This is a genomic window from Thalassospira lucentensis (assembly GCF_001613805.1).
In the GTDB taxonomy this organism is placed as follows: Bacteria; Pseudomonadota; Alphaproteobacteria; order Rhodospirillales; family Thalassospiraceae; genus Thalassospira; species Thalassospira lucentensis_A.
In genome coordinates this window covers 456,783-513,830 of sequence record NZ_LPVY01000021.1, presented here as the reverse complement: position 1 = coordinate 513,830, position 57,048 = coordinate 456,783, and the positions used below count along the sequence as shown (strand labels likewise).

At 55.7% G+C, this 57,048-nt stretch carries 55 protein-coding genes and 1 riboswitch (2 of these 56 running past the window's edge); of the genes, 23 read left to right on the top strand and 32 right to left on the bottom strand.

The window, feature by feature from the left end:
* The 3 genes from AUP42_RS18060 to cysS all read left to right on the top strand — a co-directional run.
* Positions 1-1,549 carry the 3' portion of an NAD+ synthase gene (locus tag AUP42_RS18060; protein ID WP_062952950.1) on the top strand. 128 nt of this gene lie to the left of the window's left edge, so 1,549 of the gene's 1,677 nt are visible here — the last part of the coding sequence; the start codon falls outside the window, past its left edge; its stop codon occupies positions 1,547-1,549.
* 14 nt (positions 1,550-1,563) lie between these two features.
* A complete protein-coding gene (locus AUP42_RS18055; protein ID WP_062952949.1) occupies positions 1,564-2,916 on the top strand; it encodes a glutamate--tRNA ligase in 1,353 nt (450 codons plus the stop codon).
* Between the two features lie 66 nt (positions 2,917-2,982).
* Positions 2,983-4,362 carry a cysteine--tRNA ligase gene (cysS, locus tag AUP42_RS18050; RefSeq protein WP_062952948.1) on the top strand — a complete coding sequence of 460 codons (1,380 nt, stop codon included), beginning with the start codon at positions 2,983-2,985 and terminating at the stop codon, positions 4,360-4,362.
* Between the two features lie 57 nt (positions 4,363-4,419).
* Here the strand turns inward: cysS and AUP42_RS18045 are convergent, their stop codons facing one another.
* Entirely contained in the window at positions 4,420-4,815 is a 396-nt protein-coding gene (locus AUP42_RS18045) for a carboxymuconolactone decarboxylase family protein (RefSeq protein ID WP_062952947.1), read from the bottom strand.
* 28 nt (positions 4,816-4,843) lie between these two features.
* Entirely contained in the window at positions 4,844-5,209 is a 366-nt protein-coding gene (locus AUP42_RS18040) for a MerR family transcriptional regulator (protein WP_062952946.1), read from the bottom strand.
* A gap of 171 nt (positions 5,210-5,380) precedes the next feature.
* Here AUP42_RS18040 and AUP42_RS18035 point away from each other — a divergent pair, with 171 nt between their 5' ends.
* Together AUP42_RS18035 and AUP42_RS18030 are read left to right on the top strand one after the other, a co-directional pair.
* Positions 5,381-6,319, top strand: a complete 939-nt coding sequence (locus tag AUP42_RS18035; protein ID WP_062952945.1) for an aldo/keto reductase — start codon at positions 5,381-5,383, stop codon at positions 6,317-6,319.
* Positions 6,319-7,026: a DUF6064 family protein gene (locus AUP42_RS18030; protein ID WP_062952944.1), complete on the top strand. Its 708-nt coding sequence runs from the start codon at positions 6,319-6,321 to the stop codon at positions 7,024-7,026. Before AUP42_RS18035 ends, AUP42_RS18030 begins: the two co-directional genes overlap by 1 nt.
* A gap of 17 nt (positions 7,027-7,043) precedes the next feature.
* Here the strand turns inward: AUP42_RS18030 and AUP42_RS18025 are convergent, their stop codons facing one another.
* The 3 genes from AUP42_RS18025 to AUP42_RS18015 all read right to left on the bottom strand — a co-directional run bounded on the left by AUP42_RS18025 (position 7,044) and on the right by AUP42_RS18015 (position 9,021).
* Positions 7,044-7,697: a LysE family translocator gene (locus tag AUP42_RS18025; protein ID WP_062952943.1), complete on the bottom strand. Its 654-nt coding sequence runs from the start codon at positions 7,695-7,697 to the stop codon at positions 7,044-7,046.
* 146 nt (positions 7,698-7,843) lie between these two features.
* Positions 7,844-8,530: a DsbA family oxidoreductase gene (locus AUP42_RS18020; RefSeq protein ID WP_007091292.1), complete on the bottom strand. Its 687-nt coding sequence runs from the start codon at positions 8,528-8,530 to the stop codon at positions 7,844-7,846.
* Positions 8,531-8,760: 230 nt separating this feature from the next.
* On the bottom strand, positions 8,761-9,021 hold the full coding sequence (locus tag AUP42_RS18015) for a hypothetical protein (protein WP_062952942.1): 261 nt from the start codon (positions 9,019-9,021) through the stop codon (positions 8,761-8,763).
* Between the two features lie 280 nt (positions 9,022-9,301).
* Here AUP42_RS18015 and cimA point away from each other — a divergent pair, with 280 nt between their 5' ends.
* Positions 9,302-10,915 (top strand): citramalate synthase, encoded by a 1,614-nt coding sequence (gene cimA, locus AUP42_RS18010; protein WP_062953016.1) that lies wholly within the window; start codon positions 9,302-9,304, stop codon positions 10,913-10,915.
* Positions 10,916-10,974: 59 nt separating this feature from the next.
* Here the strand turns inward: cimA and AUP42_RS22000 are convergent, their stop codons facing one another.
* From AUP42_RS22000 to AUP42_RS17985, 5 genes are all read right to left on the bottom strand, one after another.
* On the bottom strand, positions 10,975-11,499 hold the full coding sequence (locus AUP42_RS22000) for a hypothetical protein (RefSeq protein WP_062952941.1): 525 nt from the start codon (positions 11,497-11,499) through the stop codon (positions 10,975-10,977).
* A gap of 4 nt (positions 11,500-11,503) precedes the next feature.
* The gene (locus tag AUP42_RS18000) at positions 11,504-12,742 is read right to left on the bottom strand and encodes an agmatinase family protein (RefSeq protein WP_062952940.1); all 1,239 of its coding nucleotides are present in this window, start codon (positions 12,740-12,742) and stop codon (positions 11,504-11,506) included.
* 55 nt (positions 12,743-12,797) lie between these two features.
* A complete protein-coding gene (locus tag AUP42_RS17995; RefSeq protein ID WP_062952939.1) occupies positions 12,798-13,616 on the bottom strand; it encodes an ABC transporter ATP-binding protein in 819 nt (272 codons plus the stop codon).
* The gene (locus tag AUP42_RS17990; protein WP_062952938.1) at positions 13,616-14,437 is read right to left on the bottom strand and encodes an ABC transporter permease; all 822 of its coding nucleotides are present in this window, start codon (positions 14,435-14,437) and stop codon (positions 13,616-13,618) included. The genes AUP42_RS17995 and AUP42_RS17990 overlap by 1 nt, the downstream gene beginning before the upstream one ends.
* Positions 14,438-14,611: 174 nt before the next feature.
* Entirely contained in the window at positions 14,612-15,682 is a 1,071-nt protein-coding gene (locus AUP42_RS17985) for a putative urea ABC transporter substrate-binding protein (protein ID WP_062952937.1), read from the bottom strand.
* Positions 15,683-15,788: 106 nt separating this feature from the next.
* Positions 15,789-15,896, bottom strand: a riboswitch (guanidine-I (ykkC/yxkD leader).
* Between the two features lie 298 nt (positions 15,897-16,194).
* Between AUP42_RS17985 and AUP42_RS17980 the strand changes: the two genes are divergently transcribed.
* Positions 16,195-16,986 carry an RNA methyltransferase gene (locus AUP42_RS17980; protein ID WP_082824836.1) on the top strand — a complete coding sequence of 264 codons (792 nt, stop codon included), beginning with the start codon at positions 16,195-16,197 and terminating at the stop codon, positions 16,984-16,986.
* Positions 16,987-17,181: 195 nt separating this feature from the next.
* A complete protein-coding gene (gene rpsD / locus AUP42_RS17975; protein ID WP_062952936.1) occupies positions 17,182-17,799 on the top strand; it encodes a 30S ribosomal protein S4 in 618 nt (205 codons plus the stop codon).
* Positions 17,800-17,932: 133 nt separating this feature from the next.
* On the opposite strand, the gene AUP42_RS17970 is transcribed toward rpsD, so the two are convergent.
* The 4 genes from AUP42_RS17970 to AUP42_RS17955 all read right to left on the bottom strand — a co-directional run bounded on the left by AUP42_RS17970 (position 17,933) and on the right by AUP42_RS17955 (position 22,147).
* A complete protein-coding gene (locus AUP42_RS17970) occupies positions 17,933-20,149 on the bottom strand; it encodes a mechanosensitive ion channel family protein (protein ID WP_062953014.1) in 2,217 nt (738 codons plus the stop codon).
* Between the two features lie 224 nt (positions 20,150-20,373).
* Positions 20,374-20,709, bottom strand: a complete 336-nt coding sequence (grxD, locus tag AUP42_RS17965; RefSeq protein WP_007091305.1) for a Grx4 family monothiol glutaredoxin — start codon at positions 20,707-20,709, stop codon at positions 20,374-20,376.
* A gap of 97 nt (positions 20,710-20,806) precedes the next feature.
* The gene (rarD, locus tag AUP42_RS17960) at positions 20,807-21,715 is read right to left on the bottom strand and encodes an EamA family transporter RarD (protein WP_062952935.1); all 909 of its coding nucleotides are present in this window, start codon (positions 21,713-21,715) and stop codon (positions 20,807-20,809) included.
* Positions 21,716-21,913: 198 nt separating this feature from the next.
* Entirely contained in the window at positions 21,914-22,147 is a 234-nt protein-coding gene (locus tag AUP42_RS17955) for a BolA family protein (RefSeq protein ID WP_062952934.1), read from the bottom strand.
* A gap of 328 nt (positions 22,148-22,475) precedes the next feature.
* Between AUP42_RS17955 and AUP42_RS17950 the strand changes: the two genes are divergently transcribed.
* Together AUP42_RS17950 and AUP42_RS17945 are read left to right on the top strand one after the other, a co-directional pair.
* Entirely contained in the window at positions 22,476-22,982 is a 507-nt protein-coding gene (locus AUP42_RS17950) for a glyoxalase superfamily protein (RefSeq protein WP_062952933.1), read from the top strand.
* A gap of 77 nt (positions 22,983-23,059) precedes the next feature.
* Positions 23,060-23,446, top strand: coding sequence for a GIY-YIG nuclease family protein (locus AUP42_RS17945; RefSeq protein ID WP_231858338.1), 387 nt, complete (start codon positions 23,060-23,062; stop codon positions 23,444-23,446).
* On the opposite strand, the gene AUP42_RS17940 is transcribed toward AUP42_RS17945, so the two are convergent.
* The 4 genes from AUP42_RS17940 to AUP42_RS17920 all read right to left on the bottom strand — a co-directional run bounded on the left by AUP42_RS17940 (position 23,443) and on the right by AUP42_RS17920 (position 26,988).
* Positions 23,443-24,579 carry an FAD-dependent monooxygenase gene (locus AUP42_RS17940; RefSeq protein ID WP_062952931.1) on the bottom strand — a complete coding sequence of 379 codons (1,137 nt, stop codon included), beginning with the start codon at positions 24,577-24,579 and terminating at the stop codon, positions 23,443-23,445. The two genes, AUP42_RS17945 and AUP42_RS17940, sit on opposite strands and share 4 nt — an antisense overlap.
* A gap of 35 nt (positions 24,580-24,614) precedes the next feature.
* Entirely contained in the window at positions 24,615-25,613 is a 999-nt protein-coding gene (gene moaA / locus AUP42_RS17935; protein ID WP_062952930.1) for a GTP 3',8-cyclase MoaA, read from the bottom strand.
* A gap of 191 nt (positions 25,614-25,804) precedes the next feature.
* On the bottom strand, positions 25,805-26,638 hold the full coding sequence (locus AUP42_RS17925; RefSeq protein WP_062952928.1) for a hypothetical protein: 834 nt from the start codon (positions 26,636-26,638) through the stop codon (positions 25,805-25,807).
* A 164-nt stretch (positions 26,639-26,802) separates the two neighbouring features.
* Positions 26,803-26,988 carry a DUF3553 domain-containing protein gene (locus AUP42_RS17920; protein ID WP_007091313.1) on the bottom strand — a complete coding sequence of 62 codons (186 nt, stop codon included), beginning with the start codon at positions 26,986-26,988 and terminating at the stop codon, positions 26,803-26,805.
* 302 nt (positions 26,989-27,290) lie between these two features.
* On the opposite strand from AUP42_RS17920, the gene AUP42_RS17915 reads away from it, so the two are divergent.
* From AUP42_RS17915 to AUP42_RS22015, 6 genes are all read left to right on the top strand, one after another.
* The gene (locus tag AUP42_RS17915) at positions 27,291-27,905 is read left to right on the top strand and encodes a histidine phosphotransferase family protein (RefSeq protein WP_062952927.1); all 615 of its coding nucleotides are present in this window, start codon (positions 27,291-27,293) and stop codon (positions 27,903-27,905) included.
* A 141-nt stretch (positions 27,906-28,046) separates the two neighbouring features.
* A complete protein-coding gene (locus AUP42_RS17910; protein WP_062952926.1) occupies positions 28,047-30,737 on the top strand; it encodes a hybrid sensor histidine kinase/response regulator in 2,691 nt (896 codons plus the stop codon).
* Positions 30,738-30,753: 16 nt separating this feature from the next.
* The gene (locus tag AUP42_RS17905; protein ID WP_007091316.1) at positions 30,754-31,260 is read left to right on the top strand and encodes a chemotaxis protein CheW; all 507 of its coding nucleotides are present in this window, start codon (positions 30,754-30,756) and stop codon (positions 31,258-31,260) included.
* Positions 31,261-31,344: 84 nt separating this feature from the next.
* Positions 31,345-31,710: a response regulator gene (locus AUP42_RS17900; RefSeq protein ID WP_062952925.1), complete on the top strand. Its 366-nt coding sequence runs from the start codon at positions 31,345-31,347 to the stop codon at positions 31,708-31,710.
* A gap of 69 nt (positions 31,711-31,779) precedes the next feature.
* Positions 31,780-33,495: a chemotaxis protein CheB gene (locus AUP42_RS22020; protein ID WP_062952924.1), complete on the top strand. Its 1,716-nt coding sequence runs from the start codon at positions 31,780-31,782 to the stop codon at positions 33,493-33,495.
* Between the two features lie 6 nt (positions 33,496-33,501).
* Positions 33,502-34,812 (top strand): CheR family methyltransferase, encoded by a 1,311-nt coding sequence (locus tag AUP42_RS22015; RefSeq protein ID WP_062952923.1) that lies wholly within the window; start codon positions 33,502-33,504, stop codon positions 34,810-34,812.
* Between the two features lie 111 nt (positions 34,813-34,923).
* On the opposite strand, the gene ctrA is transcribed toward AUP42_RS22015, so the two are convergent.
* On the bottom strand, positions 34,924-35,622 hold the full coding sequence (ctrA, locus tag AUP42_RS17885) for a response regulator transcription factor CtrA (RefSeq protein WP_007091320.1): 699 nt from the start codon (positions 35,620-35,622) through the stop codon (positions 34,924-34,926).
* On the opposite strand from ctrA, the gene AUP42_RS17880 reads away from it, so the two are divergent.
* From AUP42_RS17880 to AUP42_RS17870, 3 genes are all read left to right on the top strand, one after another.
* On the top strand, positions 35,621-35,956 hold the full coding sequence (locus AUP42_RS17880) for a hypothetical protein (protein ID WP_062952922.1): 336 nt from the start codon (positions 35,621-35,623) through the stop codon (positions 35,954-35,956). The genes ctrA and AUP42_RS17880 overlap by 2 nt on opposite strands.
* A gap of 68 nt (positions 35,957-36,024) precedes the next feature.
* A complete protein-coding gene (gene fliI / locus AUP42_RS17875; RefSeq protein ID WP_062952921.1) occupies positions 36,025-37,524 on the top strand; it encodes a flagellar protein export ATPase FliI in 1,500 nt (499 codons plus the stop codon).
* 54 nt (positions 37,525-37,578) lie between these two features.
* Positions 37,579-38,007, top strand: a complete 429-nt coding sequence (locus AUP42_RS17870; protein ID WP_062952920.1) for a flagellar FliJ family protein — start codon at positions 37,579-37,581, stop codon at positions 38,005-38,007.
* A gap of 6 nt (positions 38,008-38,013) precedes the next feature.
* On the opposite strand, the gene AUP42_RS17865 is transcribed toward AUP42_RS17870, so the two are convergent.
* Both AUP42_RS17865 and AUP42_RS17860 read right to left on the bottom strand, forming a co-directional pair.
* On the bottom strand, positions 38,014-38,496 hold the full coding sequence (locus tag AUP42_RS17865; protein WP_062952919.1) for a YbaK/EbsC family protein: 483 nt from the start codon (positions 38,494-38,496) through the stop codon (positions 38,014-38,016).
* Positions 38,493-39,230 (bottom strand): TerC family protein, encoded by a 738-nt coding sequence (locus AUP42_RS17860; RefSeq protein WP_062952918.1) that lies wholly within the window; start codon positions 39,228-39,230, stop codon positions 38,493-38,495. The genes AUP42_RS17865 and AUP42_RS17860 overlap by 4 nt, the downstream gene beginning before the upstream one ends.
* A gap of 208 nt (positions 39,231-39,438) precedes the next feature.
* Here AUP42_RS17860 and AUP42_RS17855 point away from each other — a divergent pair, with 208 nt between their 5' ends.
* The 4 genes from AUP42_RS17855 to AUP42_RS17840 all read left to right on the top strand — a co-directional run bounded on the left by AUP42_RS17855 (position 39,439) and on the right by AUP42_RS17840 (position 43,736).
* Entirely contained in the window at positions 39,439-40,668 is a 1,230-nt protein-coding gene (locus tag AUP42_RS17855) for an ABC transporter substrate-binding protein (protein WP_062952917.1), read from the top strand.
* A gap of 6 nt (positions 40,669-40,674) precedes the next feature.
* Complete coding sequence (locus tag AUP42_RS17850) at positions 40,675-42,360, top strand: ABC transporter permease (RefSeq protein WP_062952916.1); 1,686 nt, start codon at positions 40,675-40,677, stop codon at positions 42,358-42,360.
* A 7-nt stretch (positions 42,361-42,367) separates the two neighbouring features.
* Entirely contained in the window at positions 42,368-43,045 is a 678-nt protein-coding gene (locus tag AUP42_RS17845) for an ATP-binding cassette domain-containing protein (RefSeq protein ID WP_062952915.1), read from the top strand.
* 136 nt (positions 43,046-43,181) lie between these two features.
* On the top strand, positions 43,182-43,736 hold the full coding sequence (locus AUP42_RS17840) for a prolyl hydroxylase family protein (RefSeq protein WP_062952914.1): 555 nt from the start codon (positions 43,182-43,184) through the stop codon (positions 43,734-43,736).
* Here the strand turns inward: AUP42_RS17840 and AUP42_RS17835 are convergent, their stop codons facing one another.
* From AUP42_RS17835 to AUP42_RS17785, 11 genes are all read right to left on the bottom strand, one after another.
* A complete protein-coding gene (locus AUP42_RS17835) occupies positions 43,737-44,138 on the bottom strand; it encodes a hypothetical protein (RefSeq protein WP_062952913.1) in 402 nt (133 codons plus the stop codon). It abuts the gene before it with no gap.
* A 103-nt stretch (positions 44,139-44,241) separates the two neighbouring features.
* Positions 44,242-45,840: a hypothetical protein gene (locus AUP42_RS17830; protein ID WP_062952912.1), complete on the bottom strand. Its 1,599-nt coding sequence runs from the start codon at positions 45,838-45,840 to the stop codon at positions 44,242-44,244.
* 4 nt (positions 45,841-45,844) lie between these two features.
* A complete protein-coding gene (locus AUP42_RS17825; protein ID WP_062952911.1) occupies positions 45,845-46,633 on the bottom strand; it encodes a MinD/ParA family protein in 789 nt (262 codons plus the stop codon).
* Entirely contained in the window at positions 46,630-47,616 is a 987-nt protein-coding gene (locus AUP42_RS17820) for a GTP-binding protein (RefSeq protein WP_062952910.1), read from the bottom strand. Before AUP42_RS17820 ends, AUP42_RS17825 begins: the two co-directional genes overlap by 4 nt.
* Positions 47,617-47,640: 24 nt before the next feature.
* Entirely contained in the window at positions 47,641-49,797 is a 2,157-nt protein-coding gene (gene flhA, locus AUP42_RS17815; RefSeq protein WP_062952909.1) for a flagellar biosynthesis protein FlhA, read from the bottom strand.
* Between the two features lie 86 nt (positions 49,798-49,883).
* A complete protein-coding gene (locus tag AUP42_RS17810; protein ID WP_062952908.1) occupies positions 49,884-51,452 on the bottom strand; it encodes a sigma-54-dependent transcriptional regulator in 1,569 nt (522 codons plus the stop codon).
* A gap of 58 nt (positions 51,453-51,510) precedes the next feature.
* Entirely contained in the window at positions 51,511-52,305 is a 795-nt protein-coding gene (locus AUP42_RS17805) for a motility protein A (protein ID WP_062952907.1), read from the bottom strand.
* A gap of 22 nt (positions 52,306-52,327) precedes the next feature.
* Positions 52,328-52,690 (bottom strand): flagellar motor switch protein FliN, encoded by a 363-nt coding sequence (gene fliN / locus AUP42_RS17800; RefSeq protein ID WP_007091338.1) that lies wholly within the window; start codon positions 52,688-52,690, stop codon positions 52,328-52,330.
* A complete protein-coding gene (locus AUP42_RS17795; RefSeq protein WP_062952906.1) occupies positions 52,680-53,798 on the bottom strand; it encodes a FliH/SctL family protein in 1,119 nt (372 codons plus the stop codon). Before AUP42_RS17795 ends, fliN begins: the two co-directional genes overlap by 11 nt.
* Before the next feature lie 81 nt (positions 53,799-53,879).
* Complete coding sequence (fliF, locus tag AUP42_RS17790) at positions 53,880-55,481, bottom strand: flagellar basal-body MS-ring/collar protein FliF (protein ID WP_062953013.1); 1,602 nt, start codon at positions 55,479-55,481, stop codon at positions 53,880-53,882.
* 358 nt (positions 55,482-55,839) lie between these two features.
* Positions 55,840-57,048 carry the 3' portion of a flagellar hook protein FlgE gene (locus tag AUP42_RS17785; protein WP_062952905.1) on the bottom strand. The gene runs 501 nt beyond the window's last position, so 1,209 of the gene's 1,710 nt are visible here — the last part of the coding sequence; its start codon lies beyond the right edge, outside the window; it ends in the stop codon at positions 55,840-55,842.

The window sequence follows — 57,048 nt, the reverse complement described above, 5'->3', positions numbered from 1 at the left end:
TTCCGAACTGGTTCTGTCGGGCTATCCGCCCGAGGATCTGGTAATGAAGCCTGCCTTCATGCGCCATCTGCGCCATGCGGTCGATGATATCTGCGAACGCACCAAGGCCCTCAAAAACGGCCCGGCCCTGTTGTTAACGACACCGTGGGACATTGACGGGGAACGCTTTAACGCGGTTCTTCTGATCGATCAGGGCAAGATCGAAACGGTTCGGGCGAAAAACGACCTGCCGAATTATGGCGTGTTTGATGAAAAGCGCGTCTTTAGCGCCGGACCGATGCCCGATGTCGTGTCCTTCCGCGGGGTGAAACTTGGTGTGCCGATCTGCGAGGACGTCTGGACGCCAAAGGTTATCGCCCATCTGAAAGATCGCGGAGCGGAAATTTTCCTGGTGCCGAACGGATCACCGTTCGAGGCCGACAAGGGTGATCTGCGTCGTAACCTGATTGCGGACCGGGTACGTGAATCCGGCGTTCCGATGATTTACTGCAACGAGGTTGGTGGCCAGGACGAACTGGTGTTTGACGGCGGTTCGTTTGGCCTTAACGGTGACGGTTCCTTGGCCGTGGCCCTGCCGGGCTTTGCCGAGGATGTCGTCACCAGCACATGGTCGCGCGGTGAAGACGGCGGGTGGTGGTGCGATGCAAATGCACCAAAGGCCGATTATCCAAGCGGGCTTGATGCAATTTACCAGACACTGGTTCTGGGGCTTCGGGATTATGTGAACAAAAACCGGTTCCCTGGTGTTGTGATTGGGATGTCGGGGGGGATTGATAGCGCGCTTTCGGCGGCCATTGCTGTTGATGCGCTGGGGGCGGATCGGGTGCGGCTGGTGATGATGCCGTCTCCCTATACGTCACGCGAAAGCCTTGAGGATGCCGAACAATGTGCCGGGATGTTGAAAACCGGCATTGAAAGCATCAATATCGGGCCTGCCATGGGTGCATTCGAACAGATGCTTGGCCCGGCATTCGAAGGCCGTGATCCGGACATTACCGAAGAAAACATTCAGGCCCGTTCACGCGGGATCATCCTGATGGGGCTTTCAAACAAGTTCGGCCATATGGTTCTGACGACGGGTAACAAGTCGGAAATGTCGGTCGGCTACGCCACGCTGTATGGTGACATGTGCGGTGGCTATTCGGTTTTGAAGGACCTTTACAAAACGACTGTGTTTGCGCTTTGCCATTGGCGTAATGCCCATCATCCGGCGAGCGCGCTTGGTCCGGACGGCATTGTGATCCCGGAACGGATCATTACCAAGCCGCCATCGGCCGAACTGCGCCCGGATCAGAAAGACGAAGATAGCCTGCCGCCTTATGACGTTCTTGATGATATCCTTCATCAGATGATTGAAGGCGAACGGTCTGTTTCCGAGATTGTCGAAAGCGGCCATGACGAGGCCACGGTGCGCCGGGTCTGGCGGTTGCTGGATCGGGCGGAATATAAACGCCGACAGGCACCACCCGGGGTCAAGATTACTCCGCGTGCCTTTGGCCGCGACCGCCGCTATCCGATTACCAACGGTTTCACGAATTTAGTGACCTGAAAAAAAAGTTTGAAATGACAAAACCTGTCCTGCGATTTGCACCCAGCCCGACCGGGCTTCTTCACGTCGGTAATGCCCGCGTTGCCATGATGAACTGGCTTTATGCCCGTAAACATGGCGGCGAGTTCATCCTGCGTTTTGACGATACCGATCCGGTCCGTTCCAAAGACGAATATGTCGATGCGATCCGTGAAGACCTGAAATGGCTTGGTATCGACTGGGACCGCGAAGAACGTCAAAGCCTGCGTCAGGACAAATATGACGCGGCGATTGACGACCTGAAATCGCGCAACATGCTTTATCCGTGCTATGAAACCGAAGGCGAACTGAACTGGAAACGCAAGGCCGCCCGCCAGCGTCACCAGCCCTTCATCTATGACCGCAAGGCATTGACGCTTTCGGATGATGAAATCGCCCATCTTGAGGCGGAAGGGCGCAAACCGCATTGGCGCTTCCTTCTGACCGATGGCGTGGTTGAATGGGATGACCTGACGCGCGGGATTTGCACGTTTGATACCGAACATGTGTCCGATCCGGTTCTGATCCGCGAAGACGGATCGCTGCTGTATATGCTTGGCTCCGTGGTTGATGACCTTGAAATGGGTGTTACCCATATTATCCGCGGCGAGGACCATGTGACCAATACGGTGTCGCAGATCCTGCTTTATATGGCGATGGGTGGTAAGCCCGGTGCGCTTGAATTTGCCCATATGCCGCTTCTGGCAGGGCCGGGTGGTTCGCAGCTGTCGAAACGTCTGGGCAGCCTTTCGCTGCGTGAATTGCGCAATGACGGGTTCGAGGTCGCATCACTTGTCGGGCTTCTGACCGGGCTTGGTGCATCGGACAAGATCGAACCTGCGACGCTTACCGAAGTGCTTGGGAAATTCGATCTGTCGCATTATGGCCGTTCGACCCCGAAATTCGATCCGGCGGAACTTGCCAGCCTGAACGAAAAAGTCATTCATGACATGTCGTTTGAAACGGCAAAGCCAAAGCTTGAGGCCCTTGGCCTGGGCGGCGCGCCTGAAGAATTCTGGAATGCGGTGCGCGGTAATTGCTGGCGCGTGGCAGAAGCGGTTGAATGGTGGGATGTCATCACCAAGCAGGTCATCCCGCAGATCGACGATGCCGATGCGGAATTTTTAAAACAAGCGGCCGATATGCTGCCCGAAGGCGCCCTTGACACAACCAGCTGGAAAGCATGGACCGGTGCGATCAAGGATGCGACCGGCCGCAAGGGCAAGGATCTTTTCATGCCGCTTCGCAAGGCGTTGACGGGGCGTGAACATGGCCCGGAAATGTCGGCGATGCTGGTTCTGATCGGACGTGAAAAGGCGTGTGAGCGGCTTTGTGGAAAGGCGGTCTAAAGCAAACAGCTTTGACCGCCGGAAATACCCGCAAACCCGAAAACACAAGCCATATGGACCGAAAACATGACCAAGACCACATTGCGTATCTATGACACCTTAAGCCGCGAAAAGCAGGTGTTCGAGCCGATCGATGCCAACCATGTCCGGCTTTATGTCTGCGGCCCGACGGTTTACGACTATGCCCATGTCGGTAATGCTCGGCCTGTTGTGGTGTTTGATACGCTGGTGCGTGTATTGCGCCATATCTATCCAAACGTGACCTATGTGCGCAACGTGACCGACGTTGATGACAAGATCAACGAACGTGCCCGCCAAAGTGGCGAGCCGATTTCGGAAATCACCAAACGCACCCATCAGGCCTATCTGGATGATATGGGCGCGCTTAATGCCGCCAAGCCCGATATCGAACCGCGCGCGACCGAACATATCGCCGAAATGATCGCGATGTGCGAAAGCCTGATCGAACAGGGCTTTGCCTATGCCGCCGAGGGGCACGTGCTGTTTTCCGTTGGCCAGTATGAAGAATACGGCAAACTGTCGCGTCGCGACCGCAAGGAAATGATCGCCGGTGCCCGGGTTGAAGTCGCCCCCTATAAAAAGGACCCGGCGGACTTTGTGCTTTGGAAACCATCCGATGACGAGACGCCGGGCTGGGAAAGCCCATGGGGCCGCGGACGTCCGGGCTGGCATATTGAATGCTCTGCCATGTCGACGCGCTATCTGGGCGCGAATTTCGACATTCATGGCGGCGGATCGGATCTGGTTTTCCCGCATCATGAAAACGAAATCGCGCAAAGCTGCTGCGCGAACAAGGGTTCTAGTTACGCCAAATACTGGATGCATAACGGCCATCTGATGGTCGAAGGTGAAAAGATGTCCAAGTCGCTTGGCAACTTTGTCACCGTGCATGAATTGCTCGAAAGCTGGCCGGGCGAGGCGATCCGTCTGGCGATGCTGGGAACCCACTATCATCAGCCGATCAACTGGACCGAAGAAAACCTGCGTCAGGCCAAAGAGGCGCTGGACCGGTTCTATACCGCCCTTCGTCAGACCACCGATATCGAACCGGAAAACACCCCGGTGCCGGAATCGGTTCTGAACGCGCTGTGTGATGATCTTAATACGCCGCTTGCGATTTCGGAATTCCATGAACTGGTGACCGAACTTAACAAGGCGACAAAGAAATACGATAAGGCCGAAGCCAAGGGCCGTGTTCTGGCGGCGGCAAAGTTGCTGGGGATTCTGGAAAATGATCCGGAAGCCTGGTTCACCGGTTCTGCCAATGAAGACGAAGCTGCCGAGATTAACAGTCTGATCCAGCAGCGTGCCGAAGCGAAGAAAAACCGCGACTTTGCCACCGCCGATCAGATCAGAAACGATCTTTTGGCGCGTGGTATCCTGCTTGAAGACTTCAAGGACGGTACGAGCTGGAAGCGCGTTTGATCCGTCGCATTTGAATTGGAAAAGGCACCGCCGGGAGACCTGCGGTGCCTTTTTTCTTTAAGTGGCGGTGGCGTCCAGTTCGTCAAACAGTTCCTGTGCGGCATTCAGGCCGTTGATCGCGGCAGGAAGACCGCCATAAACCGCCATCTGCCAGATCGCTTCGATGATTTCTTCGCGCGTTGCCCCGGCAGCAAGAGAATGTTTGATATTGACCTTAAGCTGCGGTGCGGTTTGCCCGCCCAGAACCGTCAGGGCGGAAATCGTGCAAAGCTGACGGGTTTTCAGATCAAGGTTGGGCCGCGCGTAATGACGGCCATAGGCCCATTCAACAAGACTTTCGGCAAATCCGGGCACCAGGGTATCGTATTTTTCGGCCAAGGCGCCTTCAAGCGGCGGGTTCAGACGTGCGACAACATCGCGCCCGGCATCGAGCGCGCTTTTATGTTCAGCCATAAGGGGCTCCTGTAAGGTATTTTTGGGGTCAGGCCGTTTTCTTGCGACCGATTTCGTCGTAATTGGCGATTTTGTAATCGAGCACTTCGAGGGTTTCGGTCAGTTCGGCGATTTTCTGGGCCAACCCGGTCCGATAGATTTCAAGAAGTTCGCGCCGTTCGCCAACTGTTTGTTCGCCTTCGCTGCGCAGACGGGCAAACCGGACCCGGTCGCGGATTGGCATGCCAAGATCCTTAAGCCGGCTTATGAAAGTCAGCCAATCGAGAATTTCCGGGTCATAGTACCGTCGACCGCCCGCATCGCGAGATGGTTTGGGCACAAGACCGATTTTTTCGTAATAGCGCAGCGTGTGAATGGGCAAACCGCTTTTGGCCGAGACTTCACCAATCATCATGTCGGTCACCTTTCAGCTTGGGGAACTTTCAAAAGGCTAGCTGCTGGAGTGTACTTTAGGTCAAGCGTAAATTTTTTGCCAGTTTGTGCAACAGCTTGCAGTTGCGCAGACATGACATTCTGACCACCTTCTATCCTGTGACCGGTTCGAAACGACAATGTTGGGATTGCGATGTTTTTACTGGGTCGACGGAATTTCCTGCGCGGTGCGACGGCAATTGGCGCAACAGCGGGCTTTGGCGCGATCAAGCCGCTTTGGGCGCAAACGCTTGATAATCGTGCGGTGCTTGATGTGATCAAAAAGCCGATCCCGTCAACGGGTGAAATGATCCCGGCGGTTGGTCTGGGTAGCTGGATCACGTTTAATGTCGGTAATGATCCGGTTTTGCGTGACCAATGCGCCAATGTCATGCAGGCCTTTTTTGACGGAGGCGGACGTATGATCGACAGTTCGCCGATGTATGGATCGTCCCAGGATGTGATTGGTTACGGGCTTGATAAACTGGGAGCGCGTGATCGGGTATTTTCAACCGACAAGGTCTGGACATCGGATGACGGTGCAGAACAGATCGCCGAAACATCCGATTACTGGAACATCGAAAAGTTTGACCTGTTGCAGGTCCATAATCTGGTGGGGATCAACGACAATCTGCCGCTTCTGTTCGATATGAAGGATGCCGGACGACTGCGTTATGTCGGCGTGACGACGTCGCATGGCAGGCGTACCGATGATCTGATCGCGGTGATGAAAAACACGCCGCTTGATTTCGTACAGGTCACCTATAACCCGGTGGATCGCAAGGTCGAGGGTTACCTGCTGCCGCTGGCCTTGGAACGCGGGATTGCCGTGATCGTCAACCGACCGTTTCAGGGCGGCCATCTGATTGATCGGCTTGAAGGTGAAAAACTGCCGGAATTTGCCGCCGAGATCGAAGTACGAAGCTGGGCGCAGTTGATCCTGAAGTATCTGATTTCCCATCCGGCGGTGACCTGTCCGATCCCGGCAACGACACAGCCGATGCACGCCATGGAAAACATGCAGGCGGCCACCGGCCCAATGCCCGATGACGACATGCGCCAACGTATTGCTGCCGTGATCGGGGTTCTGTGATGAGCGAGTGGTGGAGCTACAGTCTGGCAGATTTTCTGCTATTTTCGCCGCGCGTTTATTACCGGCTGTTTGAAACGCTGAATACCACATGGTGGCTTGCGGTTACCGCCGCATTGGTAGCAGGGATCATCACCTTTGGCCTTTCCGTCCGGCACGGCAATCGCGGCAACCGGGTGGCGCTTGTACTGTTGGCGATGATCTGGGGCTGGGTGACTGCGGGCTTCCTTTGGTATTATTACCAGCCGATCAACTGGATAATCCCTTATTTCATTCCGGCATTTATCACAGAGGCATTGTTGATGGTGATGTTTGCCGCGCGCCGGATGCCGTTGCGATTTGGCTGGCGCGGTGATTTTTCCAGCATTGCCGGGGTGGTGATGACCGTGATTGCGATTTTCGTCTATCCCTTTGTCGGTCTGATCGAAGGGCGCGACCTGATACAGGCGGAACTGTTTGGCAGTGCCGCCGATCCGACGGTAATCGGGACGCTTGGCTTTATCCTGCTGGCGCGCGGGTCGTGGCGCTGGGTCCTGTTGCCTGTGCCGTTGGTGTGGTGTGTACTGTCCAGCGGGACATTATGGGTGATGGACCAGAATATCGCGCTGCTGCCCCTGATTGCTGTCTGGTTGACGGTGCTTGGCGGCTGGATGGATCAGAAAAGCGGAGTCACCCGCCGGTCATTGCTTGATACCGGCGGGGATGACTAGAGTTCGTGTCGCGCGATTTAACGCCCGGCAAGCAGGCGAATACCAACCGCGGCAAAGAACACACCCAGCAAACCATTGATCCAGCGCGCCGCGCGACGATACAGCGAAATCGCCGGTGCGGTCGAAAAGGCGGTGGCATAGGCGAAATGCACAAGTGTTGAAATCGTGCCACAGCCAATCACGATCACCCATCCTACCCAAAGTGGCGTGCCATCGGCAAAGCCGATGGAGATGATGGCAATCCATGTCAGGATTGCCTTGGGATTTGTCAGGTGAAGGCTCAGCCCACGACTGAAATACCCGACCGGCGAGATGGTTTTATTGTCGCGCGGAATGGCATCGCCAGCCGGTTGGGCGGGTCGGAAAGCAGAACGAAATGCCTTGAAAGCCAGCCATAAAAGATAAATCCCGCCGGCAATGCGAATGATGGTCATGGCATCGGCCCAGCTTGCCAGAAGGGCGGACAGACCCGTCAGGGTCAGAATGCCAATGCAAAGCGAACCTGTTCCGATCCCGATGGCAAAGCAATGACCGGCACGGCGCCCGCGTTCAAGCGAGACACCCATCAGACCCAGCAAGGCAGGGCCTGGGCTGATCAAGCCCATAAGAAGGGCGGCATAGGCAAGAAATATCCCCGGCAAATAGGGGGCGATATCGGCAAAGTCGATCATGGGGCGATCCTTTGTCAAACATGGTGGCAAACATGCCGTGGTGGCGGCATGAAAACTGTACGCCCCGGTTGTAGTTCTGTCGAGAATGCAAAAGCCCCGGTGCGAAAGGCAACCGGGGCTTTGGATGATCATATCCGATGACGGTATCAGTCTTCAAAAATGACTTCGTCGTCGGCAACCTCGACCTGACGGGCGATTTCGGACAATGCCTGTTCGAAAACTTCGGGCGGATGGCCGCCGGAAATGGCGTATTTGCCGTTCACGACATAGGTCGGAACCGATGAAATACCGGCATTGCGGAATTCTTCCTCTTCGGCGCGGACTTCCTTGGCGAACATGTCGCTGCCAAGAATTTCGTCTGCCTTTTCCGGTGACAGACCAACCTCCTCGGCGGCGCGTTTGATCACGCCGTGATCGCCGGGATTTTCGCCTTCCTGGAAATAGGCGCGGAACAGGGCCAGTTTCAGTTCGGTCTGTTTGCCTTCCTTGCCCGCCCAATAAAGCATCCGGTGCGCATCAAAGGTATTGTAGATGCGGCTGTCCGAGCTAAAGCGGATGTCAAAGCCGACATTTTCACCCATCATCGAAATACGGTCGCGATTTTCCGCACTTTGATCCGGGGTCAGGCCGTATTTTTCCTTGATATGTTCCGACAGGTTCTGGCCTTCGGGACCCATATCCGGGTTCAGTTCGAACGGGTGCCAGCGCAGTTTGATGTCGACCTGACCGTCCAGACGCTCAATCGCCTGTTCAAGGTTTTTGTAGCCGATGATGCACCAGGGGCAGACAACGTCGGAGACGATATCGATCTGCATCGGGATGCCGTTGCTCATGAATTGTGCCTTGTCTTATGAATATCTGGATGGGTCACACATAAGCGGTATGAAGCCAAACGCAAGGACAGAAATGCGCGGGCTTAAAAGAAACGGCCTGTCCGGGGGAGACAGGCCGTCATATGTGCAACAACTCGGCGGGGGGAGGTAGATTAATCATCTAATCCGAGTTTCGGGGTGTGCACGTGGGACGCTTCTGATGGCAGCGCGGCCAACAGGGGAGGCGAATTTCAATCCATGCCGTCGATATTCTGGCGACGGGCGTTGTCGACCATATATTCGGCAAAGGTTTCAAGGGTAGGACAGGACCAGTCTGCCGCCGTTTTTTCGCCGTCACGTTCCCATTGACCGTACCAGCGGTCATCAGGTTCGAGAAAGATCGTGTAAGCGGCGAAACGGTCGGACGCCGTCCAACTGTTTTTGCCAGCACGGTGCCAAGTCAGACCCGCAAGCAGCATAACGTCAAAATCTTCGGCGGCTTTCAATGCCATCTTGGTGTCCCTATCCATGCGAAGCCCGAAGAAATGGGGGTGTATTCCCAGTCACTTCACAATGTATGGTAGAGTTAATCATTACTACCATGCCTTTACAACCATTCAGGGGGACAGGTTTGCTATCCTAAAGGTGGGCAATTAGGCGATTTTGGGCAAAAAGCAGCGCATAATTGGCATGTCTTGTAATGCGGTTGCGTAAATGACGGTTTTGCGGCAATTTGCCAGACCGTCCGGCACATGCCGGAACAAGAGAAGATCGATCAGTTTTGGAATGAATATGTCAGACAAGCGCGTCTATTTATACGACAGTACCTTGCGCGACGGGCAGCAGACCCAGGGCGTGGATTTTTCGGCAGCGGACAAAACCGCAATTGCCAAGGCACTGGACGAGCTGTCGATTGACTATATTGAAGGCGGCTGGCCAGGTGCAAACCCCACAGATGACGCATTCTTTGCCAATCCACCGAAACTTAAAAATTCGAAACTGACGGCATTTGGTATGACGCGGCGCGCGGGGCGTTCGGCATCAAACGATCCGGGATTGACGACGCTTGCACAAAGCGCGCCGATTGTTTGCATGGTCGGTAAAAGCTGGGATTTTCAGGTGACCGAGGCGCTCGGGATCGAGCTTTCGGAGAACATTGCGATGATTTCGGAATCCATCGCACATCTCAAAAGCCAGGTTTCCGAAGTCATGTTCGATGCGGAGCATTTCTTTGATGGCTACAAGGCCAACCGAGACTATGCTCTTGCAGCAATCAAGGCGGCCTACGAGGCCGGTGCGCGCTGGGTTGTCCTGTGCGATACCAATGGTGGCACTCTGCCCGATGAGATTTTCGACATTGTCACCGATGTTTGTTCCCATGTTCCGGGTGGAAATGTCGGCATTCACTGCCATAACGATACCGAGAATGCGGTGGCGAACTCTTTGGCGGCGGTCCGCGCCGGGGCACGGCAGGTGCAGGGTACGTTGAATGGTCTGGGTGAGCGGTGCGGCAATGCCAACTTGATTTCAATCATCCCGACATTGATGCTGAAGATGGGCTATGACGTTGGCATTTCGCATGAACAGCTATCCCATCTGCGTCGGATTTCGCACATCCTTGATGAACGGCTTAACCGCGAGCCAACCCGTCAGGCGGCCTATGTCGGTGACAGTGCATTCGCGCATAAGGGTGGATTGCATGTGTCCGCCGTGGAGAAGAATCCGGCCTGTTACGAGCATATCGAGCCGGAGCTTGTCGGAAACCAGCGTCATATTCTTGTGTCAGATCAGGCGGGGCGTTCAAATATTCTGGCCCGGTTCCGCGAAATCGGGGTCGAGGTCGATCCGAAATCCGATGCGGTCGGCAAGCTTGTCGAAGCGGTCAAGCAGCGCGAATTTGATGGTTATGCCTATGACGGTGCCGAAGCCAGTTTCGAACTTTTGGCGCGCAAGGCACTGGGCGAGCTTGACCGTTATTTCCGTGTGACATCGTTCCGCGTGATTGATGAACGCCGCTGGGTGGACGAGCAGGATGAACAGGTCATTACGATGTCCGAAGCGACCGTCAAGGTCGTGGTCGGCGATGGACAGTTCATGTCCGTGGCCGAGGGTAATGGTCCGGTCAACGCGCTTGATGCGGCATTGCGCAAGGTGCTTCTGACCGTGCCGGAATATGTCGAAGCCGTGCAGCAGATCGAACTGATCGACTATAAGGTCCGCATCATAACACGTGGTGATGGTACGCGTGCCGTGACCCGCGTCATGATCGAAAGCCGCGATGCCGAGGGCAATAGTTGGTCAACAGTTGGTGTTTCAACCAACATTATCGAGGCGTCCTATAACGCGCTTCGGGACTCGATCACCTATAAGCTGTTCAAGTCCGGGGTTCGAAGCCAGCACGCGTGACTCTTGGTTTAGGCGATAAAATTGCAAAAGGGCGCGGTTTGATCCGCGCCCTTTTTGTTTTAGCTGTGATGGTGATGCAGGTGGTCATAAGTGTGCGTATGCCCGAAGCGTTCGGCTATGAAGCTTAGCAAATCGATATCGGCGCGTTCGGTCATCGAGACATAGGTGAATGTCATGGTTTCGCGTTCCTCGATCATGCTGCCGGGAAACGGCAGATAGGCCAGTTCGCGGGTGGCAAAGGCCGGGCAGGCGGTGCCGATTTGCCAGTGCGTGGTGATTTTGGCATCGACCAGATGCATGGTCAGGCCGTCCTTGCCGGTCTTTTGAAACGGGATGTCGGCAAGGCGAAGGTAGCTTGCCTTGTCATCGGCCTTGCGGAAGCCTTCGACGAAGCTTGAGGACAGGACCTGTAATTCTTCGGCATGGTCGGCGTCGCTTTGGCCGTGGACATGCGAATGCAGGTGATCGTGGTCCGGGGTGTGATTATGCCCCGGTCCGTGTGAGTGGTTGTGCCCGACATCATGATGATGGTGGTCGTGACCATGTTGATGATGCGTGTGGGTGTGGGGATGATCATGGGGCATCGGGTTACTCCACATCCGAGCCGGCGGGGATGCTTACCGGTTTGTCGATGATGCCGCGATGCGATCCCATTTTGCCGTGCGACACCAGTGTGCCCAGCACATCGACAATCACGCGCGTTGCCAGCAGGGCGGTAATGTCCGAACAGTCATAGGGCGGGGAAACCTCAACGACCTCAAGCCCGCAAATGCCTTCGGCGGCGACGAGCGATACAAGTTCCAGTGCCTCGCGCGGCAGGAAGCCGCCAGGTTCCGGCCAGCCGGTGCCCGGAACGAACCCGCAATCGACACTGTCGATATCAAACGAGATATAGACAGCATCCGCATCCTTCCATGCCATTTCAAGCGCGCGCGCCGCGGTTTCGGCCAGTCCGAGTTCCTCGACATCGCGCATGGTGAAGATGTTGGTATTGCGTTTGCGCGCAACTTCGACCCCTTCGCGCGGGACCTGCCAGCCACCAATGCCGACCTGCACAAGGTTCACCGCCGGAACATTGACCAGATCGGTGGCATGGAACCACGGCGTGGTGTGCATGCGTTCATCAAGGTCCTTTTCCTGAATGTCGATATGGCGGTCGAAATGGACGATGCCGATGCGTTTGGATGTGCATTGCGCAATGCCGCGCACACACGGAAAACCAATGGAATGATCGCCGCCGATCATGATCGGAAGTGCGCCGCTGGATGCGACGTGGCTGACCGCGCGCGTGATCTGATCAAAGGTCTTTTCGATATTGGCCGGGATGGTGAAAACATCGCCCACATCGCACAGCGTCATCTGTTCGCGAAGATCAACCCCCATTTCATAGTTATAGGGCGTGTAAAGGGCGGATATTTTGCGAACCCCCTGCGGGCCGAAACGCGTGCCGGGCCGGTATGTCGTGCCACCGTCAAACGGGATACCGATCACGGCTGCATCATAGGCGCCGACCTTGGTAACGTCTTCGATATAGGGTGCCTTCAGAAACGTGTTGATCCCGGCATAGTGGGGCAGTTCGCCCCGGGCAAAGGTCGGGATTGATTTATCAGTCAGACAATCGGACCCGGTCAGACCCATGCGAAGCGCCCACTGCTTTTCCTTTTCCCAAGCGGCTGATGGCAGCAGGGCTTCTTTTTCCGCCGATTTCCAGCCGCGCAACTGCAGCTTGTCGAAATTCGGGTGGTGGTGGCGGGTTGCAGTGGGGGCGGGCAATGTTCCGGCCACGCGATGTCGGCGGACATTTTGGGGGGCAAAGAAATCGCGCATGGTTGTTTCCTTCGGGTTGCGTCAGTCTTTGTGGGGTTGGCTTTCGGGTTCGAGATCAGGGAACGGGCATGGTCGCTATCAGGGCGGCCGAGAAATTCATGCCGTCGGTTTCATTGGTTTCGCCATTGGCACCGGGAGGCGGTGCCGCAGACAGATCAATCGGCAGGTCATATGTGATGGTCGCACCATAGGCTTCGGGTGTGACCGGATCGTCGCGCAGCTTGTCAAACACCAGCATCCTTGTGCCGAGCTTGAACGCCTCGTGGATGTCGTGCGTGACCATGAAGATTGTCATGTCGTGCGCCTTCCAAAGGCCCAGCAGCAATTCATGCATGTCATTGCGAATACCCGGATCAAGCGCGCCAAACGGCTCGTCGAGTAACAGCACGCCGGGCTTCATCGTCAGGGCCTGTGCAATGGCAAGGCGTTGCTGCATGCCGCCCGAAAGCTGGCTGGGATATTTGTTGGCCGCTGGCGACAGGCCGATGGTTTCAAGCAGGTCGGCAACGTCGTCGCGGGCCTTTTTGCGCGCACGGCCAAACAGGCGGCCGGTCAATTTGCGCGCGGCAAATTCGGCCCCGATCGTCAGGTTTTCGGCAACGGTCAGATGCGGAAAAACCGAATAACGCTGAAATACGATGCCGCGATCCGGTGTCGGTTGTTGCGGCAATGGGACGCCATCCATCAGGATATTACCGCCACTTGGCAGTTCCTGGGACAGCAGCATACGCAAAAAGGTCGATTTGCCACAGCCCGATGCCCCGACCAGCGTGCAGAACGCCCCGGCTTCGATATCCAGATTGATGCGCTCAAGCACCGGATATTCACCGTAAGACTTGCTCAGGTTGCGGATCATGAATTTCGGGTCGCGCATCACAGACTATCCCCCGAAAGGTGGTTCCACGGAAAAGCCCTGCGCGATGCCATCAACAGCAACCGGTCAAGGATGAAGGCCAGAAGCGTGATCCACGTGACATAAGGCAGGATCACATCCATCGCGAGGTAACGCCGTACCAGAAAAATGCGATAGCCAAGGCCGCTCGTGGATGCGATGGCCTCGGCCGAAATCAGGAATATCCATGCCGGGACAAGGCCAAGCCGGATGGCGGTGATCAGTTTGGGCATGACTTGCGGCAGTACTACACGGGTGATCATTTGCCATGTTGATGCGCCCAGCGTTTCTGCCTTGATGATCAGTTCGCGCGGGATTTCCATCACCGCCTGCGACACGCAGCGGATCATGACGGGGGCGGTGCCGATCGTAATCAGCATCACCTTGGATGTTTCGCCCAATCCGAAAATGATGAACAGGATCGGCAGAATGGTAATCGGTGGGATCAGTGACAGGGTGGCGACAAACGGTGCCAGCCCGCGCCTGATATGCGGAATGAAGCCGATGGAAATGCCAAGCCCGATGGCAAGCAGGGTGGAAATGAAGATACCAACCGTAAGGCGCGACAGGCTATCGACCGTATCAAGCCACAGCAGATAATCGCCCGACCGTTTGTCGGCCTCGAACCCCATGCGCCAGATCGCATCCCCCATGCTGCTTAGTGACGGCAGCAGTTTGTCCGCCGGATTATCGATCCGTCGCAGATGGCTTGCGATGGCATAGGCCCCGATCAAAAGCGCAAACGGGGTCGAACCCAGCAATATGGCCGCGCGTCTTGAAAGAGTGCGGTTGATGATACGCATGGCCGTCACCGTGCAATTGCAAAAACGGTATAGGTGTCAAAACGGGGCAAAGTTCACAAAGGTCGGCCATCCGAACCCGAAGCAACCGGTGCAATGAATGTTACCGGGCCGGATGGCCGACAGAGTTAAACAGCATTAATCAGCAAAGCGCGTGGTGACGCGAACACGCTGCGCTCAAAGTTCGCCCTTGGCGGCCATTTCCATATAGGTCGTGTCGAATTTCAGTTTCACATTGGCGCTGTCGCCATAGATGCTGCCATCCGGGAAGCTGACGCCGACAAATTCCGGGCTTGGTGCGCCTTCGCCAAGGATACCCTTGTCGAACAGGAATTCGGCGACAAATTTTATGGTTTCGGGAAGCTCGGCCGATTTTGTGAATTCAACGGCCTTGTCCGGGGTAAAGAACATCGCCGTGCTGGCAAGCTGGGCGTCATATCCGGCAAGGTCGGTTCCAGATGCTTCGGCCATTGCAGTGCGTGCGGCAATGCCTTCGTCCGTGTCGGATGCCATAATGCCCATCAGTTCATACCATGCACCGACCAGTGCCTTGCCAAATGCGGGGTTGTCGGCAAGGGTTTCGGTGTTGACCATCATGATATCGATGATTTCGCCGGGAATTCCCGCACTGTCAAAGACAAGCGTTGCATTATCGTTGGCGGCGATTTCCGATAGAAGCGGGTTCCACGTCACGACCGATGTTACATCATCGGTGGCATAGGTCGCGATCATGTCGGCATCGGATGTATTGACGACGGTGACGTCCTGTTCGGACAGCCCGACTTTTTCAAGGGCGCGTGCCAGCAGATAATGGGAAACGGAAAGTTCGACCAGATTGACATTCTGCCCCTTGATCGCGGCAAGGTCGGTTGCGTCTTTCAGGATGATACCGTCATTTCCGTTGGAATAATCGCCAACAATCAGGGCGGTGGTATCAACCCCGCCACCGGCCGGGATCGAAAGCGCGTCCATATTTGTCATGGAGCAGCCGTCATATTCGCCAGCGGTATATTGATTGATCGATTCAACGTAATCGTTGATCTGCACGATATCGACCGAGATGTCGTATTTGTCGGCCCATTTTTTCATGATGCCGCTGTCTTGCAGATAGCCCCACGGCATCCAGCCGACATAGATCGACCAGCAGACTTTGAATTCGGATTTTTCTTCGGCGTGGGCGGGCAGGGAAGCCAGAGAGGCAGAAAGGACGGCGGCAAACGAAAGTGTTTTAAAAAACGTCTTTAACATGTGTGCGCTCCTGCTTGTTTTGCGGATCACTTCGGATCAGTCAATTCAAGAAAGGCTCTTGCACACAAACCGGGAGAAGGCTTGCGCGCGACAAACCTGTGCAGTTGTCTCCCGGGATTTTGGCCCGCCGTGTCACCGGTCTATGAAACGTCGACCGGCTTGCGCCTCTCGGACCAGCATCCCTTTCGGAACCGGAACCCTAGGCGCGCTGCACAATCAAACAGAAGCAATGTATATGCCAGTCACCTGAAATGTATCTTCGGATGACGGTAATGATATGGAAATAAAGGATAATACTGGTGTTGGTGGCGCTGCCCCTCGTGCGAAATGCATATATGCACCGCACAATTTATGATTAAAAAATCACCATAAAAATAAAAATGTTCAAAATGTATGCATTATTCGTGTGTGTAATGTGTGCTGGTATCGTGCATTGGCTTTTGGTAAAGAAACGCCAATATTGACGGGCATGCCCGCACTTCACCCCATGCAAAGACCGGAGAATTCAAGCGATGAGCGACGTCGCAAACGCGGCTATGCCGGATGGCGCAAGACCCGAAACCGGCGGTATCGCCAATCCGCCTGTCATCATCCTGATTGAACCGCAGCTTGGCGATAATATCGGCAAGGCGGCGCGCGCCATGCTTAATTGCGGGTTGGTTGACCTGCGTCTGGTGCGGCCACGTGATGGCTGGCCCAATGAACGGGCGACGGCCAATGCATCAGGGGCTGATATTGTCATCGACAATACCAAGGTGTTCGAGCGCGAAGAAGATGCGCTGGCGGATCTGAACCGGGTTTATGTGACGACCGCGCGGACGCGCGACGCGATCAAGCCGGTCTTTACCCCAAAGGGGCTGGCGCCTGAAATGCGTGCCAATGTCTCGCGGGGGGAAAAGGTCGGGGTGCTGTTCGGTCCGGAACGCACCGGTGTGCGCAACGAACATATTTCGATGGCCGATGCGGTTGTAACCGTACCGCTTAACCCCGGTTTCACGTCGCTTAATCTGGCGCAGGCGGTGTTGCTGATCGGGTATGAATGGTGGCAGGCCGGTGTTGATGTGCCCGACTACCAGATGATGATGAACGATACCTTTCCGGCCACCCGGGACGAACTTGACCGTCTGTTCGAACATCTTGAGGCGGAACTGGACAATTCCGGCTTCTTCCGGGTGGAGGCAAAACGCCCGAATATGGCACGCAATATCCGCAATATTTTCAACCGCGCCAACCTGACCCATCAGGAAGTTCAGACACTTCGCGGCATGATCGTTGCTATGCGGGGCGGCAAATTCAAAGCGTGACGCTCGCGGACATGGCGGCAAAGCTGGTGTTTGGGTGATTCTTTTCGTTTGACTCTGCGGTCTTGATCTCTATATTGCGCCTCACTTCCGAGAAAGTGGGGCGAAACGGGTGTTTTCGTCCCCGTTCCTGTTTGGGGTAACCGAAACAGGAAACTATCGGGACAATAAAGTGATCTTAAAAAAGAGAGTTACAAAATGTCGAAACGTATTGCTGCAAAGCATAAGATTGACCGCCGCCTTGGCGTGAACCTCTGGGGCCGTGCAAAATCGCCGCTGAACAAGCGCGAATATGCACCGGGCATGCACGGCGCGACCCGCCGTAAAAAGCCGACCGATTACGGCACCCAGCTGTTCGCCAAACAGCAGCTTAAAGGCTACTACGGCTCCATCTCCGAAAAACAGTTCCTGCGTTACTACAAAGAAGCATCGCGTCGTCCGGGCGATACTTCCGAAACGCTGGTCGGTATTCTCGAGACCCGTCTTGATGCCGTTATCTACCGTATGAAATTCGTTCCGACCGTGTTCGCAGCACGTCAGTTCGTTAACCACGGCCACATTCTTGTCAACGGCAAGAAAGTCACCATTCCTTCTTACCTTGTTAAAGAAGGCGACGTTGTTGAAGTCAAGCAGGCTTCGCGCGAAATCCCGATGGTTATGGAAGCTGCCAACCTGAACGAACGCGACGTTCCGGAATATCTCGACGTTGATGCGAAGGCCTTCAAAGGCACTTTCGTTCGCGTTCCGAAATTCGCAGAAATCCCGTACCCGGTTCAGATGCAGCCGAACCTGGTCGTCGAATTCTACTCGCGTTAATCCTTATCGGATTTCGCGAAGACGAACACAGAACGCCCGCTGGAAACAGCGGGCGTTTTGCTTTGTCAGCCCTCATCAAAAAGCCCCGCACGGTTTGCTGTGCGGGGCTTTTGATTTCGGATCGTGCGACGGGTTAGCCCTTTGGCGGGGCGATCTGTTCGGATGCCTGCTGTGCGGCTGCGGCAATCGCTTCTTTTTTCTGTTCCGGTGTCGCGTCGTCGGGCACATCGACCTTCACATTGCGGGATGCCATGTGGATGCCGTTTTCCTTGAACATCGCCAGAACGCTTTGATAGACGGTTTTGCGGATGGTGAATTGTTCACCGGGCTTGGAGGTATATTTAAGCCCGATCACCATGTTGAATTCTTCCATCCGACGGACGCCCTGCGATTTCAGCGGTTCGATAAAGCTGTCACCGATCAGCGGATCTTCCAGCAGTTCGGCAGACAGCTTTTTGACCAGTTTCTTGATCTTGTTGACGTCGGTTTCGAACGGTACGCGGAATTCAAGTTTGACGATCACCCAGTCGCGGCTGTGGTTCACAATCGATTTGATTTCGCCAAAGGGCACGGTTTGGAGGGGGCCACGGTGATGGCGCAGTTGCATTGACCGGATTGAGATATTTTCGACCCGCCCGCGCAGGTTATCGACCTCGATATATTCACCAAGCCGGAAGGCATCATCAAGCAGGAAGAAAACCCCAGCGACCACATCACGTACCAGTGCCTGGCTGCCAAAGCCGATGGCAAGGCCAACAACCCCGGCACCGGCGATCAACGGGCCGATATCAACGCCAAGTGCTGACAATGTCACCATCACCACCATGATGACGATGACGGTAAGCGCGAAGTTTTTCAGAAGCGGCAAAAGGGTTTCAATCCTCGATAACCCGGTACCGCCACCTTCGCCGTCGCCATGTCCATCTCCAGCACCGCTTTGGCTCATGCGTTCGTCAAGGAATGCCTTGATCAGGGACCAGACCAGGTCGGCAATCAGCAGGATCATGATGATCTCGGTCGAGGCATCAAGCGCACGCGCAATGATCCCGGCATCCTCGGCCAGCGCAAGGCGATCAAATCCCCAGATGCGCCAGAAGCTGGCAAGGACAAAGACGATGGCGAGTAACCGCACACCACGTTTCAGAACTGGGGTAAAGACCGGAAGGTCCGGCTGAACTGGTTTGAATTCTTCCTCGGCCTCCACCGCGGCGGCTTCGGCACGGGCATTGATCGCATCTGCTTCGGCTTCGGCCAGTCGGGCTTTTTTGCGATGCTGGCTTTCGATGATGTTGCGGAAAATAGCATCAAACAGGCAGGCAATGCCAATCGCCAGCAGGCACTTCATGAAGCGGTCTGCCGCCAGAATGGTCGTCGCGCCGAGTGCAATCAGATAGGCGCAGACAATGACGGGCCATAAACGGGCAAGCGATACGGGCAGGGCAATCTTTTCAACTGCGCCCGTGAGCTGGTGAGTGGCGAAATAACGTGCCAGCGAAACCGTTGCGAGGCAAAAGGCCAGGACACTGATCACGACCGCGATATCAAAAAGGATGATGTCGCCATGTACCATTGCCGGTGATTGCCGAAAAACCCCCGCCAGCGCAAAGGCAGATAACGAAACGCCACTTGCGATGGTGATGGTGCGCGTCAGTGTTGCTGCAGTCTGTGGATCCACATTGATCATCCGAAGGCCTTCGGCCTGTGGCGCAAACAGGAATTGCAGCACGATCATGACGAGACGCAGGACAAAGAACGCGGCGAGCAGTGACAGGAGTGCTCCCTTCATCAGGGGGGGCCAGTCAAAGATCATGAAGGCACCGATCGAGCCGATGGCAAAGACCGTCAAAGACAGCAGCGACAGGACGGATAAAAGCGCCATTTGACGCAGCCGGTCGAAAAACCTGGTGGGGTGCTGTGCTTCAAGATAGCTGCAAAGCGGGGCCGCAGCGCGGCGATACAGGAATTCGACGATCAATCCGACACCGACAAAGATCACGGTAAACAGCGCAAGGCGCATCAGTCCCCTGCGGCCGATGTCCGATGCCAGGAAATCACCGGTTCGTGCCATTTCATCGGGAAAGGTTTCAAGACCGGTAAAGGTATCTGCGATCTGTTCGCGGGTTCGTGCAACCCCGGCATCAAGAAAGTCGTAATAGCTGAAGGTCGTTTCAGCCGTCTCGGACAAGGCATCATCGGACGGATCGGTTGTTTCCGTGGTCTGTACTTCGTTTTGGGCGGCCATTGTAGCCAAGGCAGCCTGTGCATGTGCCCTGTCTGCGATAGCTGACACAGTGCCGGCCACCAGCAGCCAGAGCCCGAGGCACATCAGGATTTTTGTTGTGATTTTCATAATGTCCCGCCCAACGTCCTGTTCGTAAAAACGAATTCCCATCTGGAAGATGGTACAGGCAAACAGGGCCTTCAAGGAATAGTTTTACGACGTCAGCCCATATGCACGCAGGGCTTGAGGTGATGGAAATCGCAGCAGGGCAATAAAAAACGCGCCGGGCATCCGCACGGCGCGTTTCATATCTTCGGCTGTCAGGCCGGATCGGGTCTGTGTCATCCGCCTTTTCAGGCAGCGACAGCAACGCCCTTGTCTTTCAGGTGCTGGGCCAGTTCGCCCGAGGCATACATTTCACGAACGATGTCGCAACCGCCAACGAATTCGCCTTTGACGTAAAGCTGCGGAATGGTCGGCCAGTTCGAGAAGTCCTTGATGCCCTGGCGGATTGCCGGGTCGACCAGAACGTTGATGTCCTTGAACGGCGCGCCGAGTTCGGCAAGGACCTGCACGACGGCGGCCGAGAAACCGCATTGCGGGAACATCGAGGTGCCCTTCATGAACAGAACGACGTCGTTATCGTTGATGTCTTTCTGGATGCGATCAAAAACCGGATTGTCGGTCATGTTGGTTGTCCTTGGCTGCAAAGGCGGCGATCTCTCTGCCGCGATATTTCAGGTTATGGTTTTATGGCCGAAGATATGGCTGGAAGGGGCGGTTCTGTCAACTCTTGCGGCGCAATTGCCGTGCGGTCCGCAGATTATCCCATGTAAAAATGCCAAGTCCGACCCAGACCAGCGCATAGGTTATCATATGTGCCTTGGTAAAGGTTTCGCCAAGCAGCAACACCGCGACGAAGAACTGGATCGTCGGGTTGAGATATTGCATCAGCCCAAGAGCGGAAAACTTCATGTTCCGGGCAGCAAAGGCAAACAGCACCAGCGGAATTGTCGTTACCGCGCCAAGCGATATCAGCAAAATATCATTGCCGATTCCCAGATTGCCGAAGGCCATATTGCCCGACATGCCGAGCCAGACCAGATAGCCAAATGCCATTGGGGATAGCAGCAGACATTCGATAAAAAGCCCGGCAATCGGGTCAGCCGGGACAAATTTGCGGATCACCCCGTAAAAGCCGAACAGCAAAGACAGGCTAAGCGCGATCCATGGCAGGGAGCCGAAAAACACCAGAAGATTCAGAACTCCGGCAAAGCAGACCAGTACGGAGACGATCTGTATGCGATTGAGTTTTTCGCCAAAGAAGATGCGGCCAAGGATCAGCATGATCAGCGGCATTATATAATAGCCAAGGCTGGCCTCAAGCGCATGCCCGATATGAACCGACCAGATATAAATTACCCAGTTCCCGGCAATCAGCAGGCTGCTCAGAAACAAAAGCCCCATGGTGCGCCTGGATGACAGCAGTTCCCACAACCGGGCGCGACGTTTCAGAACAAAAACCAGCGTTAATGTCAGGATCGCGGACCATAGAATGCGATGGGCGAGAATTTCAAACGGGCTCGCGAAATCGATGATTTTGAAATAGAAGCCCAGAAAGCCCCAGATGACAAAGGCACCAAGCCCGGCCAGTGGTCCGGCACCGATCAAAGCCGGTTTTTGGGATGATGTCATCGTTATTGAACCATGGTCATTTTGTGGGGCACAAATGGCATGTGCCGGTACTGGCAAAACAATTGTTAGTCGGCAGGGCCGACCGGAAGTCGCGGGAAGGTCGAACATTTGGGACGCCGAATGTCATCGGCGCCCGTCATGCTTCTGGCCGGATGCGATCAGGGGTGGCGTTCGCAAGCGGTCATTTTCAGCCGGAATTTATTCCGGCGCAGATGTCTGCAGTGCAAGGGCGTGCAGTTCGCCGCCCATTTTGCCCTTGAGTGCGGAATAGATCATCTGGTGCTGCATCACGCGGGTTTTGCCGCGGAAGGACTCGGATACAACGATTGCAGCATAATGGTCGCCATCGCCGCGCAGGTCCTCGATGCGGACCTGCGCATCGGGAAGGGCTTCCTTGATCATCGTTTCGATTTCGTGGGCTTCCATGGCCATGGCGTTAATTCCTTATAATTGGTCGGACACCCTTGCGCCCTGTTTTGCGCATCCATCCGGGTGCCCGGCGATATTTGTTAATTCTGGTATATGTTGTCCCTGTGGGGGCTGTCAATTTCTGCAAGCCGCGAAGTGCTTCACAAGGTCAAAGATGCGGCGATGCTTGTGTTTCGCGGCAGATTGCGCTAGGAAAATCGCGGTTGCTCACACCGGCCGTCCGCCGGGCATCTGCCCATGGTAAAGTGATGCAGACGATTTTATCGGTTCCCCGTTTTCTTTGACGCCGGACCAGCAATGCGGACACCCGGCCTCCTGTCAGGAGACGAAAATGAGCCAAACTTCTGAAAACCTGTCCGCAAAACCGGAGCAGACATCAGCCGATTTCGCGAAAATTGGATCGGTTGATTCCGCCGGTATGCTCAAGGCACAGGCAAAACGCCTGCGCAACGCACTTGCCAGCCGTAACCTGACGGTTTCCCACGCCGGCAGCCTTGAACTTCTGGCGCAAAGCCACGGTTTTCGTGACTGGAACACTGCGATTGCAATGACGCGCAAACGCGAACCGGTTCGGATCGCCGATCTTGGTATCGGCAAACGGTTTGCCGGGTCCTATCTGGGGCACGCGGTGTGCGGGCAAATTCGCGGTGTCACCAAAACCCCGGTCGGCGGTGTCTACCGGATCGAAGTCCATCTGGATCGACCGGTTGATGTCGTGACATCGGAACGTTTCAGCGCCCTGCGACAACGCATTGCTTCGCGGATCAACGAGGATTGCGAACCCGTACTTGCCAATGGTACGCGCGGCCCCGGTCTTTCGGTTGATTTGCTGCTGTGACAGTGACTGAGCTTCTTGTGGACATAAATCCCGAAACCCTCCGGCAGCTTCCCAAAGTTGCCGGAGCCTACATTCTCTTGATCGAGCTTTCTGCTGATCTGGCTTTACGGAACAAACGCTTCGCGGGAGCGATCCTGCGTCAGGGAACTTATTTTTATTGCGGTTCGGCCAACGGGCCGGGAGGCATTGCGGCCCGTGTCAAACGTCATTGCCGGTTGGATAAAAAGCCGCACTGGCATGTCGATGAATTGACCATCGGCATCGGGCGGGTGGTTGCGGCATTGGTGGTGCCCGGCGGATGCGAATGCGATTTGCGTATGGCATTGGCGGCTGTGAAGGGCATCAATGCGCCAATCGCGGGTTTTGGCAGTTCAGACTGCATAAGCTGCCCGGCGCATTTGCTGGTGGCGGAAAGCCATGCCGCCGGGATGGCGGCAATGGTTGAAGCCAGTGTATCGGCTTAATCCTTCTGCGTGCCCGCCGTGCCGTCAATAAGGGGGCGGAAACCCGACGCAACAATCTTTGGGCCAATCTTGCTCATCAGGGTATTGCGCAACCAGACACCTGCCTTGCCACGGATTTTGGCAAAACCCATGCGTTGCAGGGATTGTTGCTGCACCCAATGTGCTTCGGGCAGGCGCGTTGCCTGCCAACTGGCAAGGGCAGTTTTGATATCGGGTTGTGTGCGAAGAGCATCCGCCAGTGCCAAGCCATCCTTGATCGACTGGGTTGCCCCCTGTGCCATGGTCGGAAGCGTTCCATGTGCCGCATCCCCGATCAGGATCACACGGCCCGTAACCCATTCGGGCATGACCATTTGCTGAAGACGGCCTTCGTGAATAATGGTGTCCGTGCCAATTGCGCCTAGCATCTCTCGTACCGGGCCCTCAAACCGGGCAAAATGCGCGGCGAGTTCGCCTGCCGGCAGGTCGCGTATTCTTTCGCCCGGGTCATAGGTGCTGGCATAAATGTAAAACCTGTTGCCACCCACCGGCATTACCAGAATGACCTGCCCGTGACCGATAATGAATTTGGGCGCGGTCAGGCCAAAGGGATAATCCGTGATCCAGCGCCAGCAGATATAACCGGTTGGCTGCGGCATATGTTCCGCGCCAAAAGCCAGACGCCGAACGGCTGAATTGATGCCATCCGCACCGATCACAAGATCAAAGCTGCTGCTTGCGCCGTCGGTAAAACTTACCTGCGCCTGATAGGGTTCATGGTGAATGGCGGATACGGAAAGACCAAACCGGATGGTTGGTGTTGTCAGTTTGGTGCACAGGATTTCGTGAAAGTCGCTGCGCGTCAGGGCCTGAAATGTTGGCCAGCCGAGCTGTTCTGTTTCAAGCGAAAACAGTTTCCCGTCACGATGATCGAAATAGTCCAGTCGCGGAAAGGCGCAGGATTTGGCCGCAACATCCTGATCAATGCCAAGTGCACCAAGGGCCGCCATCGCATTCCCGGGCAGGTGCAACCCGGCCCCGGCCGGTTTCCAGCCATCATGGGTTTCGACAATCGTGATGTCGTGCCCGTCGCCTTGCAGGGCAATGGCCGCAGACAAACCGGCGATACCGCCGCCGACAATCAGAATTTTCATTTTATGCCTGTGACTGGAATGGAGTGATGTCCGGATCAGCCGCCGGTCATGCTCATATGACGGCCGACTGCCGGTTTCTGACCTTTGCGGTCGATGACGAAATCATGCCCCTTGGGTTTAAGCAGCATGGCTTCGTCAAGCAGCCGGTCAAGGGCTTCGGCCTCGCCCGAACGCAGGGCTGCGCGCAGATCAACGTGGTCTTCCTGCCCAAGGCACATGTAAAGTGTGCCGGTGCAGGTCACGCGCACGCGGTTGCAGCCTTCGCAGAAATTATGGGTAAGCGGCGTGATGAAACCAAGACGCCCTCCGGTTTCCGCCACCGTGACATAGCGTGCCGGGCCGGGGGTGACATGGTTGCTGGGCACCAGAGTATATTCCTGTTCCAGCCGTTCACGAACTGCGGTCAGTGGCAGATACTGATCGGTGCGATCCCCGTCGATATCGCCAAGCGGCATGGTTTCAATCAGGCACAGATCAAAGCCTTCCTTGCCACACCAGGCGACAAGACGGGAAATTTCGTCTTCGTTAAAATTGCGAAGGGCGACCGTGTTGATCTTGATCTTGATCCCCGCCTGTTTGGCGGCTTCAAGCCCGCTTAACACCTGTTCAAGGCGGCCGCGGCGGGTGATTTCGGCGAATTTCTGATGATCAAGGCTATCAAGCGAGATGTTGAGCCGTTTGACACCAAGGCGCGCCAGATCATCGGCATAGGTGGCAAGCTGGCTGCCATTCGTCGTCATGGTCAGTTCGTCAAGCGCGCTGGATTTAAGATGGCGCGACAAATCCCTGATCAGGTCCATGATGCCACGGCGCACCAGCGGTTCGCCACCGGTCAGGCGCAATTTGCGCACTCCGCGTGCGATGAAGGCCGAACAGAGCTGATCGAGTTCCTCAAGTGTCAGGACTTCGGATTTTGGCAGAAAGATCATGCTTTCGGCCATGCAATAGGTGCAGCGGAAGTCACAACGGTCTGTCACCGATACCCGTAGGTAGGATACGTGACGGCCATATTTGTCGATCAGCGGTCTGGTCATGGCGATGGCGCTTGTTTCTGTTTTGCGGGTCCGGAAACGCTATGTAGTTCGCAAGTTCGACTTTTGCACAGAGGGGATCGATTTGGCCACCCCGATTTGCGATGAAATCATCACCTTTCCGTCAGATAGGACAAAAAAACCGCGGGGAATATCCACCGCGGTTTTTTGGTTGTCGGGGAATGACTAGTTGCCTATTTCCAGTTATCGGCTTCGCGGATATGCAGGGCTGCGATATCGCGATCAAGGGCTGCCATGACATTGCGCAGGGTTTCGACATTCTCGCTGCCAAGCTTGGCCACCAGTTCGGCTGAACGCTCCGGCTTGGACAGGGCAGCGCGAACATCCCGAAACAGCGAGCGCAGCAGACGTGCACAGTGCTCTTCGGTAAAGACCCAGGCATGATCGCCATGCGGCAGATTGTCGTTAATAAGCTGGATCATCCACTGTTTACGGCGTTCGTAATCCTTGAAATGCAGCGCCATGCGCGCAAATACCAGATTAAGCCGGTTGGCGACTTGTGGTTCTTCTGCCAGATGATCCCAGTAATCAGTTGGATCACGAAGTTCGTCATCCTCGTCGGCATGCTGGTCGATGATGGTCTGGATTTCGCCGTCGATTTCCTGAAGCATATCCATGCCGACCATCATGCGGATGACCTTGAAGAAAGGCTGCAGGATTTCGCGTGACAGTGCGCCATGTTCAAGATCGCCTGCTTCGCGGCCTTCAAGCTGATGGGCAAAGCGACTGACCAGAAGGCGGCCCAGTGGATCGTGGCGCACAGCCGCATTCTGACGGGCCTTGACGGTATCGACATCGGTTTCAAGTGTCATCCATGCCGCATCAAACAGCTTGTCCTGTCCGCGCAGGGTTTCAAGCGCGCTTGAAATCTGATCAGTGCTAACGGTTCCACCGTGGGCCTTGGCTTGTTCCATGAGGCTGGCGGCAAATTGTTCGAGCACAGAGAATGCAGCGGTGTAGTGACGTTGTTTGAAGCTGTCCCGCGGTGGTTTGACGATTGCAATCATTTCCCGTTCCGACCCTGTTATCCTTGAAGCCAGTGCGCCCGGGGTGGCTTCGCCCGGTAGCCTGATGCATGCGACCTTGCGTATCAAATTTCGTTTAATACGCCGAAATGTTTAACATTTTCGTTTCAGCAAGTTCCATGCCATGCGCAAGCATGATGGTGAACCTATTCGTAGCCGACTGCGGCCTCGACAATTTCAAGCACGACATGGCGCGGACGGATGATCTGGCGCCCGGCTTCTTCGAAATTCACCGCGATTCTGTCGCCGTCGACTGCCTGAATACGCCCGAGGCCCCAATCGGGTTGACCGGGATGGCGGACAATGGTGCCAGGGGTCAGCAGGAAATCCATGATCATGCTCTTTTGTCTGATGTTGGTATCTTTAATATAGTCAGGCAATACGCCGGGAACAAATGCTGTGCAATGATGGCAGTCACATATTTTGGAACCGGGTAAAATTTGCCGGTTTGCAAATGCGGCAAAAATCCGGGGGCTAAAGAAGGTTTTAACACATCTGGCTGCAATCTGGGCGCGGATTGCAGTTGCCCGGTCCGGTTCGTCCCGAATATCACCGGAAGGTACTATGCAAACCGCACATAGCTTTGGGGAAGCGGTGTGGCCTGTTGAACAGAATTCTTGGAGATACCCGTTATATGGAACAGGACAGAGCAGTGGAACTGATCCTGATCGAGCTGATCAGCTCGCGCATTTGCCACGACCTAGTCGGGCCGGTTGGGGCTGTGAATGCCGGTGCCGAACTGATGGGAGAAGCTGGTGTTGCCGATGACGAGGCGCTTGCGCTGATGCGCAAAAGCGGGCTTGAGGCCGCGCGTCGTTTACAATTGTTCCGGCTGGCATTCGGTCGCGCGGGCAACAGTGTTGATACAAAATCGATGCGTGATGCGGTTGCCCAGAGTTTCGAGGCCGAAGGCAAGGTGACCCTCCTGTGGGATCAAACTGGAATTGGAATTGATCCAGCTCATGGAAGGCTTGTGCTCAATATGGTGATGTTGGCCCGCGAAGCTTTGCCGTTTGGTGGGCATGTCGTTGTTACATGCGAATCCGGGGGGCGGATTTCGGTCAATGCAACCGGAAAACGTGCAGCGTTTCGCCCGGATGTGGAAAATGTCATGAAAAATGAAGTGGCGCCGGAACAGCTTGATCCCCGGACCGTACATGGCTTTTTCCTGCGAAATCTTGCGCATCGGACTGGTGGTGCGCTTTCAGTCTTGCAAGAGGACGGAAATGTTGCATTGATCTATGAATAAAAAAAAGACCTGCGGGTCTGGTAATACCGTGTGCTAGGTTCTACGTAAGTAACGGATTGAACGTGTGTTTCGCGCACTGGTCGTAGGGATGGGCGTTCCTGTTCCGGCAGCGTCTGACTGTCGGAGATGTGGAGGGGGTATATGGACGATCTTTTAAGTGAATTCCTGACAGAGACTTCGGAAAGCCTGTCGACGCTTGACGTCGAACTGGTGAAACTGGAGCAAAATCCGAATGATCCGGATATTCTGTCGAATATTTTCCGCCTGGTGCACACTATTAAAGGGACTTGCGGGTTCCTTGGTTTGCCACGACTGGAAGCTGTTGCGCATGCCGGTGAAAACGTGCTCGGCAAAATTCGCGACGGTGAACTGGTCGTAACGCCGGATGCGGTGACGCTCGTTCTTGAGTCCATCGACACCATCAAATATCTGCTGAGCGAGCTTGAGCAGAACGAAACAGAACCGGACGGTAACGATGCCGATCTGATCGCGCGGCTTAACCATTTTGCCGATACCGGCACGATCATGGGAGGCAGCGCCGCACCGGCAGCAGCCGCCCCGGTCGAGGAAGCACCCGCTGAAGAAGTGCCGATGACTGACGACGAACGGTTGCAGGCGATTTTCGATGCGACCGAAGTTGATCCCGATATTCAGGAACCGGAGCCAGAGCCCGAAAAACCCGCACCGGCGGCAGCCCCGCCAGCAGCGGCGAAGTCGCAGGCCGTTGCACCGGCAAAGGCCGCAGCATCCGAGGGACCAAAGGCCGAAGCGCCACGTGGCGAGGCCAAGGAAAGTTCCGTTGCAGCCCAGACGATCCGCGTCAACGTTGAATTGCTTGAAAACCTGATGACACTGGTTTCCGAGCTTGTCCTGACCCGTAACCAGCTTCTGCAGATGGTTCGTGGCAAGGATGACAGCGAATTTACCGTTCCTTTGCAGCGTCTGTCGCACATCACCACCGACCTTCAGGAAGGTGTGATGAAGACCCGAATGCAGCCGATCGGCAATGCCTGGGCGAAGCTGCCGCGTATTGTTCGTGACCTTGCGCTCGAGATGAACAAGAAAATCGATCTGCAGATGATCGGTGCCGATACGGAACTTGACCGTCAGGTGCTTGAACTCATCAAGGATCCGCTGACCCACATGGTGCGCAACTCTGCCGACCACGGTCTGGAAGATATTCCGGGGCGCCGGGAAGCAGGCAAGCCGGAAACCGGTACTGTCACGCTGAACGCCTATCACGAAGGTGGTCACATCATCATCGAGATTTCCGATGATGGTCGCGGGCTTAATATCGAACGGATCAAGGCCAAGGCGATTGCCAACGGTCTCGCAAGCGAAAGCGATCTTGACGGTATGGCGGACTCGCAGATTCACCAGTTCATTTTCAAGGCCGGTTTCTCGACCGCCGAAAAGGTGACTTCGGTTTCCGGACGTGGCGTCGGTATGGACGTTGTTCGTACCAACATTGAAAAGATTGGTGGTACGGTCGAACTGAAATCGGTCGAAGGCCGCGGGTCGACCTTCATCATCAAGATTCCGCTGACCCTTGCCATCGTTTCGGCACTGATCGTTGAAAGTGGCGGCGAACGCTTTGCCATTCCGCAGATCAGCGTTCTGGAGCTGGTTCGTGCTTCAAGCAATTCCGATCATTCGATCGAACGTATTCACGATACTCCGGTCCTGCGCTTGCGCAACCGTCTGCTGCCACTTGTCACTCTCAAGAAAATTCTTGGCCTTGATGATGGTGAAACGACGGTCGATGACGTGGATGAAGAAGCCTTCATCGTCGTCACGCAGGTGGGTACCTATTCCTTTGGTATCATCGTTGACCGCGTGTTCGACACCGAGGAAATCGTGGTCAAGCCGGTTGCACCGATCCTGCGCGATCTGTCGCTGTTCTCGGGGAACACCATCCTTGGCGACGGCAGCGTGATCATGATCCTTGACCCGAACGGCATTGCTACCCGGACCGGCGAAATTACCGTTGGCGGTTCGCAGGGTGTCGAAAGCAAGGCGCGTTCTGATACCGGTGATCGCGAAACGACTTCCATGCTGGTCTTCCGGGCTGGCGGGTCCGAAATTCGTGCAGTGCCGCTTGCACTTGTCGCGCGTCTCGAGGAAATCGATGTCGAAAATATCGAATACTCGAACGGTCGCCCGCTGGTGCAGTATCGTGGCAAGCTGATGCCGCTGGTCTTTATCGATGGTTCCTATCAGATGAAGAGCGAAGGTCGTCAGCCGACCCTGGTATTCCAGGATCGCGAACGGACCATGGGGCTTGTGGTGGACGAGATCGTCGACATTGTCGATGACGTCCTGAACGTTGAACTGACAGCCGATCAGGATGGTCTGGTCGGTTCGGCGGTGATTGATGGCAAGGCAACCGATCTGATTGATGCCGGTTACTATCTGGAACTGGCGTTCTCGGACTGGTTCGGCCACGAGGATACTGGCGGCGAGAAGAAGCGTGTTCTTCTGATCGATGACAGCCCGTTCTTCCGCAACCTTCTTACGCCGATGTTGTCGGTGTCCGGTTTCCGTGTCATTGCGGTCGAGAATGCCGAACAGGCGCTTGATCTTAAAAATCGCGGGGAAATTTTCGACGCGATCATCAGTGACATCGAAATGCCGGGCATGAACGGTTTCGAATTTGCCGAAAGCCTGCAGAATGATGAACATTGGGGCGATACCCCGATCATCGCGCTGTCTTCGCACACCAGCGAGGAAGACTTCGAACGGGGTCGTCAGGTTGGCTTTAGCGACTATGTCGCGAAATTCGATCGAGATGCGCTGGTATCGACGCTGATCCAGACGCTGAGCGCAGTGTAAATCGGGGAAAAGTCCAATGAGCGATAAAAAGGCACTCGTCCCGAGCAAAGAACAGAGTACGGCCCTTGACCTTGGCGGGGCAACGAAGGATTTCGTTACCGCCTATATCGGCAAGCAGTTGTTCGGTATTCCGGTTCTGACGGTTCAGGATGTTCTTGGTCCGCAGCGTATCACCCGCATTCCGCTGGCCCCGCCAGAAGTGGCAGGGTCGCTGAATCTGCGCGGTCGTATCGTGACGGCAATCGATGTTCGCAAACGCCTTGGTCTTCGTGAACGAGAAGATGATGTACCGGGCATGAGCATTGTGGTCGATCAGGGTGGCGAACTTTACAGCCTGATGGTCGATCAGGTTGGCGAGGTTCTGAGCGTTCCGCAAAAGGCATTCGAACAGAATCCGGCGACGCTTGATCCGCGCTGGCGCGAATTTTCCGATGGCATTTTCCGCCTCGACAAGAAGCTTCTTGTCATTCTGGACGTAACCCGTCTGCTTGATTTTACCGTTTCGGTAAAACAGGCGGGCTAGGTATGATAGTATGTGCCGGGTGCAAAATGCATCCGGTACAATGCCGGTATTGGCTTAACGATCTAATTTGCGAGAAGGAAGTCGATGAAGAGTTGTCTCGTCGTCGATGATTCGAAAGTCATCAGAATGGTGGCACGCCGTATCCTTGAAGAAATGGGATTTGCGGTCATTGAGGCTGTGGATGGGCAGGAGGCAATTGATCGATGCCTTGAAGCCATGCCAGACGCGGTGTTGCTTGATTGGAACATGCCGGTGAAAAGCGGGATTGATTTCCTGCGGGAACTGCGCGCAGCACCTGGTGGCGATGAGCCCGTCGTCGTGTTCTGCACCACAGAAAACGATCTCGAGCACATTCAGGAGGCCATTACGGCCGGTGCGAACGAGTATATTATGAAGCCGTTCGACAGCGAGATCATCCAGGCAAAATTTGAGCAGGTGGGTCTGATTTAAGGTTCCTGTCAGCGTCGCTGTGCATTTGCCTTGGTTTTGGTCCGGTTGCTCTAACGGGAACGTCGGTACGTGGAAGACACGCCAATCCATCCACCCTATAAAGTCCTGATTGTTGACGATTCCGCAATCGTGCGTGGTCTGGTAACCCGTATGTTGCAGGAAGACGACGATATCGAGGTCGTCGGTTCCGTCGCCAATGGCGAGGATGCCCTTGTGGTTATGCGCAAGGAAATCGGGATCGAGGCTGTTGTTCTTGATATCGAAATGCCAGTCATGGATGGTCTGACGGCATTACCCAAACTTCTTGAAATTGATCCGACGGTCCGGGTGATCATGGCATCAACCCTGACCAAGCGGAATGCCGATATCAGTTTCCAGGCGATGACGCTTGGTGCGGTGGACTACATTCCCAAGCCCTCATCGGCCAAGGACCTTAATGTTGGCGAAGGCTTCCGGGCCGAGCTGCTGGACAAGGTCAAGGCATGGGCCGAACAGCGTCGCAAGATGCTTGGCGCCGAGCAGGTCCGTTACGAGGATCAGGCCGAGAATGTCGTGCCGGTTCCCGAAAACCCGGATGCCGCGCCGGAACACGATGTTCTACCAGCCAGTGATGAAGATGATCATGGCAATGCAAAGCCGGATGGGACTGATGCCCCTGCGCCGTTCCGGGCCGAGCTTTCGGTTGAACATCAGACTTTGCATAAACCGGGACGGGTACAGAGAAAGCGTTTCACCGCCGAACTGCGCCCGCGACCGACGCATCAGCCTGGTCGTCACGGACCGATGTCGACCCGCCCGATGCCCCAACCACAGCATCAGCCGCCGCAACATCCGCAACCGGCTCCAGCAAGTCCCGAAGCCAAGGCTGCCGGTGCAGCGGCTTTGACGCGTGATGCTGCCCCGTCTGCAGCCGCGACGCAGCCGCGTGATCCGGGTCGGCTGATCCGTGAGGCAGCCATTGCTGCAGGCGATACCAAGGCCGTTAATGCTGGTATCAAGCCATCTCGTCCGGGCAGTACCATTGTTTCCGGCGGCGCAACCGCACGCAATGCACCGGTTAAACCGGCTCCCCAGCGCGCTGCTCCGGCCGCACGCAGTCCAGCAGCTGCGGCTGCTGCGCGTGCCAAGGCACCTGCCGGTGCCGCGGCACCGGCACCAGCAAGACGCGCGATGACAACGGGGCAGATCAGTCTTCTCCCGGAAAAACGCATCAATGTCGAAGTGATTGCGATCGGCAGTTCGACTGGTGGTCCGCAGGCTTTGTTTGAAGTGCTACGCGGGCTTGCCGGTGTGCGGCAACCGATTTTCATCACCCAGCATATGCCTGCGACCTTTACCACAATCCTTGCAGAACACATCACGCGTCTGACGGGGCTTAAATGCCAGGAAGGTCAGACCGGCATGCCAATTCAGGGTGGGCAGGTTTACCTTGCCCCCGGGGATTACCACATGGTGGTAGAGGGCCGCGGTAACAGCAGGAAAATTGTTCTGAACCAGAACCCGCCTGAAAATTTCTGTCGCCCGTCGGTTGACCCGATGCTGCGCAGCCTTGTTGAAAGCTATGGTGGTAATATACTGACGGCTATCCTTACAGGTATGGGGCAGGATGGTATGTTGGGCGGGCGTGCTGTTGTGGGTGCCGGGGGAATGGTTGTGGCGCAGGACGAGCAGACAAGCGTTGTGTGGGGAATGCCGGGTGCAGCAGCGCATGCAGGCATTTGTTCAGCGGTTCTCCCCGTGGGTGGCATCGCGGCCTATATCAAAAAATTTGCAGGGGGTCGTTAAGCCGAGATGATGAGGCCGGAAGACTTCGATTTCGTTAGCAGACTGATAAAGTCAAAATCCGGGCTCGTTCTTAGCCAGGACAAGACGTATCTGCTCGAAAGCCGGCTGATGCCGATTGCGCGTAAGCGCGGGCTCAAGGACCTGACTGAACTGATCGCGGCGTTGCGCGGTGGTGACCGTGTGCTTGTCGAGGAAGTCGTCGATGCGATGACGACCAATGAAAGCTTCTTCTTCCGCGATACCAAGCCGTTCGACCAGTTTCGCCATGTCGTTCTGCCGCACATGATCAAGGAACGTGCTTCCAAACGCCATCTGCGGATCTGGTGTGCTGCTGCGTCCTCGGGGCAGGAACCTTATTCGCTGGCGATGATCCTTGATGAATTTAAAACCCAGCTTTCAGGCTGGCGGGTTGAAATTATCGGGACAGATATTTCGCGCGAAATCCTGACCAAGGCTCGTGCGGGTCTTTATTCCCAGTTCGAAGTCCAAAGGGGCCTTCCGATCCAGCTTCTGGTCAAGTATTTCCAGAAGAAAGAGGACCAGTGGCAAATCTCGCAGGAAATCCGGTCCAAGGTTCAATACAAGGAATTCAACCTGCTCGATGATTTCCGTCCTTTGGGGCAGTTTGACATCGTCTATTGCCGCAACGTGCTGATTTATTTTGATCAACCGACCAAGACCGATGTACTGGCGCGCATTTCCGCATTGATGCCCGATGACGGTTTCCTGTTCCTTGGCGGGGCGGAGACGGTTCTGGGCATTTCCGACAAATTCAAACCGCTGGCCCGTCAGCGCGGCATTTATCAGCTTAACCGCCCGGGAGCCCCGGATGTGGACGTTTCTGCGCTGGAAAAAATTCAGGCAGGCGGCGCTGCTGCGACGGCCGGGGCGGGTGCGGCGACGGGGGGCTTTGCCTTTCCGAAACCAAAGCATATGCAGAATGCAGCGGGTGGTACGACTGCCGGTGCCGGAACCGCAACGCAGCCGCGTCCGGGGCTTTCGACCGGAACCGCCGCGCGCCCGGCAACCACCACGGGCACCGCTTCAACCAGGACAGCGACCCGACCGTTGACAACAGGAACAACCGGTACTGCAGGCAGCACATATTCGCGCCCATCTTCGACCGGGACCAGCAGCACCGGTTCCGCCGGCACAGCCGGATCAACGTATCGTCGTCCATTGGGAACGACCGGTTCGACGGGAAGCACACCGCCTGCACGACCATCCAGCGGAACAGGCAGTACGGGGACCGGTACAACGCGCCCGTCGACCACGTTTGATCGTTCGCGTTTCGGTAAACCCGAAGACAAGAAATAGAAAACCGGTACTTCTCGGTAAGCCATAAAGTACAAAGCAAAACGCCCCGATGAAGCATCGGGGCGTTTTTGACTTTGGGCACAGCGGAACGCGACGGCAGATGCGTTGCGATCAGGCGGCTGCGCTACTGTTGACGTCCGGGTCGCGCAGGACATAGCCCCGACCCCAGACCGTATGGATGTAGTTGTCACCCTTGGTGGCTGACTGGATTTTCTTGCGCAGTTTGCACACGAAAACGTCGATGATCTTGAGTTCCGGCTCGTCCATCCCGCCATAGAGATGGTTCAGGAACATTTCCTTGGTCAATGTCGTGCCCTTGCGCAGCGACAGCAATTCAAGGATGCCATATTCCTTGCCGGTCAGATGCAGCGGCGACCCGTCAACATCAACGGTGCGTGCATCAAGGTTCACATTGAGCCTGCCGGTGGCAATCATCGATTGGGCATGGCCGCGCGACCGGCGAACGATCGCCTGAATACGTGCCAGCAATTCGACCTTGTCAAATGGCTTGGTCAGATAGTCATCCGCACCGAAACCAAGTCCTTTGACCTTGTCTTCGGTTTCGGTCAACCCCGACAGGATAAGCACCGGGGTTTCAACGCGTGCGTCGCGCAACCGTCTGAGAACTTCATAACCGTCGATATCCGGCAGCATGAGGTCCAGAAGAATAATATCGTAATCATAAAGTTTACCGATCTCGAGGCCATCCTCCCCAAGATCCGTGGTATCGACAACCATGCCTTCTGATTTCAACATCAACTCGATGCTGTCAGCAGTGGCATTGTCGTCTTCGACAAGCAGCACCCGCATGTTCCGCTCCGTTACCGTGTTCCGCAAAAATTCCGTGTTGATCCGGCTTATTCCGACAAGCGCCCCAACGATTGCCGTGTGGAAATTTTATTCCATTCCGTTAACGATACGTTGCTTTGCGACTCGTGGCAAGCAGGCGAGTCGCATCTTGTTAATTTTTTTCGCCGATAAAGGCGACTCGGTTCCGGAATGTGAAGTTTCCCAACGGTTTGCGCCGTTAACGACCATGCATGCCGATACCGGATTTTTAATGCCAATTTGGCATATACGGGTTTTTAATACCGTTCATGACACTTATATCTGGTGCGACGCGGACGAATTTGCCACCCTTTGACAGGATGGTGACGATAAAATTCCGGATCGCATCACGTATCGACACCCGTCAGACAGAAAAGTGCAAACGTGTTTCAGATTGGCCGAAACATCATCGCCGAACTTCGCCGCATTCCCGATTACAGGATTGTCGGGCGGGTTACTGCTGTTTTGGGGCTGCTGGTCGAGATTGGCGGGGTCGAAGGCGCACTATCGGTTGGGGATCGTTGCAAGGTCAAACGCCGGGATGGCGAGGCCGTCATTTGCGAGGTTGTCGGTTTCCGCAATGAGCGCGCTCTTTTGATGCCGTTCGGGATGCTTGACGGCATCGGTATCGGTTGCGAGGTCGAACTGGCCGACACCCAGCCACAGGTCTATCCCGATGAAAGCTGGCTTGGGCGTGTGGTCAACGCGTTCGGGCAACCGGTCGACGGCAAGGGGCCACTGACCGAAGGTCCAACACCCTATCCGATCCGCAATGCTCCGCCATCCGCCCATTCGCGCCAGCGTGTTGCCGGAAAGATCGATCTCGGTGTGCGTGCGATGAACACCTTCCTGACCTGTTGCCGGGGGCAACGTATGGGGATTTTCGCCGGGTCAGGTGTGGGTAAATCCAGCTTGCTGTCGATGATGACCCGCCACACGACATCCGATGTATCGGTCGTCGGTCTGATTGGCGAACGTGGCCGCGAGGCACGCGAATTCATCGAAGACGATCTGGGCGAAGAAGGTTTACGCCGTTCCGTCGTCGTCGTTGCCACATCGGACGAACCGCCGCTGATGCGTCGTCAGGCAGCCTATATGACGATGGCACTGTCGGAGTTTTTCCGCGATACCGGGCGCGATGTCCTGTGCATGATGGATTCTGTAACCCGTTTTGCCATGGCCCAGCGTGAAATCAGCCTTTCGGTAGGTGAGCCACCCGCGTCAAAGGGCTATACCCCGACGGTATTTGCCGAATTGCCACGACTGTTGGAACGTGCTGGCCCGGGCGGGCCGGGGCAGGGATCGGTCACTGGCCTCTTTACCGTGCTGGTCGATGGCGATGACCATAACGAACCGATTTCCGATGCGGTGCGCGGTATTCTTGACGGGCACGTTGTGCTGGACCGCGCAATTGCCGAACAGGGACGATATCCGGCCATCAATATTTTGCGCAGTGTTTCGCGTACCATGCCCGGCTGCAATAACGAGCATGAAAACCAGATCGTGTCGCGTGCCCGCCAGTTGCTGGCGACATACGAGGACATGGCCGAACTGATCCGTCTGGGGGCCTATCGTCTGGGGACGGACCCGAAGGTGGACGAAGCAATACATTACTTTCCGCTGATCGAGGAATTCCTGAAGCAGCGCAAAACCGAATGCACCCGTTTGGCCGACGGTTACGCTGAATTGGCACGTCGTCTTGATCTGGCACCTGCTCAGCAGGAAGCCCCTGATGGGGCTGGTCAACCGGCAGCCAATCCGCAAGGCGCAACCGTCATGGAACGCAATCGTCTTCGGCCCCAGGTTAACAGCCGTTCAACCGCCACAAATGCGGGGAATGATCTGAATGCAGCGAAGCGTGCGCTTCGGCGTGATCAGCAATGAGATCATGATCATGCTGAAATGCGGTGCCAGCGATATTTCGGATAACTGAGAGCGATGGCCAAGGATTTCAAAACCCTGATACGTATGCGCAAATGGGCGCTGGATGACAAACGCCGTGAACTTGGCGAGATGCAGGGTGTGCTAAATAATCTTCTGGCGGAAAAGGATGCACTGGAAAAAGCGGTGCTCGAAGAGCAGAAGGTGGCGGCCGAAAACCCCGAACTTGCCGGTTTCGCCTATGGACCTTTTGCCAGTGCCGTCATTGCCGAGCGCGCGGCACTGGTCAAACGGATATCCGATCAGGAAGCCAAAATTGACGCGTTCCGTGACGAGGTCGCCGATGCGTTCAAGGCCGTGAAAACCGCCGAAATTGCCGAACGTAACCGCGTCGAGGCGGAGCGTGCGGAAGAAGACCGCAAGGAACAGGCCGAACTTGATGAAATCGGTGCACGTTCCGCCACCCGTGATGATGGCCTGATTTAAGTTGGGTCAGGCCGAGATCGAAACACCTGTTTCAACGCCGGTTACCCGGCGGAGTTCGTCCGGGGTCATGGCAAAGACCGTCTTGGGTGTTCCTGCCGCCAGCCAGATCGTTTTTTTCGACAGCAGTTTTTCATCAATCAGGGTTTCAACTGGTCCGACATGGCCAAAGGGCGGCACGCCGCCAATGGCATAGCCGGTCGAGGTGCGGACATCGTCTGCCGTCGCCTTGCGGATGGAAAGGCCACCAATCAGACCGGCAACGCGTTTTTCATCGACCTGATCGGCACCGTTCATGATGATCAGGATTGGTTTGTGGCGTTCGGTCATGAACACCAGCGATTTTCCGATATCACTGACATCGCAGCCGATTGCCGATGCGGCATCCGCAGCTGATCTTGTGCCATCGGGAAATTCCAGCACCTTGATATGGTCAAGACCATGTTTGTCGAATGCATTTTGCAGGCACGAAGGAGGTACGACCTGTTTCATTTGGTGGCTCCGAGCTCTTTGGCTTTGCGTTTACGCTTCTGATTGATCAGGTTTAGGGTTTCTACCCCAAGGCTGAATGCCATCGCGAAATAGATGTAACCTTTGGGGACATGGATTTCGACACCGTCCAGTAGCAGGACAAATCCGACCAGGATCAGGAAGGCCAGTGCCAGCATTTTGACCGATGGGTGTTTCTCAACAAAATCTCCAATGGTTTTGGCCGCAGCCAGCATGACGAGAACCGACAGAACAACCGCGATCATCATGATCGAGATATGATCGACCAGTCCGACGGCGGTAATCACACTGTCGAGCGAGAAGATGATATCAAGCAGCATGATCTGGGCTATGGTCATCGCAAAGCCCGACATGATTTTGCCCGGCCCGTGTTCTTCGGGTTCGTCGATTGTGTGATGAATTTCCTTGGACGCCTTGGCAATCAGGAACAACCCGCCGACAATCAGAATAAGATCCCGGCCACTGACTTCCTGCCCAAAGGCGGAAAACATCGGGGCAGTCAGTTCCATCACCCATGCGATACAGGCCAGAAGCACAAGCCGCATGCCCATCGCCCCGATCAGGCCGATACGGCGTGCCGATTTCTGCTGATTTTGCGGGAGTTTGGATACGATCACCGACAGGAAAACAATATTATCGATGCCCAGCACGATTTCGAGAGCGGTCAGGGTGGCAAGCCCCATCCACATATGCGGATCCGTGACCCATTCAAACATGATCTGTTCCCGTTTCTGTGTTCCTGACCGCGATTTCCGCAGCACCGATAAGGTGTAATCACCAGCCATCTAACGCAAGCGTGAATTGATTTTAGTCTGCCAAGATTGGAAAAATGATGGCAACAAAAACAAACAGGTAACGCGGATGACGCCCGATTGTTTCAATCGGCTGTCATTTGTGCCTCATCCAGTAACAAGGATTTCCAAGATGCGCGTTTTTCTTGCCGGTCTGAGCATTGTCGCCGGTCTCGCGACAGCAGCGGTTGCCATCCCTGCCAAGGCCGACCCGGCACCCGATATCGGCAACTGGCAATCGGTTCTGGATCAGGCGCGCGGCCAAACGGTTTACTGGCATGCCTGGGGTGGGGAGCCGCGTATCAATGATTACATCGCATGGGCTGGTGCGCAGGTGCAGGAACGTTATGGCGTAAATGTCGTACAGGTAAAACTTTCCGACACCGCCGATGCGGTGGCAAAGGTGCTTTCGGAAAAGACGGCTGGCGTTGATGATGGCGGGGCGGTCGATATGATCTGGCTGAACGGTGAAAACTTCGCCGCCATGAAGCGCAATGATCTTTTGTTCGGTCCATGGGCGGAACAGACGCCGAATTTTGCCTATGTCGATGTCGAAGGCAAGCCAACCGTCATCAATGATTTCACGATACCGACCATGGGTCTTGAAGCGCCGTGGGGCATGGCGCAGGTCAGTTTCTATTACGACACCGCGCGCCTTGATAGCGTGCCCAGATCAGCACAGGAACTTCTGGAATGGTTGGTTAAACATCCGGGGCGCTTTACCTATCCTCAGCCGCCAAACTATATGGGTTCGACCTTCCTGAAACAAATCCTGACCGAACTGGTTGAAGACCCCAAAGTTCTGCAACAGCCTGCAAATCAGGTAGATGCCGAAAAGGTATTGGCACCACTTTGGGGATATCTTGAAGATTTGCAGCCGCTATTGTGGCGCAATGGACAAGCCTACCCGCAAAACGGCGCGTCATTGCGCACGATGATGGCCGATAACGAGATCGATATCGCGTTTTCGTTCAGTTCCGGCGAAGTATCATCTGCGATCGAAGCTATGGAGCTGCCCGATACAGTCCGGTCCTATGTGTTTGACAACGGCACGCTTGGCAATACCAACTTCGTTGCCATTCCCTATAACGCGTCGGCCAAGGCAGGGGCGGTTGTGCTGGCCGATTTTCTGATGTCGCCCGAAGCCCAGTTGCGTAAACAGGATCCGCAATATTGGGGGGCAGATACGGTGCTGGCGATGGATAAACTTCCTGCGGATATGCAAAAGGCCTTTGCCGATCTTGATCTCGGCATCGCGTCGCTGTCGCCGTCCGAACGTGGGACGGTTTTGCCGGAACCGCATCCAAGCTGGATGGAACTGGTTGAAACCGAATGGCAGAAACGTTATGGCGTGGCCCAATAGACATACATGCTGCGGTTTTTTCCGGCTTTCACCCTTATTCTGATGATCGGTCCGGTTTGCGCCGGGCTGATCGGGACGATGTTGCCCGCATTCGGGTATCTTCCGGCGCTTGGTGGTGACGGAATATCGATTGATCCTTGGCGTGATTTGTTACGTCAGCCTGGATTGGCGATTTCTGTGCGGCTATCGCTTGTGAACGGACTTGTCGCCACCCTGATCTCATTTTCACTTGTCATGCTGTTTTGTGCGGCGTGGCAGGGCACGCGGATTTTTGCGGTGATGCAGCGGTTATTGTCACCAATCTTGTCCGTGCCACATGCTGCTGCGGCTTTTGGTTTGGCATTTCTGATTGCACCAAGCGGCTGGATTGTCCGGGCGGTGGCACCGTTTGCCGGATGGGATCGACCGCCTGATATCGTGACCTTGCATGACCCGATGGGAATTGCCCTTATTGCCGGGCTGGTTGCCAAGGAAATTCCGTTTCTGTTGTTGATGACACTTGCCGCCTTGCCGCAGGCAGATGCAGACCGGACCCGTCAGGTGGTCCTGACGTTTGGCTATGGCCGGGTGGTGGGTTGGCTGAAAGCCGTATTGCCGCGGATCTATCCGCAAATCCGTTTGCCGGTATTGGCGGTGCTGGCTTATTCAACCTCGGTCGTTGATGTCGCGATGATCCTTGGCCCAACGACACCGGCCCCGCTGGCGGTACGTATTCTGGGCTGGTTGTCCGACCCGGACCTGTCGCATCGTTTTCTGGCCTCTGCCGGGGCGATGTTGCAGTTGATCCTTGTGCTTATGGCGATTGTGATCTGGCGGGTAGGGGAAAAGCTGGCCGGATTTTGGGGGCGTTTCTGGGCCGAAGGCGGGATGCGCGGACGACGGGATGGAACCCTTCGCCGTTTTGCTGCGGGTGCGGCTATCCTCTCGGCAGGGGCCGTGTTCCTTGGGCTGGCAAGTCTTCTGGTCTGGAGCTTTGCCGGATACTGGTCGTTTCCGGAATTCCTGCCGCGCAGTTTCAGTCTGCGTCTCTGGATGCGGGAATACGACATGCTGGGTGCGATACTATGGACGACACTTGTGATTGCAGTCTTGTCGGTGATGGTTGCGATTGCACTTGTTCTTGGATGTCTTGAAAACGAAACTCGCCGGTTCCAAAAACCGGGGCAGGGGGCGATGTTATTGATTTATCTGCCGCTTTTGATGCCGCAGATCAGCTTCATGTTCGGGCTTCAGGTGTTTTTCACTGGTATCGGGCTGGAACGTACGTTGATTTCCGTCGTGATCGTTCACTTAATTTTTGTGTTGCCCTATGTTTTTCTATCACTTGCCGATCCGTTTCGCGCCCTTGATCCGCGTTATGGACAAACGGCCCTTTGCCTTGGAGCATCACCGGCACGGGTGTTCTGGCGGGTCCGGTTGCCTTTGCTGACCCGTCCGGTTCTGACGGCTTGTGCGGTCGGTCTTGCGGTCAGTGTCGGGCAATATCTGCCAACCCTTTTGATCGGAGCGGGGCGGTTTGCCACGGTAACGACCGAGGCGGTTGCACTGGCGTCGGGCGGAGACCGGAGGATGATCGGGATTTACGGGCTTTTGCAGATGATCCTGCCTTTTGCCGGTTTTGCCCTGGCTCTTCTGATCCCGGCTGTTGTGTTCCGTCAGCGGCGCGGCATGGCCGACCATAACAGGGGATAGTTGGCATATGAGCAGAATCCTCAACCCCGATAGCACCACATCCAGCGGACTTGAATTGCGCCGGGTTTCCATTCGCCTGAACGGGCGGGGGCTGGTTGATATTGATATCGTGATCAAACCGGGCGAGATCGTGACGCTTATGGGGCCAAGCGGTTCGGGGAAGTCCAGCCTGCTTGCGCATATTTGTGGAACATTGCCATCGGGCCGTGCCGCCGGGTTTGAGGTTGGCGGGCAGGTCGTGTTGAACGGAATGTCGCTGGATGGTTTGGCACCACAGGATCGTCATGTCGGTATCCTGTTTCAGGATGACCTTCTTTTTCCGCATTTATCGGTTGGGGGTAATCTGGCATTTGCCCTGCCGTCGACCATCCGCGGGCGCGACGAACGCAGGCAGCGGATTGATGAAGCACTTGAAAGTGCCGGGCTTGGTGGCTTTGCCGACCGTGATCCTGCGACATTATCCGGGGGCCAACGTGCACGCGTGGCCTTGATGCGGGTGCTGCTGTCCGAACCCGATGCGCTTTTGCTTGATGAACCTTTTTCAAAGCTCGATACCGAATTGCGCGACCAGATCAGAACCTTTGTTTTTGATCAGGCACATTTGCGGGGGCTGCCGACCCTTATGGTCACCCATGATCCTGAGGACGGGGCTGCGGCGGGTGGTAGGATCGTGAATCCGGTATAGCATGCAGGCGGTTTCTGCATGATTTTCACGCTGGTCAATCCGGGCGTTTGGTCCTAAGAGAAACGAACCGCAAAGAATTGTCTTGGGTCCGGGATACAAAATCAAAAGGCCCATGCGGCATCGGAGAATGTCGTGAATGTTTCCAGAAGAAATGTATGCAATCGTTCCGGATGCGCTCGATACCGCAACCTGCGACCGGTTGATTGACGGATTTTCGACCGAGCTTGATGACGGCGGCCTTGTTCAGGGACAATCGGCAAGTCATATCCGCCGCTCACAGATCACTTGGTTTAACGAAACGCAGGAACCGGTCGTGATGCGGCGCATTATCGACATGGTCGCGGACGTCAACCGCAATGTGTTTGATTTTTCTCTGTCGGAGTTTGCCGAAGACGCACAGATCGCCTGCTATGCCGGGGATCAGCGCGGACATTATGACTGGCACAGTGACATTGGCGCGTCCGACATTGCCCGTCGTCGCAAACTGACCATGGTCATCCAGCTTTCCGAACCTGATCAGTATGAAGGCGGCTTGTTGCAACTGAACCCGGCCGGGCATGTTTTTGACGCGCCGATGGAACGCGGTACCGCGATCTTTTTCCCGAGTTTCGTTTTGCACCGCGTGGCACCGACCACCGCCGGTTTGCGTTATTCCCTGACCCAATGGGTGCACGGAACACCTTTCCGCTGATCAGTAGCGTTCCAGCCGGTCGAGCAGGCGCGGATTATGCCATTTCGGCTGGCGGTCTTCGAGTGCGGCTTCGTGGTGCTGGACGCTGGCATTGTCGGCCTTTTGTTTATCAAGGCGCAAATTGATCCAGCGCGGAATGATCTCATTGTTGAAATCTTCCATCAGAAGCACGGCGGCTGTTTCGAAATTGTCGAACGGAATACGGGCGATTTCGGCAAAGTATGCCGCCAGACAATCCGGTCTGAGGATCAGCCGGTCAGGAACATAACGCAGCGTCATGCGTGCGGGAAAAACGGTTTCGCATCCGGTCAGCTCGCTTTGTAACGTCACGACATAGTCAAGCTGCGCCCCCGGATTATGTTCGGTCAGCAACAGGTTTCGACGTTCAAATATTTCCAGCATCGGCGCGACCTGTGATTATTCAGATGAATATTCAAGATTACTCCTGCCCGGCAGGAACGAAAAGGCTTCATTTCAAGGACATATCCCGGCATAGCCGAAAAGCTTATGCTTCGATCCCGTGATGGGAACCCGGCTTGGGTTCGTTGGCCGGTGGGGCGATTTCGACGAAGCGGCTACCATCCTGAAAAATCAGGTGGCCCTTATAGCCGGAAATCTGCAATGCCTCGCGGAAGATACCGCGGATGTCGTCACGATTATCCGATTGCAGCGGATTTTCAGTGCGCACGATCAAATCGAACTTGCTGTCTTCGCCTTTGACCAGACCGTCAAGCTGGGTGTGGCCCACCTCGCTAAAAGACAGATCAAGCAGGAAACGCGTACCGGGTTCTTCCTTTTCGCCCTTTTCGTTTTCACCGTCGCCATGTCGCCACGCAAGGCGCACCTGTTCGATCCGTTCACCCATCTGAAACGGCATCGGCATCACACGCCAGCCATCGGGGCGTTCATCGGCGGCCATACCGCGCAGGGTGGCAAAATCACCTTCAAGCTTTTTAAGGATCTCACTGCCGCGGCCGTCAATTGATGACAGGCTGTTGCTGGCACGGTCCCCCATCCAGCCGCGTGCGGTGCCGCCGGGGCCGGTCATGGCAGCAAAAAAGAACATCATGGTGGTGGTCAGTTTCGGTCCGGCCTGCGGGATGCTGTTTAACAGGGCTGCTGCCGCACCGGGATCATGTTGTGCCAGTGCCGTAACGGCCTGCTGCAGGCTGCTCCAGTCACGCGACAAGGCAGCATTCTGGCCGCGTGCAATAAATTCCGCCTCGGTCATTTGGGGGATTTGTGGGCTGCGTCCGGTCGTGGTGCTGGCATCAATGCTGAATGAAAGGGTTGCACCAACGGGCGCTGGAACCGGCAATCTGATTCCTACGACACCAGCAGATGTGCGAAGGGCAGTAAAGCCATTTGGTAACATGCGGGCTTCGGCGCTGTCAGGGGGCAGAACCGTCCCTGTCAGAACCAACGGTGTCGGGGCCGTGCCCCCAGACCCGCCTGCAACGACCTGACCGGCAAGACCCGCTGTCGAAGGCCCTGTCAAAGTACCACCGGTAGCAATCGTCGGGGGGGGGCCGGTTGTTCCCGCGGAAGTCATATTTGCAATCTGGGCGGCTTTCCCGGCGCTGACGGCACCTTGTCCGACAAAGATAACCTGTGTCTGGCTTCCAGCAGGCAACTGGTTGCCATTGGGCAGCGTCAGGCTGCTTGTTGTGATGGCGCCAAAGGTTTGACCGGGGATCAGCGGATTGCTGTTGATGCCCGCAGTTGGTAAGCCGCTGCCAGTTCCAGTTGCCCCCGGTGTCAGTGTTTGCGGCAGAACCTGAAGACGAAGGGATGCTGCTGGATCGGCTCCCTGCTGCGCCTGGGGCATGATACGAACCCACAGGAAGTCACCAAGATTGGCTGGAAGTGGTGTCGGCAGCTTTATGTTCACCTGACCCAGACTGGTCAGAAGAGTCAATTCATTGCCCGAACGTGACTGGACCGACGCCTGAAGCAGGCTTTCGACCGGCAGTTTTGCAATGGCATTGGCGACCTGTTGTGCGGCACTGACCTGTGCCGGTGGCGTGCCTGTCCCACCTGCCGCCGAACCACCCTGACCGCCGACTGCGGTACCGGGTGTTATGGCCTGAGGCGGGAGTGTCATGGCATCAGCCCTCCAGCAGTTTTTGCGTGATCGCTTCCATGTCTTGGGCGGCATCGCAATTGGGATGACGCATCAGAAGCGGGGTTTGCGAACGAATGCATTCCGAAACACGCGGATCAGCACGTACAACGCCCAAAAGCGGCGGGCTGATCTTCAGGAAACCTTCGCAGGCTTTGAGAAGTTTGTTATAGATCGCCTCGCCTTCCTTGCGGTCCTTGGCCATATTCACCACCACACGGATATCGGTTTTGGGGCGGGCCATATGGGTGACCTTGATAAAGGCATAGGCATCGGTCAGCGATGTCGGGTCACCGTTGGTAATGACAATGACCGTGTTGGCAAGGCTGGTCATCTGGCGCACGCCCTGATCAACGCCTGCGCCGAGATCAATCAGCACCTTGTCATAGCTTTTGCCGGTCTGGATCAGATCGTCGGAAAGGGCCTGAAGGCGGGTGACCGGCAGATTGGCAAGACTGCCCGATCCGCTGCGCCCCGCAATGATATCAAAGCCGCCATCAGGGAACGGAGTTACAGCTTCGCGCAAGCCGATCCGGCCGGAAATCACGCCGCCCAGATCATGTTTGGGCATCAGGCCAAGCTGGATATCAATGTTGGCAAGGCCAAGGTCACCGTCAAACAAAAGGGCCTTTTTGCCTTCGCGCACCAGCGAATGGGTCAGGGTAATGGCAAACCAGGTCTTGCCCACGCCCCCCTTGCCTGATGCAATGGCAAGGACGTTGCGGCCTTTGGCACGCGGAGCAGTTTTGGATACTTCATCAGACTTGGCAGTCATTTCACGACCTCGGAGAAACTCGGTTTCGCGTTCTCGGCGCGATGGGACGGTATCAGAAGTTTGGCCAGAGCGACGGGGCTGATCGCGGTCAGTCCGTCTGCAACCTGTGCGGTCATACTGACATTGCAAAGGGAAAGATTTCCTGAATCCGCACCGTATAGCGCGCCGCCAAGGCGCGATGCAACATCCAGTCTGGAAATCACCATGCGCGAAACACCGCAATCGGCAAAGGCACTGGCGATATCGGCGCATTCATCGGCGTCGACCCCTGCGGGATTGACCAGTACGGGTTCGCTGGGAACGGCAGTCATGAAATCGCCCAAAGCCTTTATGTCGGCATCGACATAGGGATTGCAGCTTGCCGTGTCGACAAGAACCATATCGGCATCCCGCATGCGGGAAAATTGCGATTTGAATTCTTCGGGGGTTCTGACCAGTGACAGATTGATGTTCAGAATACGCGTGAAGGCCTCAAGCTGTGCGACACCACCCGCGCGTTTGTAATCGGTGGTCAGTACCGCAACCTTGCGTTTTTTCATCACGGCACGTGCAGCGGTTTTGGCAACGGCCAATGTTTTGCCACAACCGGGAGGCCCGACAAAGGCAAGAGCGCGCGGCGTGTTTTTTTCCGGTAGTGGTGAAAAATCGAAAATCTCGTCAAGGGCGGATGCCAGAAGCTGCTGGGCATTGGTGGCACCGCTTTCACGGCCCATAAGATCGGTCAAACGCAGTCGCAGCCGTTCAGGCAGATTATGGCGCAGCAGGGCCTTTTCGGCGTGATCAAGCAGTTCCTGATGGCCCGGCGGGCCCGCATCGACAATATCGAAATCAAGATCGGGGTCGCGGTCAAGGGCCGCGGTAAGGCGAACACCCGTGCCCGGGATATCCTGTGTCGACACGATAATGGCGTCCGATCCCATATGCTCTTTGACCAGTGCCATCGCCTCGGTCATGGTCGGGGCGCTGAAGGTCTTAAGGCGCATATGCTGTCCCCTCGCAACGGATCATCATATTTGCCCCATGGTTTTAAGTTGAGCCTTGGGATGGATTTCGTTCTGGGACATCACAACCGTGGTTGGCCGGAACCGTTCGACAATGGACCGGACATAGGGACGAATACCCGGGCTTGTCAGCAGAACCGGACTTTCGCCCATCATGCCTAGCCGCTCGAACGTGGTACGCACTTTGTTGATGAATTCCTGAAGTTGGCTTGGCGGGATCGACAGTTGTTTTTCCTCGCCAGAACCAACCAGACTTTCGGCAAAGATCTGCTCCCACTGCGGTGACAGGGTCACAAGCGGTATGACGCCATCATGGTTGGTATTCACATCCGACAATTGGCGCGCCAGACGGGACCGCACATGTTCGGTCATGAAGGTCGGATTGCGGGTAAAGGCGGTTGATTCCGCAATCCCTTCGAGGATGGTCGGCAGATCGCGGATCGATATGCGTTCGGTCAGAAGGTTTTGCAGAACGCGCTGAACCCCGCCAACGGAAACCTGACCCGGGACGATATCCTCGACCAGCTTTTTCTGGTCGTCGTCGAGTTCGTCCAGAAGCTTCTGTGTTTCGGCATAGGACAGCAGTTCGGGCATATGGTCCTTGATCACCTCGGTAATGTGGGTGGTGATCACGGTTTGCGGGTCCACAACGGTATAGCCGCGGAACATGGCCTCTTCCTTCATGCCCTGTTCGATCCACATGGCCGGCAGGTTGAAGGTCGGTTCCATGGTCTTTTCACCGGCAAGGGTGATTTCCTCGCCGCGCGGGTCCATGACCAGCAGCATATTGGGGCGAAGGTCACCACGGCCGGCCTCTATCTCCTTGACGCGCAGCACATAGGTATTGGCGGGCAGCTGCATATTGTCCTGAATGCGCACGCTGGGCATGACAAAGCCCATATCAGTGGCAAGCTGCCGACGCAGGGCCTTGATCTGATCTGTCAGTTTCTGGCCGCGTTCGGTACTGATCAGTGACAGCAGGCCGTATCCCAGTTCAAGCCGCACATAATCCATGCGAAGCGCATTGGCGATCGGTTCTTCGGGCGGCGGGCCTGCGGCGTCGGCTGCGGTCTGGGCTTCTTCCATCTGGGCGTTGGCAGCAGCTTCTTTCTGCTTTTTGCCAAGATGCCATGCCAGATATCCCAGCACGATCGCCAGACCAAGGAACCAGATCATCGGAATGCCGGGCAAAAGCGACATGCCCGCCATCATCGCGGCCGCAACACCAAGGGCGGCGGGGTAATTGCTGACCTGTCCGAAAACGGCCTTTTCGGTTGCGCCGTCAAGGCCACCCTTGGTGACCAGAAGGCCCGCAGCCGTCGACACGATCAGGGCGGGAATCTGGGATACCAGACCGTCACCAACAGTCAGGATGGTATAGGTTTCGGTGGCCTCGGCCAGTGACAGGCCCATCTGGGCGGTACCGATGATTATACCACCGATCACGTTGATGAAGGTGATCAGGATACCGGCGACCGCATCGCCGCGGACAAATTTGGATGCACCATCCATGGAACCGAAGAAAGAGCTTTCGTCTTCCAGTTCCTTACGGCGTGCCTTTGCCTGCGCTTCGTTGATCAGCCCCGATGACAGATCGGCGTCAATTGCCATCTGTTTGCCGGGCATGGCATCAAGGGTGAAACGAGCCGCGACCTCGGCGATACGACCGGAACCCTTGGTGATAACCACAAAGTTGATGATCACAAGGATGGCAAAAACAATAATCCCGATCACGAAATTGCCCGAGATCAGGAAGCTGCCGAACGCCTCGATCACGGCACCGGCAGCATGGGTGCCTTCGTGTCCGTGGCCCAGAATTAGACGCGTGGTTGCAATGTTTAGCGCCAGTCGAAGCGACGTAGCGACCAGCAGGATCATCGGGAAAGAGTTGAATTCAAGCGGCTTCTGGATGAATAGCGACGTCATCAGGATCAGCACTGAGAAGCTGATCGACAGGGCGAGCAGGAAGTCTAGCAGCCAGGGCGGCATCGGGAACATCATGACCACAAGGATCAGGATGAAGCCAAGCGCCATGGCGATGTCGCCACGTCTCAAGGCCGAGCGGACGCGCGACTGGATACCGGCCATGTTCAGGCCGCCTGCGCCGCCCGATCCTTCCGATCCGTCAGATCCTGCCGGTGTGATGTCTCGACCGTCGGCCATGTTGCCTGTTGGTTACCCTATGTTGTTCGATCCCGGGAATGCATCCCTTAGTTCTGATATGGGGTGCACCGGTCGTTTTGTAATATTCAGTCCTGGCCATTGCCGGGTTGCGGCACGGCAAGACCTTCATCGGTATATTGACGCAGCTTGTTGCGTAGCGTGCGGATCGAAATGCCCAGAATGTTGGCCGCATGGGTGCGGTTGCCAAAGCAATGTTTCAGCGTATCAATAATCAGATCGCGTTCGACATCGGCAACAGTTCGACCGACCAGTGCCGCGGTTACCGAAGAGTCTCCGTAGGTTTGATCTGTGGAACCGGCATCATGATCGACAGGTTCAGCCGGGCAGGGCGATGCGTAATCATCGTGATGATGAGGCTGCGGTGCAGGCGGAACCGGACGATAGGCGGCACCACCATAAGCTGCGTGGGCATTTGCATAGGCCGAACTTGCGCGTGACGGGGCACTTGGTGCCGGTTGTGCCGGGGCAGGTGCCGATGTCTGCGCGGGCGCTGCTTCGGGTGCCGGAGCTGATTGCCAGCCCGGTTCGCTGCTACCCGCGCCGGAAAGCATGATGGCCTCGGGGCCGATTTCGGTTGGGCCGGCGATCAAGACCGCGCGATGCATGGTGTTTTCCAGTTCTCGAACGTTGCCGCGCCAATGGTGGCTGCGCAAACGTGCGATTGCCAGCGGGCTGATCGGTCGAATCGGCACATCATTGGCTTCGGAATATTTTTTCACAAAGAATTCCGCCAGAACCGGAATATCGTCGGGCCGCTCGCGCAGCGAGGGAATATCAAGATTGACGACGTTCAGTCGGAAATACAAATCCTCGCGGAAATTGCCGGCATTGACTTCGGCCTCAAGATTGCGGTTCGAGGTTGCCAGAATACGGACATCGACCTTGACCGGGCTTTTACCGCCCAAACGGTCGATTTCCTTTTCCTGAATGGCGCGCAGCAGTTTTGCCTGCAGGCGAACATCCATTTCGCTGATTTCATCAAGCAAAAGGGTACCGTTATTGGCTTCTTCGAACTTGCCGATACGCCGGGCCTGTGCGCCGGTAAAGGCACCTTTTTCATGACCAAACAGTTCGGATTCCAGAAGGTTATCGGGAATGGCAGCACAGTTGACCGCAACGAACGGTTTATCTGCGCGGTTGGATTTCCGATGTACGAAGCGCGAGATGATTTCCTTACCGGTTCCGCTTTCACCCGTGATCAGGATGGATGCACTGCTTTTGGCGACCTGTTCGGCAAGACGCAGGGTTTCAGCCATGCGGGCATCGCGATGGATCAGGGCATGGCTTTCTTCGGTAACGGCTTCGAGGATGGCGGCAATCAGATCGGCTTCGGGTGGCAGCGGGATGAATTCCTGTGCACCGGCCTTGATCGCATTGACCGCACCATTGACGTCATTTCCGATACCGCAGGCCACCACCGGAACATTGATGCGTTCACGGTGCATTGCCTCGATCAGGGCGGCGACATCAAGGGTGATGTCGGCCATGACCAGATCAATACGGTTGCCTGCGCGCAGGATATTCAGCGATGTCGTGACACTTTCGGCCAACTGGACTGTTGCGCCGCGTGCCATCGCGATCTTGCTGGCTGCGCCGATCTGACCGCCCAGTCCACCAACGATCAATACCTGCATAGTCTCATCTCTTTCCGCTTCGTTCCCAATGGCAATTTCAATTGGCGGCTTTCACCGATCAATCGAAATAGCTGACCCGTTTTGACGGGGGCAGGATGGAGTTGATCAGCATTTCCAGACGACGGGGGTTTTCCTGTCGCCCGATGGAGACGGCCCCCACCATATAGACCGAATTCAAAAGTTCTTCTTCGCCCGAGTTGCGTTCGAGTTTGGCTGCAAGCGGCATAAACACCATGTTTGCCAGAACCGCACCATAGAAAGTCGTCAGAAGCGCAACTGCCATGGACGGGCCGATCGAAGACGGGTCATCAAGGTTGCCGAGCATCTGCACCAGACCGATCAGCGTCCCGATCAGGCCCATGGCCGGCGCGATATCGCCAGCCTTTTTCATGATGTTCGCACCTTTCTGGTGGCGTCCGATGGTGGCGTTCATGTCCTTGCGCATGATGGCTTCGACTTCTTCGGGGGGCGTGCCGTCGACAACAAGTGACAGACCCTTCCAGAGATATTCTTCGCTTTGCAGGCTATCAAGATGGCCCTGAAGCGACAGAACCCCGCCTTTACGCGCAATTTCAGCCAGTTGCAAAATCTGCAGGGCGGCATCGGCCGGGTTGCGCGATCTGTGAAAAATCGTGCGCATCAGGACTTTGCCAGCGCCAAGAAATTCGCCCAAAGCAAAACAGACAGCGGTAATCGCAGCCGTCCCGCCGATCACGATCAGAACGGATGGAATATCGATAAATGCCCCGGGCGATCCCCCCAATACGATCGCCGCAATCACAAGTGCGAAGCCGATAGCCAACCCCGCAACCGTCGCGATATCAAACGACGTTTTAGTCCCCCCGTCCGCCATACCCGCTCATCCTCTCAAAAGACTAGTTTTTCTCGGACTTGATGATTTCCGTCATGGTTACCCCCAGACGGTCTTCGACAACCACCACTTCGCCGCGTGCGACCAGACGGTTGTTTACATAAATATCAATAGCTTCCCCAACCTTGCGGTCAAGCTCTACGACGGCACCACGCCCCAGTTTTAGCAACTGGCTCACCTGCATGGTTGCTTTTCCAAGGACTGCCGAAACCTGAACGGGAATATCATAAACCGCTTCGAGATCCTTGGAAGTCTTCATGGCATCGCTGCCGATCTCGGCGGCGGCCAGAAGTTCGGTGCCTTCGCCCTCTAGCTCGATATCGTCATTGTCGAGTTCCGAGAGTTCAAGATCGTCATCATCGGCCATTTTCGTCTCCTGGTCCTTGAGCTTCCTGCGTCACATCGACTTTTGTTTCGTTTTCGACATCGGGTTTGTGATCCGGCTGCAACGGGTCCCCATCCTGTTGTAGCTGATCATCTTTATCGTTGATCCCGATTTCTATGTGCGACGCATCATCCTGGGGGGATGTTGGCATATTAACCCGTTCTGTGCCATGACCTTCTTCGGTCTGACCGGTCGATACAGTCGTGTCGTGTGATCCTGTTCCCTCGGCGTCAAGCCGGTTTCCAGGTGCCGGTTCCGGATCGGAAGTCGGTACCTCGGACCTTGCCGGGGGCTGTTTGGGCGGCAGGTCGGCCAGACTGGTGTCTTGTATGACAGGATCGCCCATATCGCTGCCGTCGAGCTCATACTCCTCGCCATGGCCTTGAAGGGCGCGCTCCACGATATCGTTGATCTCGGCCCATATGCGTTTGGTATCGCGAACCGCTGTTCCGTCGCCCCATGAAACATGGCAATCACCAAGATCGATATCGGGTTCGCCAACCACACCGACCTTGCCCGAGAACCCCCGCGACTGCGCGATTTTTTCAACACTTTCCGAAACCATATGGCTGATATCGGGATGGACCTGCACAATCACCTTGGGCGCGTCAAACAGGTTTGCCAGACATTGACGTACGATGCTTTCGATTTCGATCAGTTCAAACTGTTTCGACCAGGCCGGCGCAATTTTGCGCATCACGCCGATAGCAACATGAATGGCGTCCTCGTTGATGCGGGCGTTGGCGCGTTTTTGCTGCTCGTCAATCCGGGCAAGGGTCTCGGCAAGACGTGCCGAAGTATCTGCCATCGCCTGTTCAAGGGATGATCGAATTTCAGCATGTCCCTGTTCAAGGCCACGGGCAAAACCTTCGGCATCGGCGACTTCGCGGGCCGCGGCCTCAGCTTCGGCTATCATCTGGGCGGCTTGTTGTTCGGTGTAAATTGCCGGAGGAGGGGGCGGGGCCTCTTCCTCTTTTTTCTTTTTCTTTTTGCCCAGAGAATAATGTTCATCATCCGAACCGGACGAACGAATGACGTTATCGGCATCATCGAAACTGAGCGAGAATTTGAATTTTTCAATGGCCGTCATATCGAACCGCTGGTTTGGTTTGGGCGACAAGCGGGCCGGTGGCTTTACGCCACCCTGCCCATGATTGGACCGTCAGGCAAATCAGGTTTCCTGATAAAGCCAGTTGCGAATGATCGACAGAGCCTCTTCCGGATGCTTCTCGACAATCTCGCCGATCTTCTTGACCGAGGAGGCTTTCACACGACCTTCGACCTGCGACAGGTTGATCAGTTCTTCGCCATCTTCCATGCCCGGTGCCATCGGAACCGGTGATGGTCCTGTCAGGGCAGGGGTGCCTTCTGCCGTCATGTCCTCGGCCAGCAGCTGACGCTGTGCCATATCGGCGGCACTTGGCAGTGTTTCGAAGGCACGGGTCAGAAGCGGGCGAACCACCAGAAGGATGACCAGGATCGCAACGATGGCAAGGACCAGCATCTCGGCGATACGGAAGATTTCGGCTTTGTCGAGACCAAGGAACGTTTCGACATCTTCATCCGGGAACAGGTCTGCCGTGTCGGCAAATCTCATATTGATCACTTCGACCTGATCGCTGCGTGCCGGGTCATAGCCGATTGCACTGCGGACAAGGGCTGCGATCTTCTCCAGGTCTTCTGGGGAACGTTCCTGATAAAGCCGTTCACCGTTTTCATCTGTCGTATAGGTACCATCAACCAGAACCGCAACGGTCACACGGGAAATTTCGCCAATTTCCTTGACCTTTGTCGTGGTGGTTTTGGAAATCTCGTAGTTGACGGTTTCCTCGGACCGGGTTTCCTGGCTGCTGGTGCCTGCTCCCTGTCCGGCGTCAAAGTTGGCGTCAGGCAGATTGTTTTGCAGCGTTACCGGGTCGGTACCCTCGGTTTCGCTGTTGGTGGAATTTTCGTCGATCGTCTGGCTGGAGCGTACAACCCGTTCGTCCGGGTTAAACCGTTCATCCGCCGTTGTGACCTTGTTGAAATCCATTTCAACCGAAACTTCGGCACGGACTTCGCCATAACCAAGGGAACGCGACAGAAGATCTTCGATCGTATTGCGCAGGCGCGTTTCGTTGCGGATGCGCATTTCATCGGCGGTCTGGGTCAGGAAGGTTGATGATTGCTCTTCGCCCTGACCGCGAGCCAGAAGGCGACCGCGTTCATCAATGATCGAAACCTTGCTTGGGGTCAGTTGGGGCACCGCCGCTGCAACAAGATGCTGGATGGCAATGACCTGTTCGGGTTTCAATTCTCCGCCAGCCATTTTAACGGCGATGGATGCGCTTGCTTCCTGTGTTTCACGCGAGAACATCTGGCGTTTGGGCAACACAAGATGAACACGCGCCTGCTGCACGGACTGTATGGCCGTGATGGTACGTGCCAACTCGCCCTCAAGGGCGCGGACATGGTTGATGTTCTGCTCAAAGCTGGTCGCGCCAAGGCCGCTGCCATTGTCGAAAACTTCATAGCCGACGGAACCACCCGTCGGCAAACCGCTTTCGGCCATCGACAGGCGCATGCGATTGACCTGATCGGCCGGGACCAGAATTTCGGTGCCGTTATTCAAAAGCTGGTACGAAACCTGCTGTTCTTCTAGCCGGTTGACGATCTGGCTGGCGTCCGCAGGATTAAGATCGCGATAAAGCAATTCCATATTCGGTGCCGAGACACGCAGAATAAGGAATGCAAAAAACACAAGCAGCAACACCCCGACGCCACTAATGGCCATCAGGCGTGTCGGTCCAAGACCTTTAAGCGTTTGCAATAAACCGCCCACGTTCGACTGCTCCGGATCGATTGTTACCACTGTCCCCAACACCGGCAGATGTCCGCACAATAGCTACCGGTATCATCAACGAATAGAAGCGCATATTGAAGAACAGGTTAACGACCGGCAATTATTGCCCAGTAATGTGTCCAAAATTCGCCAGTGATTTGAATCATTTGCATCTTTGGCGAGATCAATATGCTGCCCATTATGTAGGTATTTCGTGCCCCAAAAAGAAGCCCGGCTGAAAAAGCCGGGCGAGTCCCTGTAAATATGCAGTCCATCGGGGCAGCAAAGCCGCCCCGATGGTATCAATCAGTTACCGTTTGATACGGATCAGCTCGTCGAGCATTTCGTCAGTCGTGGTGATCGTCTTGGTGTTCGCTGAATAGGCGCGCTGGGTGATGATCATGTTGGTGAATTCCTCACCAAGATCGACGTTCGACCCTTCAAGAGCGGATGCGACAACGTTACCTGCACCATTCAGGCCCGGTTCACGCAGCAGATAGTCACCCGATTCACGGGTTTGGCGATAAACGTTACCGGTATGGTTTTCCATTTCATCAGGGGCTTCGAAGGTTGCAATAGCCAGTTTGTAGACCGGACGTTTTACCCCGTTGGCGAATTCAACCTGAAGGAAGCCTTCTTCGGTGAAGGCATAGTTCACCATGGTGCCAGCCTGGGCACCGTTCTGGTTGATGAAGTGGGTGGTGTATTCGACAAGGTTACCGTTGGCATCGGAACCGGCAGCAAACTGGGTGATACCGTTGCCAAGGCCCAGTGTACCAAAATCAAGGGTAAAGGCGGAGTTTGCCGAACCGTTGGTCCAGGTTGCCGAGATGTCCTGATCGACAAGGCTGGTACCCGCATTATCGGTAAAGGTCTGAAGGTTGCCAGAACCGTCAAAGGTCATGATGCCGGACTGAATCAAACCATCCGGATGTGTTGCCGCATCAAGTTCACCGGTGCCGGTGGTCCCGATAAGTTCAAATGCCCAGCGGTTCTGACCAAGTTTCAGGACCTGAAGGTTGACGGTATGGGCCGAACCCAGTGAGTCATAGATCGTGACAGGCATTGAGTTGTTTTCGGCTGTCGCTCCGGACGCTAGGTCACCACTGTTATAGGTAGCGGTCAACGTCGCCGGGAAAGGTCCGGTGAAGCCAAGTGCGGTCAGCGGGGTGTTGTTGTTGTTGGTAATTACAACATCCTGATCAGCGAACGAACCGGTGATGGTCAGGGTGTCGTTGGTGCCGGTCGAGGTTGCAGTTGCAGTCACACCGGTAACGGCACTGATTTCAGCTGCGATATCGGCAAGCGTTTCACCAGCGTTGATCGTGATTGTAGTGGTGGTACCGTTATAGGTGATGTCGAAAGAATCACCCGCTGCGATACCAGCCTGACCTGCAAGGGCAGCTGTACCGTCAACGCCAAGGGTTGTCGAAACATTGCTTCCGCCCGTTAAAGCTGTTTCATCCGAGTTCAGGTTTGCACCGAATTCGATAGTGGTCGTCGACGCGGCTGCAGTCAG

What these genes read in the sequence shown, in the direction of transcription:
- AUP42_RS18040 (WP_062952946.1), bottom strand. Translation starts at nt 5,209, where the DNA reads ATGATGATTGGTGAAGTCTCGGCCAAAAGCGGTTTGCCCATTCACACG.
- AUP42_RS17820 (WP_062952910.1), bottom strand. Translation starts at nt 47,616, where the DNA reads ATGCGCCTTAAGACCTTCAGCGCCCCGACCATGACCGAGGCGATGGCA.
- AUP42_RS18035 (WP_062952945.1), top strand. Translation starts at nt 5,381, where the DNA reads ATGTTTTTACTGGGTCGACGGAATTTCCTGCGCGGTGCGACGGCAATT.
- AUP42_RS17915 (WP_062952927.1), top strand. Translation starts at nt 27,291, where the DNA reads ATGGAACAGGACAGAGCAGTGGAACTGATCCTGATCGAGCTGATCAGC.
- AUP42_RS17865 (WP_062952919.1), bottom strand. Translation starts at nt 38,496, where the DNA reads ATGAAACAGGTCGTACCTCCTTCGTGCCTGCAAAATGCATTCGACAAA.
- AUP42_RS18030 (WP_062952944.1), top strand. Translation starts at nt 6,319, where the DNA reads ATGAGCGAGTGGTGGAGCTACAGTCTGGCAGATTTTCTGCTATTTTCG.
- grxD (WP_007091305.1), bottom strand. Translation starts at nt 20,709, where the DNA reads ATGACCGACAATCCGGTTTTTGATCGCATCCAGAAAGACATCAACGAT.
- AUP42_RS17940 (WP_062952931.1), bottom strand. Translation starts at nt 24,579, where the DNA reads ATGAAAATTCTGATTGTCGGCGGCGGTATCGCCGGTTTGTCTGCGGCC.
- AUP42_RS17850 (WP_062952916.1), top strand. Translation starts at nt 40,675, where the DNA reads ATGCTGCGGTTTTTTCCGGCTTTCACCCTTATTCTGATGATCGGTCCG.
- fliF (WP_062953013.1), bottom strand. Translation starts at nt 55,481, where the DNA reads ATGGCCATTAGTGGCGTCGGGGTGTTGCTGCTTGTGTTTTTTGCATTC.
- AUP42_RS17845 (WP_062952915.1), top strand. Translation starts at nt 42,368, where the DNA reads ATGAGCAGAATCCTCAACCCCGATAGCACCACATCCAGCGGACTTGAA.
- AUP42_RS17835 (WP_062952913.1), bottom strand. Translation starts at nt 44,138, where the DNA reads ATGCTGGAAATATTTGAACGTCGAAACCTGTTGCTGACCGAACATAAT.
- AUP42_RS17810 (WP_062952908.1), bottom strand. Translation starts at nt 51,452, where the DNA reads ATGCAGGTATTGATCGTTGGTGGACTGGGCGGTCAGATCGGCGCAGCC.
- AUP42_RS22015 (WP_062952923.1), top strand. Translation starts at nt 33,502, where the DNA reads ATGATGAGGCCGGAAGACTTCGATTTCGTTAGCAGACTGATAAAGTCA.
- cysS (WP_062952948.1), top strand. Translation starts at nt 2,983, where the DNA reads ATGACCAAGACCACATTGCGTATCTATGACACCTTAAGCCGCGAAAAG.
- AUP42_RS17900 (WP_062952925.1), top strand. Translation starts at nt 31,345, where the DNA reads ATGAAGAGTTGTCTCGTCGTCGATGATTCGAAAGTCATCAGAATGGTG.
- AUP42_RS18020 (WP_007091292.1), bottom strand. Translation starts at nt 8,530, where the DNA reads ATGAGCAACGGCATCCCGATGCAGATCGATATCGTCTCCGACGTTGTC.
- AUP42_RS17910 (WP_062952926.1), top strand. Translation starts at nt 28,047, where the DNA reads ATGGACGATCTTTTAAGTGAATTCCTGACAGAGACTTCGGAAAGCCTG.
- AUP42_RS18055 (WP_062952949.1), top strand. Translation starts at nt 1,564, where the DNA reads ATGACAAAACCTGTCCTGCGATTTGCACCCAGCCCGACCGGGCTTCTT.
- AUP42_RS17795 (WP_062952906.1), bottom strand. Translation starts at nt 53,798, where the DNA reads ATGACGGCCATTGAAAAATTCAAATTCTCGCTCAGTTTCGATGATGCC.
- AUP42_RS17805 (WP_062952907.1), bottom strand. Translation starts at nt 52,305, where the DNA reads ATGGCGGACGGGGGGACTAAAACGTCGTTTGATATCGCGACGGTTGCG.
- flhA (WP_062952909.1), bottom strand. Translation starts at nt 49,797, where the DNA reads ATGGCCGACGGTCGAGACATCACACCGGCAGGATCTGACGGATCGGAA.
- fliN (WP_007091338.1), bottom strand. Translation starts at nt 52,690, where the DNA reads ATGGCCGATGATGACGATCTTGAACTCTCGGAACTCGACAATGACGAT.
- AUP42_RS18000 (WP_062952940.1), bottom strand. Translation starts at nt 12,742, where the DNA reads ATGCGCGATTTCTTTGCCCCCCAAAATGTCCGCCGACATCGCGTGGCC.
- AUP42_RS18015 (WP_062952942.1), bottom strand. Translation starts at nt 9,021, where the DNA reads ATGGCATTGAAAGCCGCCGAAGATTTTGACGTTATGCTGCTTGCGGGT.
- cimA (WP_062953016.1), top strand. Translation starts at nt 9,302, where the DNA reads ATGTCAGACAAGCGCGTCTATTTATACGACAGTACCTTGCGCGACGGG.
- AUP42_RS17830 (WP_062952912.1), bottom strand. Translation starts at nt 45,840, where the DNA reads ATGACACTCCCGCCTCAGGCCATAACACCCGGTACCGCAGTCGGCGGT.
- AUP42_RS18045 (WP_062952947.1), bottom strand. Translation starts at nt 4,815, where the DNA reads ATGGCTGAACATAAAAGCGCGCTCGATGCCGGGCGCGATGTTGTCGCA.
- ctrA (WP_007091320.1), bottom strand. Translation starts at nt 35,622, where the DNA reads ATGCGGGTGCTGCTTGTCGAAGACGACAATGCCACTGCTGACAGCATC.
- AUP42_RS17855 (WP_062952917.1), top strand. Translation starts at nt 39,439, where the DNA reads ATGCGCGTTTTTCTTGCCGGTCTGAGCATTGTCGCCGGTCTCGCGACA.
- AUP42_RS18025 (WP_062952943.1), bottom strand. Translation starts at nt 7,697, where the DNA reads ATGATCGACTTTGCCGATATCGCCCCCTATTTGCCGGGGATATTTCTT.
- AUP42_RS17825 (WP_062952911.1), bottom strand. Translation starts at nt 46,633, where the DNA reads ATGACTGCCAAGTCTGATGAAGTATCCAAAACTGCTCCGCGTGCCAAA.
- AUP42_RS17925 (WP_062952928.1), bottom strand. Translation starts at nt 26,638, where the DNA reads ATGATTGCAATCGTCAAACCACCGCGGGACAGCTTCAAACAACGTCAC.
- AUP42_RS17955 (WP_062952934.1), bottom strand. Translation starts at nt 22,147, where the DNA reads ATGGCCATGGAAGCCCACGAAATCGAAACGATGATCAAGGAAGCCCTT.
- AUP42_RS17870 (WP_062952920.1), top strand. Translation starts at nt 37,579, where the DNA reads ATGGCCAAGGATTTCAAAACCCTGATACGTATGCGCAAATGGGCGCTG.
- AUP42_RS17990 (WP_062952938.1), bottom strand. Translation starts at nt 14,437, where the DNA reads ATGCGTATCATCAACCGCACTCTTTCAAGACGCGCGGCCATATTGCTG.
- AUP42_RS17980 (WP_082824836.1), top strand. Translation starts at nt 16,195, where the DNA reads ATGAGCGACGTCGCAAACGCGGCTATGCCGGATGGCGCAAGACCCGAA.
- AUP42_RS17970 (WP_062953014.1), bottom strand. Translation starts at nt 20,149, where the DNA reads ATGAAAATCACAACAAAAATCCTGATGTGCCTCGGGCTCTGGCTGCTG.
- AUP42_RS17860 (WP_062952918.1), bottom strand. Translation starts at nt 39,230, where the DNA reads ATGTTTGAATGGGTCACGGATCCGCATATGTGGATGGGGCTTGCCACC.
- rpsD (WP_062952936.1), top strand. Translation starts at nt 17,182, where the DNA reads ATGTCGAAACGTATTGCTGCAAAGCATAAGATTGACCGCCGCCTTGGC.
- AUP42_RS17905 (WP_007091316.1), top strand. Translation starts at nt 30,754, where the DNA reads ATGAGCGATAAAAAGGCACTCGTCCCGAGCAAAGAACAGAGTACGGCC.
- AUP42_RS22000 (WP_062952941.1), bottom strand. Translation starts at nt 11,499, where the DNA reads ATGCCCCATGATCATCCCCACACCCACACGCATCATCAACATGGTCAC.
- AUP42_RS17920 (WP_007091313.1), bottom strand. Translation starts at nt 26,988, where the DNA reads ATGGATTTCCTGCTGACCCCTGGCACCATTGTCCGCCATCCCGGTCAA.
- AUP42_RS17950 (WP_062952933.1), top strand. Translation starts at nt 22,476, where the DNA reads ATGAGCCAAACTTCTGAAAACCTGTCCGCAAAACCGGAGCAGACATCA.
- AUP42_RS17880 (WP_062952922.1), top strand. Translation starts at nt 35,621, where the DNA reads ATGTTCCGCTCCGTTACCGTGTTCCGCAAAAATTCCGTGTTGATCCGG.
- moaA (WP_062952930.1), bottom strand. Translation starts at nt 25,613, where the DNA reads ATGACCAGACCGCTGATCGACAAATATGGCCGTCACGTATCCTACCTA.
- AUP42_RS17985 (WP_062952937.1), bottom strand. Translation starts at nt 15,682, where the DNA reads ATGTTAAAGACGTTTTTTAAAACACTTTCGTTTGCCGCCGTCCTTTCT.
- rarD (WP_062952935.1), bottom strand. Translation starts at nt 21,715, where the DNA reads ATGACATCATCCCAAAAACCGGCTTTGATCGGTGCCGGACCACTGGCC.
- AUP42_RS17995 (WP_062952939.1), bottom strand. Translation starts at nt 13,616, where the DNA reads ATGCGCGACCCGAAATTCATGATCCGCAACCTGAGCAAGTCTTACGGT.
- AUP42_RS17840 (WP_062952914.1), top strand. Translation starts at nt 43,182, where the DNA reads ATGTTTCCAGAAGAAATGTATGCAATCGTTCCGGATGCGCTCGATACC.